Raw genomic sequence first — 56,194 nt, 5'->3', positions numbered from 1 at the left:
CTCGACAGCCTTTTGTTTCAAAAAGCAGGCGGACCGGATGAAGCGGAGCAGCTTCCGAAAGGGCTGAATGCTGTTACATTGCAAAAAATTGTTTCACACCTGCAGAAAACGGACCAGCCTTTGTCAGCGGAAGAAGTCGCGGAGGGAGTCGGCGCTGCCCGGGTTACCGTGCGCCGCTACTTAGATTATTTAGAGAAAAGCGGAAAGGTAAAAATTAATATTCAATACGGCGTGATTGGCCGGCCTATCAACCGTTATAAGCTGGCATAACCTAATGCGCCGAATTCTTTTCATAATGATACAATAGAAGCAAACAAAAAGAATGGAGTTCCTTTGTATGCTTCGAGTAATGAACATGTTTTTAACGCGGTGGATGCCGCTTTTAACACCCGTGAGTGTTCTTGCCGGCGTTTTATTAGCGGAATGGATTCACTCATGGGTTTTTATTGTGCCATGGGTCTTTGCTTTTATGACGTTTACTGGCAGTTTAAATTCAAATTTCCGGATGCTGCATCATACAATGACTCATCCGTTTCCTGTTTTTCTGGCGCTTGTGATTCTTCATATGATTACGCCGCTGTTTGCCTGGACAGCCGGACATCTATTATTTCCTGATGATCCGCTGATTGTTACAGGCTTTACACTGGCGCTTGTGATTCCGACTGGGATTACAAGTGTGATCTGGGTAACGATGTACCGGGGCAGTGTACCGCTTGCACTTGTAATTATTTTACTTGATACGATTCTGTCACCCATTGTTGTGCCGTTCAGCATGTCTGTGCTGGCCGGAAGTAAAGTGGAAATGGATGTTTTCGAGATGATGAGCGGGCTGTTTTGGATGATTGTGCTGCCGTCTTTGCTTGGCATGCTCGTGAACGAGTGGGTAAAATCAGAAAAAGCAAGCCAGATCAGCCAGACGCTGTCGCCTTTTTCAAAGTTGTCGCTTCCACTGGTTATTGCGATTAACAGTGCTGTGGTCGCCCCTTATTTACGTGATATTGATTTGAAATTTGTTCAGATTCTCACGACTATTTTATTTGTCGTGTTGTGCGGCTATCTGCTTTCCTGGGCCCTTGCCGTGGCGTGCAGACAGCCGCATGAAACCATTGTGACGCTTATTTACACAGGCGGTATGCGCAACATCAGCGCAGGCGCTGTCATCGCCGTTAACTTTTTTCCGCCGCAGGCAGCAGTGCCGGTTGTGGTATGCATGCTCTTTCAGCAAATGCTGGCGGCATTTCATGGGTTTCTGCTTAAAAGAGTGTACCCTAGGGAGGTCAGGGCGTGAGAAAAGGAAGATGGAAGCTGCAGACCGTTATTATTGCTTTTGTTTGTGCAGTCGTTGCTTTTTCTCTGCTTGTCACAGATATTTTAGTTACAAAAACCGTTACCGATTCCGTTGAAGCAGGACAAGCAGAAAAAGCGCAAAATGCATCGCGCATGGTGGCGCATACGCCGCTTGTCACTCAGGCGCTTACGGGAGCACGAAGCGAAGAGGACATTCAGGCCTTTGCTAGCGATATCCGCAGGGAAACCGGTGTTCAGTTTGTTGTTGTCATGGATATGAATGGGATACGCAAGTCACATCCAGACCCTGACAAAATCGGCCAGCCCTTTACTGGCGGCGATGAGGAACACGTACTCGCTGGTGAGGAATATGTGTCTACAGCTGAAGGGACACTGGGACCCTCTGTCCGCTCGTTTACCCCTGTCTTCGATCCAGGTGGAAAACAAGTTGGAGCAGTGGCCGTCGGCATTTCATTAGAAAGTGTTCAAAATGCGGTTGCCAGCAGCCGAAATAATATTTTGGCAGGAACAGCTGCTGGTATTTTGGCTGGTATTCTCGGCGCTGTACTGCTGGCTCGTTACATCAAAAAAGTGCTGCTTGGCCTAGAGCCTTTTGCGATTGCCCGGCTCGTTGAAGAACGTGATGCCATCCTTCAATCCGTGCATGAAGGCATTATTGCAGTAGACCGCGATTCGGCGATTACGCTCATGAACAGGGCAGCCATGTCCCTTTTTAAAGAGGGGAAAACAGAATCGATTCCTCTTCATTCTCTGCAGCGCGTAATGGAAACAGAGCAGCAGGAAATTGACAAGGAGCAGCGGATCAATGGGGTTGAGCTTCTCGTAAACAGCGTACCGATTCACGTGGATGGAATGCTTGCCGGAGCAGTTGCTACATACCGTGATAAAACAGAAGTGAAACTGCTCGCTGAGCAGCTGACAGGAGTTCGTTTATACGCAGACGCCCTTCGGGCACAGACACATGAATTCATGAACAAGCTTCATGTAATCCTGGGAATGGTTCAAATGAAGTCGTATGAGGAGCTTGCCTTGTTTATTCAAGAGACGGTTGATTTTAAAAGCAATGAGATTCAAATGATGACAGAAAAAATAAAAGATCCGGTACTTGCCGGCTTTCTCGTCGGCAAGCTAAGCTATGCGCGTGAAGCAGGTGCTTCTTTACACCTGAAAAGCGATTTTCCTATTCCGCAGCCGGAAGATCCAGCGCTTACACATGATTTGATTACGGTCGTTGGCAATTTAATTGATAATGCGATCGACGCGGTACAAAAAAGCCAGAAAAAAATCATTCATGTTGCGTTCAGCTATGGAGATGATATTCTAACAGTCGAAGTCGCCGACTCCGGTACCGGCATTGAAGAAGAAAAACAGCATCTCTTATTTGAAAAAGGGTTTTCGACGAAAGGAACCGGCCGCGGGATTGGACTGTCACTAGTGCAAGATATTCTTGCCCAGCGGGACGGTGAGTTTGATTTGTTATCAGAACCAGGAAAAGGAACAAAATTAACCGTTTATATACCATTCCAGGAGAAAGGAGAGGAAAGGAAAGCATGATACGCGTTTTATTAGTAGAAGACGAACAGCGGGTGGCTGCTCTGCACGCAAAGTATGTAGAAAGCATCAGCGGTTTTTCACTGGCCGCATCGGCTGGAACCGTGGAAGAAGCTATTTCGGTTATAGAAAACCAGGAAATTGACCTTATTCTGCTCGATATTTTCATGCCGGGTCCACACGGATTATCATTGCTTACGTATATAAGAGAAAAGGAAAAAGAAATAGATGTAATCGTCATATCTGCTGCTTCCGATATGGAACGGGTACAAAAAGCGATTCGCTATGGCGCAGTTGATTATTTAATTAAACCGTTTCAATTTGACCGGTTTGAAGAAGCATTAAAAGAATATCGTGATAAACGAGCATTTATGACACAATCCCGCCAGGTCAGCCAGGAAGAATTGGACCGCCAGCTGCTTGGCAGGGGAGAACAGGATATGCCGAAGGATATTCCAAAAGGGCTGACAAAAGCTACACTCAATCAAGTGTGGGAAGAGATTCAAAAAATAGAGGATGCTTTTTCGACAGAAGATATGGTTAAAAGGGTTGGCATTTCCGGTGTGTCTGCACGCAAGTATTTAAAGTTTCTCGCAGATATCGAAGTGCTTGATGTAAGGGTGGTTTATGGCACGGTAGGACGCCCGGTTTATCAGCATACACGCAACCTTTCCAAGGAGTATATAATGAAAAACTTTCTGTAAGCAGTTTGAAACTGCTTACTTTTTTTAATTAAAAAACAATTTAAAAAAATAAATAATATATGATAACGCTTTAATTCCGGATAAGATGAAGCAAGAAATAAACAGGAGGTTATCACCATGGGAGCAGAACGAAAATTGGAAACGTTTCCTTCGAACGAGCAAAAGCCATCTTTTTTTCAAAAATTAAATAGTATTACTGTAGGACCAGTTCCACTGCCGCTTTATGTGGTGCTGGCTGCTGTGATTTATGCAGCGTCTGTATACAATCAGCTGCCGCCGGACATGATTGGCGGGTTTGCCGTTATTATGATTATGGGTATGCTGATGGGCGATCTTGGAATGAAAATTCCCATTTTAAAAGACATTGGCGGTCCAGCCATTTTAGCACTTCTTGTTCCATCTATTTTAGTTTTCTTTGATTTAATTAACCCTAGCGCCACAGAAGCTGTTACAACGCTTATGAAAACATCGAACTTTTTATATTTATATATTTCGGTGCTTGTTGCCGGAAGTATTCTTGGGATGAACCGCAAAGTATTGATCCAAGGGTTTACACGCATGTTTATCCCGCTTGTATTAGGGACGCTGGCATCGGTTGTGGCAGGCTGCCTTGTCGGCATGCTGTTTGGCTACAGCATTAAGCATACATTCTTTTATATTGTTGTGCCAATTATTGGCGGCGGTATTGGCGAAGGTATTCTGCCGTTGTCGCTCGCTTACGCGCAAATTTCTGGCGGTGCAGCTGAATCATTTGTTTCTCAAATGATCCCTGCAGCAGTAATCGGAAATATCGTCGCCGTTGTATGTGCCGGCCTTATGATGCGTCTTGGAGAGAAAAAACCCGAATTAACAGGAAACGGTGTCCTTGTTAAATCAAAAGAAGGGGACCAGATCTCCTCAGAAACAACGATTAACAAACCAGTTGATTTCTCGTTAATGGGTGCGGGACTGTTAATTGCGTGCAGTTTCTTTATCTTCGGAAGCTTTGCCCACTTGTTTCTTGGTATTCCGGGACCTGTATTGATGATTGTCGGGGCAACGTTAGTAAAAGTCTTTCAGGTTATGCCGGCACGAATGGAACAAGGCGCTTATCACTTGTACAAATTCGTTTCAACAAGCTTAACATGGCCTTTAATGGTCGGTCTTGGCATGCTGTACATTCCGCTTGAGGATGTAGTGAAAATTGTAACACCGGCTTACGTGATCGTATGTGCAGCCGTTGTTATTTCAATGGTTGCAACAGGCTACTTTGTCGGAAAGTTCATGAAAATGCATCCAATTGATGCAGCAATCGTAACAGGCTGCCACAGCGGTCTTGGCGGAACGGGTGACGTCGCGATTCTCTCAGCTTCAAATCGTATGTCACTGATGCCATTCGCGCAGGTAGCAACACGCTTAGGCGGCGCCTCTACGGTTATTTTAGCGACATTGCTAATGAAAATGTTTGGTTAAGAAAAGAAAAACGCTTGTCTCAATCGAGACAAGCGTTTTTTACTTTTTTCTTCTGTTTTGGCGATCCCGGTGGGCGGCAGCCAGCTCTTCTGCATCACCTTTCAGTAAGAAAAATGAAATTACACCGGAAAAAAGGGCCGCCCCCGCTGAAATAAGCAGGCGGGTATCACGTGCAATCATCGCATAATCCTTGTTTAACATCCAGGTGGCAATGGAAAAAACAATCACCATAACAGGAACGACGAAAATAAATCGCTTCAGCATTCTGGCCGCGTCCTTTCCGCTTTTTTCTTAGTGTAGCATATTCTTTTCCAAAAAAGCGGGCCGCACTGAGCTAAAGCAGAGGAGGAAAAGCCCGCCTAACATTTCGTGACACGAAGTTTTTTTGTTATAATAGTGGAGTAGAATAAATAGAAATCGGGTGTAAAAACGTGGAAGGAAAAAAGGAGACGGCCTTTTGGTCGATTATTTTTGCAGTTTTCTTCGGCAATTTTTTAGCTGTGATGAATACTTCTACCGTAAATGTAGCTGTCCCGGCGTTTATGAATCAATTTCATGCGGATCTGCCGGCAGCACAATGGACGGTAACAGGGTTTATGCTGGCAGCCGGAGCAGTAGCGCCGGCGGCAGGCTGGTTCGGTGCGCGCTTTGGCTTTAAGCGTGTGTATTTGGCTGCACTTATTGGCTTTTTTGTCTGTTCGCTGATCAGTGTATTTGCCTGGAGTATTGAAAGCTTGATTGTGCTGCGTATTCTACAGGGGATATTCAGCGGAATGATTATGCCGTCAACGATGACACTTGTTTATAAAACGATTGAAAGAAAAAAACAGGCATACGGTATCAGCTTATGGAGTTTATCTGCCGTACTTGCTCCAGCTCTTGGCCCGGTACTGGCCGGCTTTTTTATCGATGCCGCGGGCTGGCCGGCGCTGTTTTATCTAAACCTTCCAATTGCAGCGGCAGCTATCTGGGCAGCTATGGTATTTATTCCCGGGACCGATGCAGGAGCGAAAATGCCGTTTGATCTGCCGGGGCTCCTTTTATCTTTTATCGGCAGTATTCTTCTTTTAACCGCTTTTGCTGAAGGGGAGTCATGGGGGTTTATGAGTGCAAAAACGCTCGGCGTTGCCGGAATCGCACTCCTTTTGCTGTTTTTATTTGTACGGCGTGAGCTCCGTGTCCAGTTTCCGCTGCTGAACTTTGAAGTGCTGAGGCACCGCCGTTATGCTTACAGTCTTTTGCTTAGTGCCGTCATGTCTGTTGGGCTCTACGCAGGGGCATTTCTCGTGCCGATTTTCCTGCAAAGCTCACTTGGATTTGGCGCCCTTGAAACAGGACTAATTATGATGCCCGGTGCGCTCGTGATGGCCCTGTTTACACCGGTAACCGGCAGGCTGTATGACAAAACAGGACCGGCGCCTCTTATATTATCAGGCCTTGTCATTATGATTATGGGCAGTTATATGATGGGGAATCTGGATATCGGGACAACGATCGCTTATGTCATCATCTGGACATCGGTGCGCTATCTTGGAATCGCTCTTTGTAATATGCCTATCACTAATGCAGGCATGTCCGCCATCCCAGTGGAGATTGCCGGGTATGCCTCTGCACTCAATAATTGGGCGCGCCAGTCGATTGCTTCTTTGTCTATCGCTTTGTTCTCAGCTCTGCTTGCTTTTCGTTCTTCGATTTATGCAGGAGAAGGAACCGAGGCTCACGCTTCTTCTGCTATGGCAGCAGGGGATGTGTTTGTATACTCGCTCGTTCCGCTTGTAGTAGCATTGCCGCTGTCATTTTTATTAAAAGAAAAACGCGCTTTGGCTGAGAAAAGAGGCTAGTTATTGGAACAGCTGAAAAACGAGAGAGCAGACTTTTCATCCTTGGCGGGTTGAGATTGTTTATTAAAGATAAAAAAACGATCCGGGGCTTCCGGATCGTTTTTTTATTGGAAATATTGATAATAAACCCGCTTGCTTTCTTCGACAGAAGATACCCCTTGAATCAAAACGCGGCCATCGCGGAAAGCCGTAACCGTATAAGGTGTTTGCTGAAAAGAAAGCAAAAAGCCGTTTTGGTGCGTAATCGTGGTTGTTTGTTTAATATGATCTGCCAGCTTGGCCAGGTTTCGCTTCGTTACATCAGCCGGCCGGATTTGTACCGTGTCGCGTCCGCACAAAACCGCAAACTTGGTTGTCCGCTCGTACGATAAAAACGGATAAACAGGTTCTGTGCCGCAGGAAGGGCAGTCTTGTTTTTTCATACGCTGCACATCAACCGATGAAAATTGGTTTTTCCATAAATCAAAAGAAAAAATGGTTCCACGCAGTGCCTCCGTGTTTCCTGAAAGCCATTTAAGCGCTTCCGCCGTTTGAACAGACGCAGTCATTTGCACAGCGGGTGAAATAATGCCAGCAGTGTCGCAGGTGGCGCCTGTTCCCGGCATCGTATCCATCAAGCAGTGGAGGCAGGGTGTTTCGCCCGGCACGATGAGCATGGATAAGCCGCCTGATGCTACACAAGCTCCATACACCCAGGAAATGCGCTTTTTTTGGGCGACATCGTTTAAGATAAAACGTACATCAAAATTATCAGTGCCATCCACAATCAAATCGATATGGTTCCGGGTCGTGACCTGCTCCAAAAAAGCCGCGTCGACGTCCTGGGTAAGGGCGGTGATGTGAACGTCAGAATTAACTTCAGCCAATCTTTTTCGTGCTGCTTCTGCTTTAGGCATCCGGTCTACAGCATCTTGCTCGGTGTACAAATTCTGCCGCTGCAAGTTAGAAAAATCTACGTAATCCCGGTCTACAATCGTTACCTGCCCGACACCAGCGCGGACAATCATTTCTGCATTAGCCGCACCAAGAGCCCCAGCGCCAATGATCAGCACATGTTTTGTCCGCAGAGAATCCTGTCCGCTTCGTCCAATGCCTGGAAACAGCACCTGTCTTGAGTACCGGTCCGTCAAAGCACGCTCATTCCTTCAAGCGGGCTTGAAGCATTCGCATGAAGTTTTTTCGGAATCCGTCCCGCCTGGAATCCGCCCCGTCCGGCAAGCACCGCGTATTTCATTGCTTCGGCCATTTGAACCGGGTCCGCTGCGCCGGAAACCGCTGTGTTAAGCAGTACACCATCCGCCCCAAGCTCCATCGCTTTGGCTGCGTCAGATGGTGTGCCGATGCCAGCATCCACAATAACGGGTACATTCGCCTGCTCGATAATGTAATGAATATTGAGCGGATTGACAATTCCAAGGCCGGTGCCAATGGGGGATGCGCCCGGCATAATCGCATGGCATCCAAGGTCTTCGAGCCGCTTGGCCAAAAGTACGTCATCTGATGTATACGGAAGAACAATAAATCCTTCTTCTAAAAGCATTTCAGATGCACGCAGGGTTTCAACGGGGTCAGGCAGCAACGTTTTGTCGCAGCCAATGACTTCCACTTTGATCATATCACATAAACCGGATGCTTTCGCGAGCTTGGCGATCCGTACTGCTTCTTCCGCCGTTTTGGCGCCCGCTGTATTTGGCAGAAGGGTATATTTTTTAACGTCAATTTTTTCTAAAAAGTTCGGCTGGTTCGGCTCGAAAATATTCATTCGCCGTACCGCAAACGTTAAAATTTCCGTTTCAGACGCTTCAACCGCCGCTTTTTGTATATCAAAATCAGGGAATTTGCCCGTGCCGAGCAGCAGCCGGGATTCAAATGAGTAAGGTCCAATCTTTAACATGTTTATCCGCCTCCTACAAATTGTACAATTTCTACACGGTCGCCATTTGCCAGCTTTTGATCGTCCCGCGTTGTTTTATCTAAAATAGACTGATTCAATTCCACAATGGCCAGATCTTTATTTAAATCAAAGTGATCCAGCAGGTCACGTACCGTTCTTACATTTTCCGGTACCTCTACTTCGCGTCCGTTTACAGTCATTTTCATACAGGTGCTGCCTCCTTTTGGGGTAAAAAGCGCGCCGGAGAAAACGGCGCAAGACGCGCCGCCGTTCTTGAACAGCCGCTCAAATATTTTTCCATTAACAGCCCAGTGGCAGGGCTCAGCAGGATGCCGTTTCGGTAATGCCCGGTGCATATGTATAAGCCGTCAATAAAAGGGTGCGCACCGATAACAGGAAGATGGTCTGCCGCCTGGGGGCGGACTCCGGACCAGGTGCGTTCGACCATGCCCGTATCTAAAACCGGGAGCAGGCGGGCTGCGCGGTTTAACAGCGAGCGAATGCCGCCGGCTGTAACAGACGGATCAAATGTATTTGGCGTGGAGGTCGCACCGATCAGCATTTCATTATTTCTTTTTGGCACGATGTAGCAGCCATCAACTGCAAATACCGTTTTAACAGGCGCTTTTTCTGTCAGCTTCACAGATACACATTCGCCTTTTACAGGAATAACGGGCAGAGAGAAGCCGGTGTCCGGAAGAAGAGAAGAACTCCACGCACCCGCTGCGTTAATGACACGATTCGCATAGACATCACGTGATTTTGTTTGGACGCCAAGAACTTGTTCATTTTTGATAAGCAGCTTTTGAACGGCGGTGTGCTCATAAACGTGAACGCCTGCATTGGCTGCTGAACGAAGCAGTGCGAACGCAAGCAGCGGCGCTTTTACTTGATTGTCTTTTTCTAAATAAATCGCACCGGCTGTACCGCCCGTTAACTGAGGTTCTATTTTGGGAATCTCTTCAGGCTCAAGCCAGGAAACAGTCGGATCTTTTTCTGATAGAAAATGGTATTGATGGGCTAAAGCATCCCGATCTTCTTCGGATGCGGCTACTTTCAGCAGGCCGGCTTTTCTGAGCTCGATGTCAACGCCGGACTCTTCAAAAAGCTCATCACGCAGGTCGGGGAACAAATCCCTGCTCTCAAGAGCGATTTCCATAAGCGGGTTTTCACACTCAAATTCATTTTGCGCTCCAAGCATACCGCCTGCAGCCATCGACGCTTTCCCGGCAGCACTGGAATCAAACAGTGCAACTGAATAACCTGCTTTGGCAAGACGGTAGGCAATGGAACAGCCAATGACACCGCCGCCAATTAAAATATACTCATACTTGTTCATATACAGTTTCACACCTTTCTGTTGAAAAAAGCAGAAATCATTGCAACACCGGAAGCCCCTGCCTGCCGGACTGCTGGAATATTGCTTTGATCAATTCCGCCAATAGCGATGACCGGAATGGCAACAGACTCGGTTACTTTGCGAAGAGCGTCGAGTCCTCGTCCAGGCAGGTTTTTTTTGGAGTTTGTGGCAAACACATGTCCAAAGTAAAGGTAATCAGCTCCGTCGGCTGCCGCTTTTTGGGCAGAAGAAACAGAATGAACGGACCGGCCGGCAAGCTTGTCAGGATGCTTCTGTTTAAAATGTGTCAGCCGTTCATCATATTCAGAAAAGTGAACGCCTAATACCGGCAGAAAGGGCACCAGATCGGGTGATGAGTGAAGAATCAGTTTTTCGGGCGGCATTCCCCGCTCAATCAAGCCGGTCAGGTGAGTGAAAAGCTGTTGTACAGACAATCCTTTTTCCCGGATACAAACAGCATCGATTTCTGGAAAAAGAGAAAGCAGCTTTGTTTGTACATGATCCGGCAGGCCGGCTCCATCAGTTACAGCATGAATCAGCTGCCTCACCTCCTAAAACAAAATAAAAAGCGCTGCTTTCTATAAAAGAAAGCAGCGCTGAATGCACAAAGATAAACCGTTAAAAAGGTTTTCGCCACTTTCCTACGCCAGTATGAACTGGATCAGGTTCCAGGAATCCCAAAGTCACTCACTTTGATCTCAGCCTTTTTAAAAGGCACCTCCAGTGGAAGAATATTCAGTTTTTTTTAGGATAGCACAAATGAAAACAGGTGTCACGATAAATTCGCAAACTAAAAAAGCGCTCTCTTTTTCTTGTCCTTATTTGTCGCAAGGTATGTTTCATAAAGTTTATTACGGGGGAATAAAATAAAAGCAACAAGAAAAAAGGGGAAGAACACCATGCATACGACAGAAAATGAACAGATGATCTGGATCGAAAAGCTGATGGCTCAAGGGATTTTCAAGCATGGCGACCGCCAGCTTTATGAATTATCAATGGAAGAATTAATGTATTTAAGTGACCAAAGTGAATCATAGATAATTAAAAACCGCTCAAGCGTTTCCATGCGCTTGAGCGGTTTTGTTTTTCCGGATGCAATAAACACCGGGCTGTTTGTGTTCAGCATAGAAAATAAGAGGGATCGACCCGGCCAGAAGGGAAAGAATAAAGCCGATGACACCAATCCAATTGAAATGCGCCCAAAACCAGCCGCCGAATGATCCAACAACACTGGAGCCAAGATAATAAAGAAGCAAGTACATAGAAGACGCCTGTGTTTTGTTAAATCCTGCATATTCTCCTACCCATGTGCTGGCGATCGAATGAGCGGCAAAAAAACCGAACGTAAAAACAGCAATGCCGATAATTTTCATGAAAAGAGAAGGGAAAAGCGTCAATACGGCACCGGATGCCATGATGCCAATCGACCATTTCAGCAAAAGGGGAATTCCATATTTGTCTGCTTTTTTGCCCATGTAAACTGCACTGAACGTTCCCATTAAAAAAACAACAAAAATAAATCCAATCAGCGTCTGGCTAAGCGAATAGGGAGGAGTAATCAGCAAAAAACCAATATAGTTATACAGCGTAACGAAGCTGCCCATTAACAAGAAACCAAGCGAGACAACAGCCAATAAGGGGCGGTTATACAAATGAATTCGGTATGTGAATGCCATTTCTTTGAAAGAAGGCTGCTTCTTCACGGAATGGCGCGGGTTTGGCAGTGAAGTTAAAAAGAGAACACTGGCTGACAGCGCCGTCAGGCCAATCAACAGCAAAGCGATTCGCCAGCTGAAGAAATCGGTTAAAAGCCCCGTTAAGATACGTCCCGACATTCCGCCAATGGTTGTGCCGCTAATATAAAGCCCCATAGCCGATCCGATGGCTTTCGGGTTGAATTCTTCCGCTACATATGCCATTGCAATAGCCGGTACACCCGCTAAAAAAAGACCGAGCAGTGCCCGGAAAGCCAGCAGCGTCCAAAAGTTTGGGCTCAAAGCTGTCAAGATCCCGATGATAGAGGCTGCAAACATCGAAACAGCCATCAGCTTTTTTTTTCCGTAGGCATCAGAAAGGGCGCCTGCTCCGATCATGGAAAGTGCCAAAACACCGGTAGACAGGGACAGGGCGAGACTTGCAATTGAAGCAGAAACACCAAATTGCTCCGAAAACAGCGGCATGAGCGGCTGTGTGGTATACAGCGTGGCAAAGGTAACGAAGCCTCCTAAAAACAAAGCAAAGCTCGCTTTTTTTTGTTCCACGGTTCCTTTTTCAATAAATGACATGTGCATCCTTCTTTCCTCATCATCCTATGTTTTACTATACGCTTCTGAAAATGATAGTTCCAATTTATAATTAACATAGGAACAATGCGTTTTAGTTATGGAGGGATTCGATGGAATGGCATCAAATTGAAAATGCCGCAGCCGTGGCGCAGACACGCAACTTTACAAGAGCAGCGAAAAAGCAGGCAATTTCCCAGCCCGCCCTCAGCCGGTCGATCATGAAATTAGAAGAAGAGCTTGGTACACCTCTTTTTTTGCGCGGAAAAAAAGAGGTGCAGCTGACGCAGGCAGGTGTCATTTTTGTTCAGAAAGCGCAGCAGGCACTTCAACTTATGAAAGAAGCAAAGGAAGATATTCAGGAAATTGTATCTCCCGACAAAGGCAATGTATCAATTGCTTTTTTGCCGACGTTTGGGCCGCATGTGCTGCCAAATTTAATTGCAGAGTACAAGCAGCTCTACCCAAATGTAACTTTTCAGCTTTCTCAGGGAGCAGGAGAAGCCAATATGAAAAAAGTACAGGAAGAAGAAGTAGATTTATGCATTACCGCACCGCCTTATAAATGCCGTGATATCGAGTGGACGGTTGTTCGGGAAGAGCAGTTGTATATAACCGTTCCCGCGAGTCATCCATTTGCATCACGGCCGTATCTTTCATTTCGTGAAGCAGCGGCTGAACCTTTCGTGACCTTTAAAAAGGGGTTTGGCCTCCGATTTATGTTTGATGAGATGTGTGAAGAGCTGGGAATCGAGCCGCAGATCACATTTGAAGGAGAGGAGGTCCCGACCATTGCCGGCTTTGTCGCGGCAGGGCTGGGCCTTTGTGTGCTTCCAAAAAAACCGGAAATTGCTCATGAGCCGCTTGTTTTTATCGAGATCAGCGATTATTCTCTTGTTCGAAAAATCGCGATCGGTGTAAAAAAGCGTGGAGCCTTATCACCAGCTGCCCGCCAGTTTAAAACATTTGCAGAAAAATATCTGCAATAAAATCATGGCGGCCAGGTATGAAAAAGAAAAAGACGGGGTAATAAGAAGAAATAGAATGAAATCGTAAATGTAAATGGAGGGATTAGCTGGTGAACCACACACTCTGGGCAGGCAGTTATGCCAAAAAAGAAGAGCCGGGTATTTACAAAGTAATCGTAGACACGGAGTCGGAAACGCTGACGATCACAAATCGTTTCAGCGGGGTAGAAAATCCGTCTTTCCTGGCAGAAGCAGATGGTTTTTTATATGCAGCGTCTGAATCAATGGACGGAAAAGCGGTTCTTTTTAGTATTGAGCCTGATGATCTCATTTTGAAAGCAGAAGCTGACGCAGGAGAAATGGCTCCCTGCCATATTTATGCAGAGGATACATATGCATGGACAGCGAATTACGGGGGATCGATAACGAAATACGAACGCAGCGGTGATACCCTTCAAAAAACCGCTTTTTCAAAACATGAAGGAAGCGGTCCAAACGAAGAAAGACAGGATGCGCCGCACGTTCATTCGGTTACGCCTTTCCCGGATGGGCGTCACTTGCTTGTCTGCGATCTTGGAACAGATACGCTTGTGGTTTACGACAAACATAAACTGGAGATTATAAAAGAAGTCAAAGCGGCACCCGGAGCAGGGCCGCGTATGGCTCTTTTTCATCCAGAGCAGCCCGTTGTTTATGTGATGAATGAGCTGGATTCTACGGTTTCCGTTTATAAAGTCGGAGATGGGGGCGCCATTACGCATCTCGATACACTTGCCGGGCTGCCGGCCGGTTACAGCGGCGAACATACAGGAGCGGATGTGCAAATAAGTTCCGACCGCCGATTTTTATATGGGGCCATACGGGGCTGGGATGGGCTGGCGGTTTTTGATATCGGCCCGGACGGTAGCTTATCTGAACCGCGTCATGTAAAAGTGGATGGGAAAACGCCGCGCAGTTTTTATGCATTGCCGGATGAGCCTTTTTTAGTAGTGGCTTTCCAAGAATCAGATGAAATCTGCTTGTTTAAAATTCAGCCAAATGGCCTGCCTGTGTTTACAGGGGGAAGAGCCGCTGTCACAAAGCCAGTTTGTGTTATTAAGAGAGGAGAGAGGTAAGATGAATACGTCCTTATCAGGTAAAACAGCACTTATCACAGGAGCGGGATCAGGAATTGGCAGGGCCACCGTGATCAAAATGGCGGAAGCTGGCGCGAACGTTATCCTGCTCGACCGCAGCCGGGAAGATTCAGACGAGCTTGTGAGTGAAATTGGCGAAGATCGCGCTTTTCACGTAACGGCTGATGTATCAAAAGCGGATCAGATGGAAAAAGCCATTCGAGAAGGTGCAGAAAGATTTGGCGGAATCGATATTGTTTTTGCCAATGCAGGGCAAAATGGAACTTTTACGCCGCTCGAGCATTTAGAGCCGGACGATTGGAATTCGGTGATGATGACCAATTTAACCGGCACCTTTTTAACATTAAAATACACCATTCCTTACTTGAAAAAGCAGGGCGGCAGCATTATTATCACATCGTCCATCAACGGGACGCGCACGTTTAAAAACTTTGGATTTTCAGCTTACGCGACTACGAAAGCAGGACAGGTGGGCCTTGGTAAAATGGCTGCGGTCGAGCTTGCGCAGTTTAAAATCCGTGTTAATATCGTCTGCCCGGGAGCCATTGATACGAACATTGACGACAGCACAAACAAAGAAGAAGAAAAGCTGAAAGAAATTACAATTCCGATTGAATACCCAGAAGGCAATCAGCCGCTTGCCGGAGGGTCCGGACAGCCGGAGCAGGTAGCAGACCTTGTTCATTATCTGGCTAGTGACGCGGCCAGTCACGTAACAGGATCTGTTGTGTACGTTGATGGGGTTGAATCGCTTCTGTAAAGGACTTCAGTCATATTTTCATAAAAAAAGAAAAACCGGTACAAGCTGGTTTTTCTTTTTTTTATGGCCCTTCTTACTTATTAGGTATTTTTCTAAAACTTTTTCTTCTTTCTCCGTATGTAGGTTGAGAACCGATAAAAAGGAGAGAAAAAAATGAAAAAGTGGGCTCAGCTGACTTCAGCGTGTTTTCTGACAATGGGTCTTGCATGTAGACAAAGAAACCTTTCAGACTACAGCGGTTGATATGACCATGGATATGACGATGGAAATGGAAGGAGAGTCCATGAAAGTTAATCAAGTAGTGAACGCGGACTACAGCAGCTACAACAAAGTGAAAGGGATCACTGTTCCCGAAGATATTGTGAAAAACGCACAGGAAATACAGATGTAAAAGAAACCTGCCCTTAAAGGCGGGTTTTTCTTTTGGGGAAAAGGGAAAAATGAGTAAAAAAAGAAAGAAGCGATCGTATGAGAATTCCCGAAGAGCTTGCTGAGCTCGGCAAAAAAAGAATCGAGCCGTATCCGGTTGAAGGATTTGTCTACGGAAGCGGGCCGGAGCACCCAAAGCTTATGCTTGTTGGAGAAGCACCCGGTGAAACCGAAATTGGAAACGGCATTCCGTTCAGCGGCCGGGCAGGAAAAGAGTTAATGAAATTTTTAGCGATGGCAGGGGTTGGCCGGGAAGAGGTGTATATTACAAGTGCTGTACGAAGCCGCCCGTACAAATGGGGTGAAAAAAGGGAGCCGGACGGTACGGCCGTGAAAAGAAAATACAACCGCGCCCCGACCAGCCGTGAAATTCTTGCGCACGCGCCGCTGCTTGATTATGAGATTGAGCATGTAAAGGCGCCGATTATTGTCACACTGGGCAATATCGGCTTAAAACGGCTGGTCGGAAATGACAAAAAAGTATCTGATCTTCATGGTAGACTGCTCGTACAGCCGGTACTGCAGTTAAAGGAAGAACAGTTTGAATGGACTAAAAAGAACTATCGGATTTTCCCCACTTTTCATCCAGCGTCCATCTTTTATAATCGCCGCCTGCTTGAGCTTATTCATGAAGACATGGAAAAGCTTCGCCTGCTACGCCGGGATTTTCCGATGTACGATTAAGCCAATCAACACAAACAGCATCAATGATGAAAGAGCTGCCCGGCTGGCAATGTCACCATGGTCAGCGAGCAAGAGCGTGATTGTGCCATACATAAGCGGGCCGACAATAGCGGACAGCTTGCCGGAAAAAGCAAACAGCCCAAAAAACTGGCCTCGCTTGTTTTCAGGGGAAAGCTCGATAATCAGCACGCGGGATGTGACCCAAACTGCGCCGAGTGCCAAGCCGAATAAGCTGCCTGTTATCCAAAACATCGGCTGATTGATGGCAAAGGTCCCGAGCAAAAGAGCGGCGAACAAAATGATCCCGACGTAAAAAACAGCTCGTCTTGCACCGGCGGAACGCGTAACATAGCCGAAAATAAGTGAACCGATGATGCTCGAAATGGTTGAAACAAGGTAAAGCAAAATAAATTCGCCCGATGAAAAACCGACAATGGCTTTTGCATACACGGCCATCATGGCGATGGCCGTGGCAATAGCGTCATTGAGGAAGAAGTAAACGATCATAAACAAAAAGATTGGGCGGTATCTTTTCATATCTTTAAATGTTTCCCACACATCCCGGTAACCGGCGAAAAAAGACCGTTTTGCCTGCGCAGGACGCGGCGTTTCTTTGTAAAACAGAACAAGCGGCAGCGTGAAAAGTAAAAACAAGCCGGCAGTCGGTAAAAAAGCATCCGCATACGTACCGCCGCTGGCGAGCGGATAAACAGCCAGGCCGGCAAGTGTACCCATATAACCGATGGCTACTCCGAACCCTGACAGAAGCGGCATCGTTTCTTTTGAACTGATGTCAGGCAGCATCGCATCATAAAAAATTAAGCTGGACTGGTAGAAAAACTTGGCCGCCACAAACAGTACAACAACCACTATGAAAGCTGCCGGCAGCCCGTGCCAGTTTCCAAAGTTCTGCGGGGCGGCCAGCCCCATAAGAGCAGTGGACAAAATGGCAGCAAAAGCAAAAAACATGACGCAGCGCTTTTTATGTCCGCTTTGATCAATCCATACACCGAATAAAGGAGAGAAAATAACGAGGAAAAAACTTGAAACAGCATTGGCATAAGACAAGAAGGTACTGGCAATTTGATCAAGCCTTTCGCTTCCACCCGCGATTTCCTGTACATAAAAAGGGAAGAAAATCGTTGTAATATTCGATGAAAAAATCGTATTAGCGAAATCATATAAAGCCCAGGAAAGAATGGGCATGGTAAAATACCATTTCCAGCCCCCTTTGTTTCGCATAGAAACACCTCCATAGTAATATAATTCCAATCCGCATTCTTTCATTCCTGCTCTTTACAATAATTTAACGTTTAAACCAATTAATCTTATAGGTTTTTAAAATCATTTCCGCTATACTGTAATTAAAGCAGGACACTTTTTTCGTTTTACGTTAAAATGAAACGGAATACTCTACATAAAGCGAGGGAAAACAATTGGGAAAAACATTTATTTTTGGCCACAAAAACCCGGATACGGATTCGATCTGCTCAGCAATCGTTTATGCTGACTTGAAAACGAAGCTTGGCTTTGACGTGGAAGCGGTTCGCCTTGGTGATATCAACGATGAAACGGCTTTTGCGTTAAAAACATTTAATGCGGAAGCGCCGCGTTTAATTGAAAAGGCGTCACCAGAAGTAGACTCTGTTATTTTAGTGGACCACAATGAGCGTCAGCAAAGTGTAGATGACATTGATGACGTACATGTTCTTGAAGTTATCGACCACCACCGGATTGCTAACTTTGAAACAGCGGATCCGCTTTACTACCGTGCAGAGCCAGTTGGCTGCACAACGACTATCCTAAACAAGCTTTACAAAGAGCATGGTGTGGAAATCGAAAAAGAGATTGCCGGCTTGATGCTGTCAGCGATCATTTCTGATTCTCTTTTGTTTAAATCACCAACATGCACAGAGCAGGACGTAAAAGCTGCACAGGAACTGGCCCAAATCGCTGGGGTAGATGCGAGTGAATACGGCCTTAATATGCTGAAAGCGGGCGCAGATTTAAGCGGCAAAACAGCAGAAGAGCTTATCGGTATCGATGCAAAAGTATTCCCGATGGGCAGCAAAAAAGTAGAAATCGCACAAATTAACGCTATTGATCCGGCTGATGTGTTAGCGCTGAAAGCGGAGCTTGAGCAAGCGGTAACAGATGCGATCGTAGAAAAAACACTTGATCTATTCCTTGTAGTCATTACGGATATCTTAAACAGCGACTCTGTAGCTATCGCGATTGGTGCAGAAACTTCAGCTGTGGAAGAGGCGTTCAATGTAAAACTTGACGACAACCAGGCGCTTTTAAAAGGCGTCGTATCCCGTAAAAAACAAATCGTTCCTGTGTTAACGGAAATTCTTCAGAACCGTTAAGTTCAAATGCCCTTGTTATGCAGGGCGTCAATGAACAGAAAAGCGTCTCTTTTCAAGAGACGCTTTTTTTGCTTTTGGGAACTTGCTATAATAGAAAGAATAAATATAGGAATAAAGGGGTGAGCGGATGGAACAGCTGCAAGCAGCACCACAAGAACCGAATCGTCAAAGGCAGCATCAAAAAGCAGGGCCGAGGCGCTTGTTAAAACGAACATTATTTATTTTTATCGGCGCTGTATTAATGGCTATCGGCATTGAAATTTTCCTGGTGCCCAACTCGATTATGGACGGTGGCCTTGTAGGGATTTCGATTATTTTATCTAGTATAACTGGTATCAAGATAGGTCTTTTTTTATTTTTACTGAATATTCCGTTCTTTTTCCTCGGCTATAAACAAATCGGCAAAACCTTTGCGCTTTCAACGATTTTTGGGATTGCTGTATTAGCGATTTTTTCCACGTTTCTGCATCCGGTAGCAGCTTTTACAAGCGATATTCTGCTGGCTTCTGTGTTTGGCGGCATTGCGCTTGGGGCAGGAGTAGGAACAGTTATCCGGTATGGGGGCTCTCTCGACGGCACGGAAATTTTAGCAATTTTGATCAATAAGAGGCTGCCATTTTCAGTTGGTGAAATTGTCATGTTTTTTAACGTATTTATTTTTTTATGGGGCGGCTTCGTATTCGGCTGGGACCGGGCTATGTATTCTGTGCTCGCGTACTTTGTAGCTTTTAAAACAATTGACGTAGTAATTCAAGGGCTGGATGAGTCGAAATCAGCCTGGATTATCTCTGATCAGTACAAAGAAATCGGTGAAGCGATTATTGCCCGCCTTGGACGCGGCGTTACGTATTTAGATGGGGAAGGTGCTTATACAGGCGAAGATAAAAAAGTCATTTTCTGTGTCATTACCAGGCTTGAAGAAGCGAAATTAAAATCTATTGTAGAAGATTTGGATGAAGGAGCATTTCTTGCAGTGGCAGATATTGCGGAAGTCCGGGGCGGACGCTTTAAGAAAAAAGATATTCATTAAGCCAAAAGCTCGGCTAATGCCGAGACTTTTTTATTGAAAAAAATTGTGCTATTATCTTGAATTCGAAATATATATAATGTATATTAAAGTTATAAAGTTACTTTTATAAATTAATGGGGGGGTATGCAAAATGGCAGTATTAACATTTGACCAGGTACACAGCGGGATTGCGTTTCAAGTAAAACATATGATGGTATCGAAAACAAAAGGTGAATTTACAAGCTTTGATGTGGAAATTGATGGTGATGTCAATCAATTAGAAGCTGCAAAATGGACGGTATCGATTGATACGGCATCGATTGATACAAATAACGAAGATCGGGACAACCACCTTCGTTCAGGTGATTTCTTTAATGCAGAACAGCATCCGAAAATCACATTTATCAGTGATACGATCCAAAAGATATCTGAAAATGAATACGAGGTAACGGGTCAGCTTACATTAAAAGGTGTTACAAATACAGAAACATTTACCGTTGAATATAACGGAACATCAAAAAGCCCATTGGATGGCAGCACAATTGCCGGTTTTGATGCAGAAGGCAAAATAAACCGCGAGGCATATGGTTTAACATGGAATGCTCCGCTTGAAACAGGTGGCGTTCTTGTAGGAAAAGACGTGAAATTCAGCGCGAATTTTGAATTTGTCGTTGGTGAATAAAAAAGAAAAAGCATGCCCTTTAAGCAGGGGCATGCTTTTTCCTTAGCAGTCAGTACCGTTATTACGATTTAGGACTGTTTTCTGAATGTGAAAAAGTGTATCCATGCATAAGCAGGCCTGAACGAAATAGTTGCGGATAAATGATGTTAGACACCGGTTTAGAACACCAAACATATGGAAGACGGGAATAGATAATCCCAAATCGAAATGGCACGCTTATCGTCACGAATTATTTTTAGCCGTTAAAATGCCCTCCTGGTGAATAATTGAACTCTTTCTTGAGTAAAAATAGTTTGTCGTGAGAGGGGCCTTTAAAAAAGTGAAACCTTTAGCGAGAGAATAGCGTATGCATTCATATACTTCGTTATAAAAGGAGCTGGTATATCGTGTTTGGAAAAGTAGCAGCAGATGTATTAGGATTGAGCGATGTCGGAGCGGTTATTAAGCCTGCAGATTATGACAAGGTTGATGCAGACGATTATATTATGCATGAAGATGATGAAAAAATTTATTTTCTAATCAAATCAAGAGCAGATGAATATTGCTTTACCAATCTCGGGCTTGTGCACGTAGATGGCGCGAATGCTGTCAGCAAAAAGCGTCTGCTTCGCCGGTATAACTATGTGGCAAACCGTATTTCAAATGTGTACCTTGAAACAGCAGGTACTGTTGATCTGGATGTGGAAATCAAGTTTACGCTTGGAACCCAGACGTATTCGATTGATGTGCATAAAAAGCACCTGGAAGAGCTAAAGGATTTATACAAAGCGCTATTGAAAATTGCTGAAATGCAGCAGGAAAACGAAATGAATTTTGGCTATGCGCAGCAAAGCTTAGAAATGTCCGCCAATTCTATTAAAAACATTACAAAAACACAAATTGATTTGGCTGCCGAGTTTGAAAAGGTGAATGTATATGCTTTTGACTGGCTGAAAAAATCGAGTGATACGTACCGGGTAAAAGACTTCGGTGCCGTATTTGAAAAATATATCAACAATTAAAAAATATCCCGCCGGTAACCGGCGGGATATTTTTTAATATTCTACAGTCACGTTTTGCAGGTCAGCTTCTTCACACGGAAGAATGGTATAGCCAAGCTCTTTAACTTTCTCTTTCATGCTGGCGGAGCAATCCGGCCCGAGCACAAGAAACGTTCGGTCGCGCTGTACGTTTTTGCGAAAAGACGACAGCATGCCAAACAGGGCAGATGCTTTTTCTTCCGACAGGGACTGAGTAAAAGAGGAAGTGGACTCTATTACCGGAACAATCCATAATTCACATGCGTTTTCCGTTTGAAGAAGCTGTTCGAATACATCAGCTTTTTCAAGCGGTGTGCGCATCGTATCGTCCCGAAGCTCATACACTTCTTTATTGTCTAATGAAGCCTCCGCGAACGGGCGGCTGTTTTTTTTATCAAAAATTTTAATATCCAGCTTGGATGGTTCAAGATGCTTTTCCATTTAAGTCTCTCCTCTTAACAGGTAACTGTTTCTTTTCAACATTATTTACCCGTTTTTCGTCAGGATAAACCTATTCGATCAGTGAAAGAATATCTTTTAACCGGCTGAGTGTGTGTACAGGATTTGCTCCTTCAACGATTTTTCCTTCTCCGCCATGATTAATCCAGGCTGATTCGATGCCGGCGCGGGTTGCACCTAAAATGTCCGTGCCTTGATTATCGCCTACCATCAACACATCACCCGGCTCCAGGTCCATTAAGCGGAGGGCGTGGTCAAAAATTGCTTTTTCCGGTTTTCCAAAACCAAAATGTCCGGAGATAAGCACGTGCTCAAAATACGGGACAAGTTCCGGCGTCATCGTCAGTTTTTCCAATTGAAGCGAAGGAGCTCCATTGGTTAAAAGCAGGAGGCGGATGCCTTTATCGCGCAACGTGTTTAAAACATCAAAGGTTTCTTCGTACACAAAAGCAGATTTGCGGCGGACATTACGGAAACGATCGCGTGCCCATTCTGCTTCGGACGCAGGGATCCCGGCTTGCTTCAAGCCATTTTCCCAGGCTTTTAATTGATAATCGGCAATTTGATCTCCCATAGACCGGAAGCCGTTATGGTGCACGTCGCCGAAATTACCCCAAAGACCTTCGAACGGATTAATTCCGATGGAAAGAGTGACTGGGTAAAAGTCATATGTTTGATATTGCGCATGAGCAGCGGTGCGGACGTGTTTTTCTATCTCGCCTGCATCTTTTTCATATTTTTCCGCCAGCTCGCCGCAAGTCGCATCAAATGCGGTTTGGATGCTTTTTCTGTCATCCAGCAGTGTATCATCAAGATCAAAAAAAACAGCTTTTTTCAACGTAATGTTCTCCTTCTTTTTAGCATAGTTCTGTACCTATTTCGACAAAAAATTCAAAAATCCTGCTTTTCGGCGCGGCAAAAGAAAAAAAGAAGGCGGTGAATAATCAGGAATATGGTGGGCAGGCAGGCGTGCAAGCTGGGAAGAAAGATTATCGTATAAATGAATTAAATGCTCCTGACGCTGTTCGATGGCAGACAAGCGGTCTTCAATCAAAGACAGATAGGCGGTTTGTCCAATCATATTGGCTGCCTGGCCGGGAGGAAGGTCTTCGGAGGCGGCGGTTTCGATCATCTGGCGCAGCGTGGCCATTTCCTTTTCATCAAACATCCGGACATTCCGTTTTCCAGACTCGAACCGGAAGCCAGCTCCCTCAAGAGCAATTACATATTTGCCTAAGGTTGTTGGACTGATGTTTAAAGCAGCGGCCGCTTCTTTTGTAGTATGCACAGAAAATCCCTCCTTTGTTCTTTTTAAACTCATTCTTCACCGGACGCTGATTTCCTTTCACTAGTTTTGGCGAAAAAGGGCAGCCGGCTATGTTCTTTTCGTCAAAATCCGGGTATACAAGCGGTAGGTGACTTATTATGAAATTAATCAGCTGGACGTATACAAAGCGGTATAACGTTAAAGCCGTATTTAATCGGTTTCCGCAATCGAATGTGATTTTCCGGCTTATAAACAAATATTATTTTATTTATATTGTGAACTGGTCGGAGCAGGATCCGCCGGTTTGTAAGCAGGATTTGGAGAGGATGGAACTGCTGCTGAACGATGAACTTGGAACCGGACAGTTTTACCGGAATCGCCGATCGAGTAAACAAGGAGGCAAAGGAAGCATGAAAAGAGCCATGATAATCGCGAATCCTTCTTCTGGAAAAGAACAGGCGGAGGAATATATTGACTCTATTTATAAACAGCTCCAGGTGTCAGGATATGAGGTAGAAACCCGTTTAACCAGAGGTGAAGGAGACGCCATGAGTTTTGCAAAAGAAGCCTGCGAACGGCATTTGGATGCAGTGATTGCAATGGGCGGAGATGGAACGATGAATGAAACTGTAAACGGCCTGGCTGAACAGCCGCACCGCCCTGTTATGGGGGTAGTTCCGCTCGGTACCGTCAATGATTTTGCGCGTGCGCTGCATATTCCGCTTGAGCCGGAGGAGGCTATTCGGGTATTAGGAGGCAGAACAAAGCCTGCTGATATTGGCAAAGTAAATGGCCGTTATTTTTTAAATATTTTAGCTATTGGCGGGATTGCAGAAGCAACCGGTGAAGTAACGTCGGCTCAAAAAACAACGCTGGGCGCGCTCGCTTATTTCGTAGAAGGCTTTAAAACCCTGCGGGATAAAACACCGTTTCCTCTGACAATTGAAACGAAGGACCGGACATTTGAAGAAGACGCTCTTATTTTTCTGGCTGCTCTTACAAATTCAGTGGGCGGATTTGAAAAGCTTGCGCCTGAGGCAAAATCGGCAGATGGCTTTTTTCATTGCTTTATCGTTAAAGATGTGGCACTGCCAAAATTGATACGTATCGGTGCGAATTTATTAAAAGGAGATCTGGGAGAAGACCCGGATGTTCTATATTTCCGGTCCGAAAAACTGAATGTCCGCTCTACAACGGAATTAAAAGCAAATGTAGACGGCGATATGGGGGATGCTGTTCCGCTGAGCCTCGAAGTACTGCAGGGCCATATTAAGGTGTTTATTCCATAAGCGATGGCTTTTAACAAAAAACGCCTGCTTCCGTTTGTGGATAAAAATGACTTTTTCTTCATTATAGTTAAAAAAGTGAAACGATTCTGCCATCAGTCCGTACATAAATAGAGAGGTGAGCAAAGATGGGGTTTTGGAAGAAGCTTTTTGGAAGCACCGCAGAAACCGTACCGGAAACAAAAGAGCGGACTCTGTTGAATTTACGGGTTGGCGATTTTGTCACGTATAACTTAGCCGATTATGAAGTAACGGGAAAAATCCATTACAATGACAGCGGTTATACGTGGGATGCTTATCAGCTTGCTGCGTCCGGCAAAACCCTTTGGCTGAGCGTAGAGCTCGATGATGAGCTGGAAGTTGGCATGTATGAAAAGGTCCGGATTTCCGGTTTGGAGCCGGGAGCGAAAAAAGTAACGCATGATGGGCGCACATACTACCTTGAAGAAAGTGGACGTGCTTATGTCAAAGCAGAAGGCCGAAGTGAAAACGTCCACGGCCGAAACGTTGATTACTATGATTATGCAGATGATTCGGAAGAACACTTTTTATCTGTGGAAGTATGGGGCGGCGATGTTGAAGTCAGCTATGGATACGAAATCGAAGAATATGAAATCACTATTTTAGCGGGAAGCTAACCAACATTGGAGGAGAGAATATGTTTCAATTTTTTAAACGTGTACAAACATACGTAGGCTCCGAGCTGAATGCGGCACTTGATAAAGCGGAAGACCCGGTGAAAATGCTCGATCAGTTTATGCGGGAAATGTCAGCAGATATTCGTGATGCAGAAACAGCTGTTGCCAAGCAGCTTGCCAACGAAAAAATGCTGAAAAAGAAATATGATGACGCAAACAGCATGGTGGAAAAGCGCCAGCAGCAGGCTGTTGACGCCCTTGAAGCAGGAAATGAGGATCTGGCACGCCGTGCGCTTGAGGATAAAAACAATCATGCAAAGCAAGCAGAGTCCATGAAAGAAGCACATAAGCAGGCGGCAGAGGATGTGGCTGTTCTTCGTGAGAAGCTGGCAGAAATGAAGCGTGAATATGAAGACATGCAGCTGCGAAAAGATTCATTAAAAGCGCGCGCTGAATCGGCCAAAACGCGTACAAAGATGAACCGCGCCATGTCTTCTATCGGCGGGGATGAATCAAGACGCGGCTTTGAGCGGATGGAAGAAAAAGTGATGCAGTATGAAGCGGAAGCTGAAACGTCGGAGGATTTACGTGCAGGTTCGCGAAGTCTTGATGACGAACTTGCTGCTTTAAAGAAAAACAGCGCAGTAGATGACGAACTCGCCGCCCTTAAGCAAAAACTCGGAAAAGAATAAGGAACCGCGGTCCGTCTGTTGCGGCGGGCCGTTTCTGTTCATTTGGAGTGTTTTCATATGAAAATAAAAAAATGGATGATTGTCACCACTGCATCGGTTTTTCTTTTTGCTGCCTGCGGCCTGCAGGAAGCAGATGACTATGTTGATGAAAATTATACATTTATTGATGCTGTACAAAACAATACAAACACAAACGACCAGGCGATGCTTTACCGCACGAATCAAAGCTTGCAGGAAACGGCCGCTGAGCTGATTGATGTAGAGCAGCCAGAAAAAATCGGCCAGAAAGTGGACGGCCGCCAGGTGCTTGTCTACGACAACGAATTTATTATTTTAACGGAAGATCCGGAAAATCCAGGCTCCACGCTTGTAGAAGTAGCAGAAGATGAATTTGTCCGTACACATTACAATCCCGGCTTTTTTTCAGGTATGCTGCTCGGTTCATTGCTGAATGGGCGTTTTGGTTCAAACTGGGAGCGGACACAAACGAACCGGTGCCGGTATAACAATGACGGCTGCTATTCAGGCGGTGGCTATTATGGGGGCGGTGCATTTTCTAACGGCTCTTATGGCCGTGGCTCGACATTCCGCGGCGGTGGACCGGGAGAAGGAAAATAATAAAGCGAAATGAGGGAATGAAGCTGTGAATCCATTTTTACTGACATTTTTATATTTTATCGTAGCCATTGCAGTGGTTGTAGTCGGATTGATTGTTTTTGAACAAATTACAAGAAAGTATAAAGACTGGGATGAAATAAGAGGAAACAATACAGCTGTTGCCCTGTCAATCGGCGGGAAAATTATCGGCATCTGTATTATTATTACTTTTTCTATTTTTCACAACGATACAATTACAGAAACGATTATATGGGGTTTATTCGGTATGGTACTGCAGCTTGCAGCGTATATCTTGTTTGAGCTGATGACAAGAAGTTTTTCTGTAGAAGAACAGCTGAAATCAGGCAATCTTGCGGTAGGAATTGTTTCCTTTTCTGTTTCAGTCGGGCTGGCGTTTGTTATTGGCGCTTCGATTTCATAAGGCGGTGTTTTGATGACTGAACAGCATTCCATCCGGCAAAGCCGGTCGATTTATTATGCATCGGGCATTGTCTCGATATGCGGAATTATCTTTGAAGTACTGTTCGGCGCACTCGGTTCGTACATTTTAGGAGATGGAGTGAAGCAGTATACACTCACCATCTCCCTTTTTTTAACCGGAATGGGCATCGGCGCATACATAAGCGAGAAAGTAACCCGCCGCTTAATTGCTTCGTTTATTTGGATTGAATATGGCATTGGTATCGTTGGCGGATTTTCAGCTCTTCTTCTATTTGGCGTAACGGCTTATTTGCCGGAGGGAACAGACGCTTTATTTTTATACAGTGTAACGCTCCTTGTTGGAACGTTAACGGGCGTGGAGCTGCCCATTTTAATCCGGAAAGCAAATGAAATCGGTGTGTCGCTTCAAAAAAGTGCAGCTAAAGTGCTGTTTTCCGATTATGCCGGCGGTTTAATTGGCGGTCTGTTGTTTTTATTTCTGCTTCGGCCATACTTTGGGCTTGTGAAAACGTCTTTTCTTATCGCTTTAATCAACATCGCTGTCGCACTGTGGATTGTTTTTCAATTTCGTTCTGAATTAAAGCGATTTAAGCTTCATGCGGCGTGCGGCATTGCGTTTTTAGGGATTTTAACAGCCGGGGCTCTTTTTGGTGAGGAAGCGGCATTTCATTTCGAGCAGAAATTATACAAAGACCCAGTTATGTTTTCGGAACAAACGGCTTACCAAAAAATTGTTTTAACGAGGGAACAGGGAGATACCCGTTTATACTTGGATGGGCAGCTTCAATTCAGTTCGTCTGATGAACACCGGTATCATGAAATTCTCGTCCATCCAACAATGGCGGCAGCTGCCCGCCACGAGCGTGTTTTAGTGCTTGGCGGAGGTGATGGACTGGCAGTAAGGGAGCTGCTGAAATATCAGGATCTTGGCCGTGTTACACTTGTGGACCTTGATCCTGCCATGACAGAAACCGCACGTACGAATCACTTGTTAACCGATTTAAATAAGAAATCACTTGATGATCCGCGTGTAGATATTGTCAATCAGGATGCTTTTCAGTTTTTAGAAAAAGCAGACGGGTTTTATGATGTTATCATTATCGATTTGCCGGACCCAAACAACGAATCACTGAACAAATTATATACCCAGGAGTTTTACTCTCTCGCCCGAAATCACTTGCAGACAGACGGTGCAATGATTGTCCAGGCAACAAGTCCCGTGTTTGCACCACAAGTTTATTGGACCATTGACCGGACCATCCAGGCAGCCGGATTGAAAACGGAAAACCTGCACGCGGACATTCCAAGCTTTGGCGGGTGGGGATATGTGCTGGCATCAAGAGAGGGCATAGATGTAGAAGGGCTTTCCTTAATAAAAGATACGCGCTATTTAACAGCTGACCTGCTGCCGGCTTTAACGAAATTCGGGAAGGATGAAGATGCAGAAATGGAAGACGGGGGCCAAATTGAGCCGAACACCCTTATTCGTCCAAATTTAATTGAAGTTTATGAAAAATCATGGCGCTACTATTAATAAAGAAAAAGCCGGTTCCTATTTAGGAGCCGGTTTTTGTTATGTTGTGATCCACCCCTTAACTGTATACAAAGGGAAGAGCGTTTTACTTTTCCACTTTTAAAAGCAGTTCGTTTAATTCTTTTAACTCTTTTTCCATTTCGACGAGTCTTTCTTCTGCTTTTGATACGCCGTGTCCGGTAGATTCTAATTTTTCAATGTCGCCTTGTACACGCATATAGTCCATTTTTAATTCCTGAATCTTGTATTCAATTTGTGACTTGTTCATGAATAAACCGCCTTTTTTCTTTTAGTTTACCAAATGAAAAAGCTGCCTGCATAGAGCAGGCAGCTTTTAATATTTAGCGGGAAACCATGAATTCAACAGCGAGGTTTAAGAAAAAAGCCGTATGGACCACCGCAAAAACGAGCCCGTGTTTATTTAACTGCCGCATAAGTACTTGATCCATATCAATCACCTCGTAATTAGTTTGTAAATATAATATATCATATGTTCACAAAATGTTCAAAACTTATTTACAAAATTTCAACAAAAAGAAAAAGAAGCGAGTTTCGCTTCTTTAAAGGATCGGCGATAGGAGCCGAGAAATAGATTCCTTGAATTTAATAACAGGAGAGCGCTGATAATACAGCTGAGGTGTTAATTCAAAACAGACCGTCATGTCATGACGGAAAATTTTTGCCAGCTGGCGGCCAGTTTCATAATCATACATAAAGGCGTTCACTTCAAAATTTAAACGGAAGCTGCGGACGTCAATATTTGCTGTACCGACCGAGCTCAGCTTTTCGTCTACGACAATGGTTTTAGCATGAATAAAGCCGTCGTCGTAAATATAAATTTTTGCTCCTGCTTTTAACAGTTCTCCGGCGTAGGAGTAGGTAGCCCAGTAGACAAAAGGGTGGTCCGGTTTATTGGGCACCATAATTTTTACATCGATTCCAGACAAAGCGGCGATACGAAGGGCGTCTAAAATGCTGGCATCTGGAATAAAATAAGGAGTCTGGATATAAATAGACTTTTTTGCTGTTGAAATAAGCTGAAGGTAGCCGCTTTTAATTTGATCCCATTCTGAATCCGGCCCGCTGGTCACAATTTGCATGGCGGTATCACCGGTTGTAGCCGGCACGGGGAACAGTCGTTCATCGTACATAAAATCATGCCGTTTAGATGCTTGGTTCCAATCTAGGATAAACCGAGTCTGCAGTGCATGAACGGCGCTGCCTGCGACACGCAGGTGAGTATCTCTCCAATAGCCGAAGGCCGGGTCCTTTCCTAGGTATTCATCACCAACATTAAAGCCGCCTACATAGCCGATCTGTCCATCAATGACAACAATTTTTCTATGATTTCGGTAATTCAGCCGTAAGTTAATTAAGGGAATGCGGGAAGGAAAAAAGGTCTCTACCACGCCGCCGGCTTCAATAAGCTTCCGAAAATGTTTACGCCGAAGCGTTCTTGAACCCATATCATCGTACAACACGCGTACCTCCACACCTGCCAGTGCTTTTTCCGTTAAAAGAGTAATAATCTCTTTGCCAAGCCGGTCATTTCGGAAAATATAGTACTGAACATGAATATGGTTTTTGGCTCTGCGCATATCGTTCATCAGAGAATCAAATTTTTCAGCGCCATCTGTATAGATATAAACTTGATTATCTTCCGATAAAACCGCGTCATTATAGCTTAGCAGCATAGAAATAAGTTTCGTATTTTCTTTTGTATGAGGGTTGGCAAACGGATAGATACCGCGTTTTATAGCTCTTTTTTGATGGCTGATTTGTTCTTCAAGTCCTATTTTTTTCTTGTCTTCCCAATCAAATAACCGCTTTCTGCTTAAATTCTGTCCGAATATAAGATAAAGAACAAAACCAAGAAGCGGAAGGAAAAACAAGACCATCAGCCACGCCCATGTTGCGCCTGCATCGCGCCGCTCCATAAAAATAATGGCTGAAGCGAGCACTATGTTCAATGTGAAAAGCACGTAAGCAGCCCACGGGAAAAAATACAATTCAATGATCACGTTCATCACCATTCCGTTCAATTTAAATAGTCACTTTCACTATACACGAAAAAGTCATAAATATCCGGATTGAAAAAGGAAAAAAGGGGAACATAAAGAAGGATTATAAAAAAATGAAACGCTTTTGTATAAAGAACGTATAAACCATTAAACGTGAAAAGGATGGATGACCATGAAGAGTGCGGATCGGACGAGAAAAATTGTCGATAATCTTACCAGGCTGGGTGTAAAAGCAACCGTAACCAAATCAAGAACAGCGCTATGGAATGCTTTGCAATGCAGGGAAGCACAGAGCCAGTTGAAGGCGGTTACCTCCTGCCACTCTGGATAAGAAGGGAGCGTGGCAACGGTGCGTTTTAAAAAAGGGCTTTTTATACACAACGAGCATGCCGGAAGTCAAAGAGAACCGGTTATTGAACAAGTAATATCGGTTTTGAAGGAAGCGGTCGGGCACGTTGAGCGGAAAGTGATTACTGAACCCGGAGAAGGAGAAAAACTGTGCTATGAGAACGTTCAGGATTATGATATTGTCATCATTTATGGTGGTGACGGAACGGTTCATGAATGTATCAATGGAATCGCCAGATTGGAAAAAAGGCCTGTTGTCGCCGTACTGCCAGGTGGAACCTGCAATGATTTCAGCCGGGCAATTGGAGTTCCGGAAGATTTGGACGCGGCCTGTCGCCTCTTAAGAACAGGTGTTGTCCGTAAAGTAGATGTCGGTGCCATGAACGATCGTTTTTTTGCAAACTTTTGGGGGATCGGCATGATTACCGATACTTCCAACAATATAGACGAAAACAAAAAGTCCATGATCGGCAAAATGAGCTACTATTTAAGTGCCCTTGGAACGGTCCGTCATCCATCCTTTTTTCATTATATGATCGAAGCGGACGGAAGGAAACTTGAAGGGGAAGCGGCAATGGTTGTGGCGTTGAATGGAAATTATATCGGGACAGTTGACCTTCCTTTTCAAGCGAATCATGAAGACGGTTACTTAGAGCTTATCATCGTAAAAGATTCGGGCTTTCCGCTTATAAAAGAAGTGATTCAAACAAAGAAAATTAAAGCAACAGGAGAACATGCCGCGAATCTTGAACACTACCATGTTCAATCATTCACAATTCAAACCGATCACCCAATGCTTATCGACATGGACGGAGAAGTGTATGCTGTGACGCCGGCTGTCTGCAACGTTAAAAAAGGGCATATTGACTGTCTTTGTTCCGCATAAAAGCGCCCCGCCGAAGAAAGGCAGGACGCTTATTGAAAAAGAGCCGGAATTTTGTTTTAAGCAGAGCGGCTGCGGAATTTGCGTATAAACCAAGTAACTGCTGCGATAAAAATAATAGCTAAAATCGCATAAACGATATTTGAGTACACATCCATATAGTCAACGATCGTATGCCATGAATCGGAGAAAGCGGCACCTAAGTTTACAAGAACCGTATTCCATATTAACGTTCCGGCAGTCGTAAACAAAACAAATAAAAGAAAATTCATATTAGACATGCCGGCAGGGATGGAAATTAAGCTTCGGATAAGAGGAACCATGCGGCAGAGAAAAACCGTCCAAACTCCATATTTATCAAACCAGGCATCCGCCCGGTGAATATCCTCGTTTTTTACACGAAGAAATTTGCCGTAACGAGCCACGATTTTCTCCATTGTTTGTACATCTAATATCAACCCGACACCGTATAGAATAATAGCCCCTACAACCGATCCGGCTGTTGAAACGAGTATAACTCCCGTAACAGTCAAATCTGTCTGGCCGGTCATTACACCGCCAAAGGTAAGAATAACTTCAGATGGAATCGGAGGGAATATATTTTCAAGTGCAATCAAGAAAAAAATGCCCCAGAGTCCATACTGCTCCATCATTGAAATAATCCAGTTTTCCATAATAACCCTTTCCGTGAAGAAATTTTTTCGTCTCGGTTGACATTATAGCATGCATCTTTATGCATTCACCAATAAAAACAGGACGCTTGCTTTTACAGCGGGACAGAAGAAGAATTTTTCCCGAAAATAGACAGCAGTGTTGTCGTTAAATTCTGCTCTTTCTCAAGACTGTATTGATGAAGCCTTTTTTTCCATTTGCCTCGTTCAATATCGCTGTCGATAATGGCAGTAATCTGCTGTTCAATGGGAAGATCATCCGTCAGTTCATAAATAAGTTCGCGCTTTTTTAAGTAGTCGGCATTAAACTCTTCCTGGCCGGGCAAGGCGCCTGAAATAAAAACAGGCAGCTCTTTTTCAAGCACTTCACTGACAGTAATGCCACCCGGTTTTGTAATAATGGCAGATGCTTCTTCATAAAACCGATTCATTTCTTCACGGCTGCTCATATAAGGCAGAGCTTTAATGCGCGGATTTTTCAGCAGCTCAATTTGTGTGCGCAGCTTTTCGTTATGACCGCACAGCACTTTATACGTGTAAGAAAGCGTTCTTTCGTTTAAATGCTGCAGCAATTTTTCAAGCTGTCCTAACCCGCTGTTACCGCCTGCAACAAGGATAGACTGGTGTTTAGTCCGGGCGTGTCCCGTTGCAAAAGAAGGATGAATCGGAATACCCGTTACGTAAATGCGGCTTGCAGAAACGCCGAGCCGGATAAGCCATTTTTTTGCTTCAAGATGAGGCACAAAATGGTAATCAATGCCGCGTTTTCCCCATACATCGCTGACAAAGAAGTCTGTATATACGTTGATCACCGGAACCGTAATTTTCTGTTGGCGTTTCAAGTGGTTAAGCAGCTTTGATGGGTAGCTGTGTGTACAGATAATATAGTCGGGACGCTCTTTTTCTATGAGCCGGGCAAGACGGAACTCGAAATATTTATCCCACACATGGAGGGGCATTTGATTACTTCTTCTGCCATCAGGTGTGTAAATAAAAGATCTGTAAAACTTGCTGTAGGATTCGGGTTTTTTGCTGATCCACTGCATGTACATTTTAGAGACAACAGATTCCAGTGATTCGTGGCAATAACTGAGAATATCTACAGTTTGAATGTTCGCATCCGGACAAACCATACTAATATGTTCAATAACCGCTTCCGCTGCTTTATGATGGCCCGATGACAGACGAAATAAAGGAAGCACAATAATTTTCATCTTAACTTGACTCCTTTAACCGCGGGAATGTGACGATTTTTTCCATTTTATAATAAAGTGAATAACAAACAAAACAAAAAAGACAGCACCGGCAATGGCTAGATATTCTGGTTTAATTTGAATATAAGAGCTGATTAAGAAACCAGCTGACATATACATAAGTACCCATACAGAACCGCCTAAAACAGAGAGCGCAAGAAAACCAGAAATGGAAAACTTAGCGATTCCGGCGAAATACGGATTAAACTGCCGAACACCCGGGATGAAAAAGCCAGCTAAAAGCGAGCGTGATAAATCCCAATGCATAATGGTTTTTCCAAGCCTTTTTTTCGTAACACCCAGGTATTTCCCGTAACGGTCCAAAAGCGGCTGGCCGACAATCCGACCCAGCGAATAGCTGACGGCCATTCCGACCAATGTGCCCGCAAGAAGGGACGCAAAAGCTTTAGAAAAAGAAAGCGAGCCGTTCTTAGCAAGCATTCCCACGTATACGTATAAACTTTCTTCCGGCACCGGAATGCCGACAATGCCAAAAATACCAGCTAAAAATAAAATGGCGTATCCATATTTCGCTAAATAGGCAATGACTAATGATTCCATTTAATCCCTCACTTTAACACGAAGCAGCTTACTTTACGACTTAGAGCGGTACAAAGTGCTAACTGTTACAAATGAAAAAGCAGCCGATTCTTGATCCGTTAAAAAAAGGCGCAGGGCTTCCAGCATAACTGCAGGAGCTTTTTCATAGGCACCAAAGGTATGTCCACTGTCATGCAGGGTAATAACGGCACCATTGGAACGGGCAAGGCGCAATTTTTGGACCAGCTTCTCGGGAGTCATTTTTTTCTTCCAGTCTCCCGGAATAGCTGTCCACATAACCGTCTGAAAAGGCTGTGCTTTTTGCAGCGTGAACGGGTTAAAATGCCCCCAGGGCGGGCGATACAGCTCAGCGCGATTCCCTGTAATCGCTGTAATATGGCTGGCGGCTTGTACAAGTTCCCGTTCCAGCGCGGCTGGTGAAAGCAGCCAGCTGGATATATGGCGGTTATTATGGATCCCAACCTCGTGGCCTTCTTTTTCCATTCTACGAATCAAATCGGGATAAAGTTTCGCTTTTTCCCCGATAACAAAAAATGTAGCTTTTACATTATATTGTTTGAGCAGGTCTAATAGAAGAGGTGTATAAACAGGGTTTGGACCGTCATCAAAAGTCAGGGCGATTTCTCGACGGTCAGGCCCTTGTTTCTTCACCCTTTTGGCATATGACCGACCGTATAGCGTCGGGAGCACTGTCCACGAAGCGGCAAGCAGAAGACCTGCAGCTAAAAGCTTTTTCATGCGAAAACTCCATTTCCGAATATCATTTCTTTCTCATTATAATAGCCCTTTTAGGAAAACACAAAAACCCGCCGGGAGGGCGGGTTTTTGCATTAGGCGTTATATGGTTCTATAACCGCAATGGATGAAGGCTCATCCCCGGTTTGTGCGGCTTCCCGGTCCGGTACACGCTGAATTTCAACGTGACGGATCTGCTGATCTTCCATTTGTAAAACAGTAAATAAAAATCCACTGTGCTCGATTGATTCACCGGGCTGAATATCATACTTCTCTGTTAACATCCAGCCGCCAAGCGTGTCAACATCCTCATCATTCATATAAATGCCGAGCAATTGAGCCGTTTCAGAAACGTGCATTTTGCTGCTCGCGATAAAGTGTAAGTCTCCAATTTGCTGAATAACGGGTGGTTCAGCCACATCAAATTCGTCATAGAGTTCGCCGACAATAACCTCAACGATATCTTCCGCTGTTACAATACCTGATGTGCCGCCGTATTCGTTCAACAGTATGACCATTTGTGTCCGCTCTGCCTGCATTTTCGTAAGCAGTTCATGAACGGGAGTGGAGTCAATCACCCGTGTAATGGGACGGACAAAATGTTTAATGCTTTTTGAACCGACAACCGGGTCTGACACATACTCAGCAATGACTTCTTTAAAGTTGACAAAGCCAATAATACGGTCCTTATCACCGTCCGCTACCGGATAGCGGGTATGCTTTGTTTCACGGAAAACCTTTACACAATCCCGAACTGCATCTTCCATATCAAAATACACCATCTCTGTTCGAGGCACCATCACTTCTGTTGCTGCCCGGTCATTCAACTGTGACAGGTGATTTTCAGGATCGGTCCCCGTTAATTCAGCGAGAAGAGCGGAAGAATGCTTTCTCGAGGGGGGTTCTCCTGTTTCGTTTGTTTCTTTCCGTTTTACGTAACGAATGGCTGTAAATGACAACGCCAAAAGGATAACAGCAATCAGCCCAATCCATATGTCCAATCAGATTTCTTCTCCCGCAAGCGGCGAAAGAAGAAGTCACCTCCTATTTAATATGATGATCAAATTCGAAAAACCGGCAGTGTAGAAAAAGCGAGCTGCTGTTAATGTCCCATTTGATCACCCTCTTCCTATCAGCCTTTTTATTAATATTATTATAATAAGAACAGATAATTCGGTCAAACAGCGGCATTTTTATAAAAGATGTGTTAAAAACCAGGATGCAATCGTAAAATACGTAATAAGTGAAAAAATATCATTAATGGTTGTAATAAGCGGACCGGATGCAACAGCCGGATCAATGTTTAATTTATACAGTATGAGCGGAATAACCGTGCCTGACAGGGTTCCGATGATCAATGTCAGCAAAAGAGACGATGCTACCACAAATCCAAGAACGGCGCTGCCCTGCCAGAAAAACGCAATAAAAAAAATCAAAATACTGCACACCGCGCCGATAATCAAGCCAACACCAAATTCGCGGCCGACCAAGGCAAGAACAGTCCGCATATCGACGTCTCGTGAAGCAAGTCCGCGCACGACAACAGCCAACGACTGCGTGCCAGTATTTCCGGTCATGCCTGAGATCATAGGCATAAAATAGGTGAGTGCTACTACTTGATTGATTGTATTTTCAAAGCCGGAAATAATGCTGCCGGACACAAGTCCGATAAACAGGAGCAGTACAAGCCACGGCAGACGCCTGAAAGCCGCGATGCCTGCTTTTGTATCAAAATCAATCGACTTCCCGGAAGCAGAAAGCTTTTCGATGTCTTCATTTGCTTCTTGAATGACGACATCAATAATATCATCAAATGTAACAATTCCAATTAAAATGCCGGCTTCGTTCACAACCGGGATTGCGAGAAAGTCATACCGTTCAATCAAGCGGGCAATTTCCTCCTGGTCGGTATATACATCAACGGAAATCACCCGCCCATACATGATATCGGCAATTTTCTCATGTGTATCTGCAAGAAGCATGTCCCGGTAAGAAACAACACCAACGAGTTTTTTTTCGTCGTCAATCACATAGAGGTAATTGATCGTCTCAGCAAACTCAGCGAACGTTTTTAATTTTTCCACCGCTTCCCGTACGGTATAAGAATGTTTAATCCAGACAAATCGGTTTGTCATAATCCGTCCGGCTGTTTCCGGTGGATAGCTCATCATATTGTGAATGATGGTTGACTCTTCTTCTTTCATGCCAGATAAAAACTGCTCCATGCTTTCTGGAGACATATCGTCAAGGAGAGACGCCAAGTCATCATTGTCCATATCATCGAGTACTTTACGAGAGCGTTCTTTTCCGACTTTTTTCAGGACGGCCATCTGCTCATCGTGCTCAAGCTCCTGAATCATGTCGGTTAAGATTGGAATCGTTAAATGAAGCAAAAAACGTGTCTGGTGCTTGTTCGGAAGGTTCCGATAAATAGCCGCCATATCATAAGGGTGAAGTTCATCGATCAGCTGCTGCAAATCTGTTTTCTTACCTTCTTTTAAATGCTTGATAACAAGCAGGGTCAGCTGATCCTCGGTTAAGTTCGAAATCACAGGCATCCCCTCCTTTGACGTGAAATTTAAGCTGCTTCTTCAGTATAAAGTGAAACTATTTAAAAAGTAGTACTGTTTTGTAAAGTTCCTTAAAATTTACATACGCAGCGAGGCGAATTTTGATAAGATAACAGTATAGCAAAAAAAGCTGGTTTCAGCTATGCACTTTGTCATGATGTGGAGGTAAGGCGATTGAAAAATCCCGGAAACGTGAAAGAGCTCATTTATATACATTTACATCCTATTAATCAGTATGTGATTTCATATGGAATTGAATTCCAGGAATTTTTGAGGTCTCTTCCGGCAACGCCGCCTCATCTGCTTTTGTTAAAACATAAGTTTGAAGGCAGCGACTTTAATATGCATACCCGTTTTGATTATATCGAAGCAGAAGAACTTCCGCGGCTGTTAAAAGAAGATGTCGGCGAGTACGGCGATTTCTGCTGGGTCGACTTTGAAGATTCGGATGGATTAAACGAAATGGAAGGGCCCGAAATTGCCGAACTTCTTTATTTGGCACACAGTAAAGAACATCTGCGCCGCCCCTTTTACAGCAAGCTGAATAATCGCTATGCATACTTATCGCACGATGATGAATGGTTTAATAAAACCTATTATCGAAATATGCAGGACTTTTACGGAATGCTCGGCAAGCTTATTGCCTTAAAGCTCGGACTTTTTCGAAGTGAGCGGTCATTTTTTGCATTAAAAAAGGGATCTGCTTTTCCGCCAATACCACCTGATATGATTGCGAGGCTCAGCAGCGGAATGAAGGAAGGGATTGTTATTTCTCTTTCTAAAGCGGAGCAAAGCCGTTTTAAAGTGGAGGTGCCGATGTGGATTGTTGGAGACCACACAAGCATGGACGATGTTTTTGATGATTACGTGACGAGCTTCCGAACACCACCGAATGCCCGGCTTATATTCGATAAGAAAACACACGAATGGAGTATTTTCTCTTGAAAAGCGGATTCTCTTTTTGAGAATCCGCTTCATTATTATGCAAAAGCTCGTTATAGATGCAAGTGACTAAAGCAACAGGCAAAAGAGGGTTATTTCTTTTAAACGTTATGCATATACATAAATTGAGTATGAAGTCGGATGGAAAGATTCTGCTTATTAAATGAAAGCATGGTAGAATAAGAGAGACCGACTTTTTTGGAGGATGACTATGAAAACAAAACTTGGATTGCTTTACGGGGGAAAATCAGCAGAACATAACGTGTCATTGCAAACAGCAAAAGCTGTTACAGCAGCGATCAATTTAAATAAATTCGATGTATATCCAATTTACATTTCAATAGATGGTACCTGGACAGAAGGAGAGAAGCTTCAGGGGCCGGCTGAAACAGTAGAAGAACTGAAACTGGCTGGTAACGGCGGAACGGAGCATGTTTTATCCATGCTTGCACAAAATAAATATGATGTTGTCTTCCCTCTTTTGCATGGGCCAAATGGGGAAGACGGAACGGTACAGGGCCTTCTGGAAGTATTAAATGTTCCCTATGTAGGAAACGGTGTGCTTGCTTCATCGGCGGGTATGGACAAAATTATGATGAAAAATGTATTTGCTCAAGCCGGCCTAAAGCAGGTAGATTATACACATATAACGAAAGTGAAATGGGAACAAAACAAGGAAGAGGCATGCCGCCGCATTGAAGAAAAGCTTGGCTGGCCGTGCTTCGTTAAGCCGGCTAACCTCGGTTCAAGCGTCGGGATCAGCAAATGTCAAAGCCGGGATGAGCTAATGACGGCGATGGAAGAAGCTTTTCAATTTGACCGGAAAGTGATCATTGAAGAAGGGGTAACGGCACGCGAAGTTGAAGTCGGCATCCTTGGCAATGACGAGCCGGAATGCTCGGTAATCGGAGAAATTGTACCGAAGAAGGATTTCTATGATTATAAAGCAAAGTATGAAGACGGTGATACCGGGTTGATTATTCCGGCGAACCTTACCGAGGCACAGCAAAAAGAAATGAAGGAACTGGCCATCCGGGCATACCAGTCACTTGACTGTTCAGGCCTTGTGCGGGCGGATTTCTTCTTAACCAAAACGGGTCATTTCCTTATTAATGAAGTGAATACAATGCCGGGCTTTACACCATTCAGCATGTTCCCGCTTCTTTGGAAAGAAGCAGGTGTAGACTATCCGCAGCTGATTGAGAAAATGATTGATCTTGGTATTGAAAGACATAAAGAAAAACAATTGATTAAATACACGGTTTAAAGGTGGGCGCTCATGATTGAAAAAACAGTCGAGCAAATAACAGACATGATCAATGTCGAAAATGATGTAACAAAATGGTACAACCAAAAAATTAAAGGTGTTTCGATTGACTCCCGCAAAGTGGACGGCGGCCGCCTGTTTATCCCGTTTGCCGGAGAGAATACAGACGGGCATCAGTACGTACGCCAGGCGATCGAAAGCGGGGCAGGTGCAGCTCTTTGGCAAAAAGACGTGCCTGGAATGCCGGAAGATTTGCCGGTATTAGTAGTAGAAGATACGCTGCTTGCTCTGCAGCAGCTGTCAAAATCTTATCGTGATTCTCTGGAAGTGAAAGTGATTGGAGTTACTGGAAGTAACGGTAAAACGACAGTCAAGGATATGACAGCTTCCGTTTTTGGAGAAAAGTACCGCGTGCAAAAAACAGAAGGTAACTACAATAATCATATCGGCCTGCCGCTTACGATGCTTTCTCTCCAAGAGAGCACTGAAGTTGCAATTTTAGAAATGGGGATGAGCGGCAGAGGAGAAATTGAACTTCTCTCCAAGCTCGCTTCCCCTGATGCTGCGATTATTACTAATATCGGTGAAGCACATTTGCAGGACCTGGGCTCTCGTGAAGCGATTGCAGATGCGAAGCTGGAAATAACGGCAGGGATGTCTGAAGACGGTACGCTTGTTTATTTAGGAGATGAGCCGCTCCTTTCAGAACGCGTAACAGAAGAAGCAGATTTCCAGACGAAAACATTTGGAATGGATAAAAGCAATGATATGCATCCGATTTCTATTGAGCAAACAGAAAGGGGCAGCCGCTTTACTATGAATCAAGCACCTGCTCTTTCGTTTGAGCTTCCTGTTCTTGGCCAGCACAACGTAACCAATGCGCTTGCGGCTGTTTCGGCAGCATCCTTGTTTGGTGTACCATTTGAAGCGGCTGCTGAAGGCTTGAAAAAAGTCGAGCTGACTAAAATGCGCATGGAGTGGGTAGAAGGCAAAAATGGCGTAAAAATCATTAATGATGCTTACAATGCGAGTCCTACATCTGTGAAAGCGGCCGTTTCTCTTGTGGCGGATTTACCGTCAACATCTAAAAAAATTGTGGTGCTTGGCGATATGCTGGAGCTCGGTTTGGATGAAGAGCTGTTTCACTATCAGACAGGGCAGGCAATCGATGCGGACAAAATTGATTACGTATTCACATACGGAACACTTGGGCAGTTTATTGCCTCAGGTGCAAAAGGTTCGTTTGGCTCTGAGCGTGTTTTTTCTTTCCAGGACAAAGATGAATTGGTGCAGTCCCTTCAAGGAATGCTCCAAGGCGGTGAGCTGATTCTTGTAAAAGCGTCAAGAGGCATGAAGCTTGAAGAGGTTGTGGAAAGTCTTTCACATTAAAAAAGGCGGTGGATCATCATGAACGGATGCTTATGCATTCATGGCTTCACTGGTTCCCCATATGAAGTACAGCCGCTTGCTGATTACTTGCGTGCCAATACGGATTGGAAAATTGCCGTGCCCGTTTTGCCGGGGCACGGCGAAACACTGTCTTTGAAAAAAATTTCCTGTAATGAGTGGCTTGACTGTGCAGAAGCAGCACTGCTTGAGCTTCTGGGGGAATGCGAGACGGTTTACCTAATTGGTTTTTCGATGGGAGGGCTGATCGCGGCTTACTTAGCGGCCCGTTATCCGGTGCGGAAGCTGGTGATGCTGAGTGCAGCGGCTAAATATTTGAACCCGTCCCAGGCTAAGCAGGATATCCGGGTGATGTTCCAGGATTTACGAGAGAAAAAACTCCATGAAAATGAATTGTTTTTAAGGTACCGGGAGAAGCTGTTAATGACTCCGCCAAGTGCAGCACGTCAGTTTCAAAAGGTAGTCGGGCTTGCGAGGCCGTCCTTAAGGAAAATTAATATTCCGGTATTTATCGCGCAGGGAACAGCAGATGGAATTGTGCCTGTTAAAAGTGCTGCGTATATTTACCGCCGCCTTTCCTCGGCTGAACGGCACTTGTACTACTCACCTGGCGCGAAGCATTTAATTTGCCATACAGGAAATACAGAAGAGCTTTTCAAGAAAGTCTTTACTTTTCTTTCCGGATAACGTAAAGTTATACAAATGCGCATTGAAAATTCGGACGTGAAATGATAAGATGGAAAAGACATGTTGCTCTTCGCATAAATGTAGAAGGGTATTTTTTTGTGCGGATGGCAGTTTAACATAGAAGGAGAAGAAACTATTGACAAAATTTAAAGATTTAAATTTAAGCGAAGCAACGCTGAAAGCAATTGACAAAATGGGCTTTGAAGAGGCGACGCCAATTCAGTCTGAAACGATTCCTTTAGGCTTAACTGGAAAAGACATCATCGGACAGGCACAAACAGGAACGGGTAAAACAACAGCGTTTGGTATCCCGATGGTGGAAAAAATTGATACGAAAAATGAAGCAATCCAAGGGTTGATTATTGCACCGACACGCGAGCTTGCGATTCAGGTTTCAGAAGAACTTTATCGAATCGGCAGCGGCAAACGTGTCCGCGTGCTGGCTGTTTATGGCGGACAGGACATTCAACGCCAAATTCGCGCGCTTAAACAACGCCCGCATATTATCGTTGGAACACCGGGACGTATTCTAGACCATATTAACCGCCGTACATTAAAACTTGAGAATCTTGAAACGCTTGTGCTTGACGAAGCAGATGAAATGTTGAACATGGGCTTTATTCAGGACATTGAATCGATTCTTTCAAATGTTCCTGCAGAGCGCCAGACACTCCTTTTCTCAGCAACAATGCCGGGACCAATCCGGGCGATCGCTGAGCGCTTTATGAAAGATCCGGAAATGATCAAAGTAAAAGCGAAGGAAATGACGGTTTCTAACATTGATCAGTATTACGTGAAAGTACCGCAGCGTGAAAAATTCGACGTTCTTGCCCGTTTGATGGATTCTCATTCACCTGAGCTTGCAATCATCTTTGGCCGTACAAAGCGCCGTGTTGATGAGTTGGCAAATGCACTTAGCCTGCGCGGTTACCAGGCGGAAGGTATTCATGGTGACTTGACACAAGCAAAGCGTTTAACGGTATTAAACCGTTTTAAAGCAGGAAAAATCGATGTGCTGGTAGCAACAGACGTTGCGGCGCGCGGTCTTGATATTTCTGGCGTTACACACGTTTATAACTATGATATTCCACAGGACCCTGAAAGCTATGTTCACCGTATCGGCCGTACAGGACGCGCTGGTAAAGAAGGTATGGCGATTACGCTGGTTGATCCACGTGAAATGAGCTATCTTCGTGAAGTGGAACGTACAACGAAAAAACGCATGAATCCAATGGAAGCTCCATCTTGGGATGATGCGCTTAGCGGTCTGCAGCAAGCGGCTGTTACAGAGCTTGAAGAAGCGATCGCTAAAAATGAATGGGCAGAATACCGCTCATTTGCAAAGGAAATGCTTGACCAGTACGGTGCAGAAGATGTTGTAGCGGCGGCATTAAAACTTATTACAAAAGAGCCGGACCGTACACCGGTTCATATTACAAATGAAGCGGCGCTTCCACAAAAACGTGATAAGTTCCGCAGCAAAAACTCAGGCGGATACCGCAAATCTGGCGGAGGTGGACGCCAGGGCGGCGGACGCTCTTACGGAAACCGTGACCGCAAAGGCGGATCAGGCAGCGGACGCCGTAAATATTCATCTAACTAATCAATGATCGACGAAAGCCGTTCCGGAAGCCCGGAACGGCTTTTTTTTTAAGAAAGGATGGCTATTATGATTAAGGGCATTGGGATGGATATTGTTGAAATTGACCGGATCAAGCGGCTGATTGATCGACAGCCGAAATTTTTAGAGAGGGTGCTGACACCGGCGGAGCTCGATTCTTATCTCCAAAAAAAAGGCACACGCCGCTTTGAATATGCCGCCGGGCGCTTTGCGGTTAAAGAAGCATTTTCAAAAGCGGCCGGGACAGGCATTGGCGGGGAGCTGTCGTTTCAGGATATTGAAATAGGTGCAGACGAGAGAGGCAAGCCGATTCTCATCCAGCCATACAGTGAAGGCGTTCATGTCACGATTACCCATAGCCAGCATTATGCCGCAGCGGTTGTAATCATTGAATCATAATTGTACAGGCCCCCTCATATAGTGCTAGTGAGGAAGGGGTGCGGGGATGAAAAAGTGGATCGGATTGCTGTTGATGGTGCTTCTTTTATCTGCGTGCGGAGGATCGCCGTCACAAGAAGACGTTGTAAAGGAAATTTCCGACAAAGCAAGAAATGCCGCCGGTTATAAAGCGAAAGCTATTTTAGAAGTGCAGGCAGGTGAAGAAAAGCAAACGTATAACGTAGACATTTGGAATCAGCGTCATACGAATTACCGTGTTCATCTTTCGTCGGTAACCAATAAGCACAGCCAGACGATTGTTAAAAACAAAACAGGGATTTATGTGATGACTCCATCACTTGGCAAAAGCTTCCGCTATGAAAATAATTGGCCGGAAAACAGCAGCCAGTCCTACCTGTTTGAATCGCTGGCTGCCGATATCCAAGCCGATGGAGAAGCTGTTTTTAAAGAAACAGAGGATTACTATGTGTTCCAAACAAAAACGCGCTATACAAACAGTCAAATGCTTCCAAAGCAAGAGATTTCATTTCACAAGAAAAATTTCACCCCAGCGCTTGTGAAAGTAATGGATACGAAGGGGAAGGTTGTTATTTCGGTTGTATTTAAAAAGATGGACTTAAAGCCGAAATTTGCAAAAGATGATTTTAGTGAAAAGAAAGCCGCCGCCAAAGAAACAGCTGGCGCATCGCCTTCGGAATTCATGATTCATTATCCAACAGAGACCGGAGGAGCAGAGCTGGCAGATGAAACCCGGATTGATAACCGTGTGATCTTAACTTATGAAGGCAGCAAGCCATTCACATTGATTGAGCAGCCTGCCGTTCCTAGTGAAGAAGGAATCGCCCGTGCGTCCGGTGACTTGTCCGATATGGGCTTTGCGGCCGGGGAGGCAGAAGACGGGTCACTTCATTGGGTATATAATGGTGTGGAATTTATGCTGGCGTCAGATGAACTGTCCCAGGGCGAGATGGCGCGCATTGCCGCTTCGATCTCACCGGAATCAGTTAAATAAGAGGCAGCGGTGCAGTTTACCGCCGCTTTTTTTTTGTTTAAAATAGGAAATGCGTAAGAATCCCGTTTAGCGCTGTATGGTCTGGAGCACTCTGACGAAGATAAAGAAAACACGAAGAGCGCCAACGATTCGATGTTGACTTATCGCTGGGAGGAGGGTGAAGAACAAAAAGCGGTGGGATACTGGAGCCGGACAATAGGAAATGCGTAAGAATCCCGTTTAGCGCTGTATGGTCTGGAGCACTCTGATGAAGATAAAGAAAACACGAAGAGCGCCAGCGATTCGATGTTGACTTATCGCTGGGAGGAGGGTGAAGAACAGAAAGCGGTGGGATACTGGAGCCGGACAATAGGAAATGTGCAAGAAACCCGATTAGCGCTATATGGTCTGGAGCGCTCCGGTTTGGATAAGAAGAACCACGGGCTGAGGACTAGGGAATAAAGAGCAAGACGATAAATGAACTGGGAAGTGACATCAATGGAATTCTACCGGGACACCTGGGCAGAAATTGATTTGGATGCAATAAAATGGAACGTGGAAAAAACATTAGAACAGCTTGATTCTTCCGTATTTTTATATGCAGTTGTAAAAGCAAACGCATACGGACATGGGGATGTGCAGGTCGCCCGGGCAGCTATTCAAGCTGGCGCAAAAGGGCTGGCGGTCGCTTTTTTAGATGAAGCGTTAAAGCTGAGAGCATCAGGGATTAAAGTGCCTATTCTAGTGTTAGGTGCAAGCCGGCCGGAGGATGCTCATTTAGCAGCAGCCCAAGGAATCTCACTTACGGTGCATAATGAAGAGTGGTTTGAAAAAGCTGCTGTACATAAAGGGCAGCAGTTGCATATACATTTAAAATGCGATAGTGGAATGGGCCGTATCGGTTTTAGAGATGAATCCGAGCTGCTTGGAGCGATCAGCCGGATTGAAGCGTCGGACCGGCTTGTTTTTGATGGGATCTTCACTCATTTCGCAACAGCGGACGAAGAAGAAACAAGCTACATGGAGGAACAGCTTATACGCTTTCAGGAGATGCTTGACGCATTAAAAGAAAAGCCCCGGTTTATTCATTGCTCAAATAGCGCAGCAACGCTTCGGTTTAAAGGAGCTGGCTTTAACGCGGTCCGGCTTGGTATTGCTATGTACGGGTTGACGCCTTCAACTGAAATATCCGCGCAGCTGCCTTTTCCGCTTAAGCCGGCTTTTTCGTTGAAGTCAAAGCTTGTTCATGTAAAAAAGCTTAAGCCTGGTGAAAAGGTAAGTTATGGAGCCACCTACGAAGCTGCTGGGCATGAATGGATTGGTACTCTTCCCATTGGTTACGCAGACGGCTGGATTCGCAAGTTAGGCGGGCAGGATGTGTTAATCGACGGCCGGAGGATGCCAATTATAGGCAGGATTTGCATGGATCAGTGCATGGTAAGGCTTCCAGAGGAATATAAAACCGGAACATTGGCAACACTCATTGGACAACAGCAAAATGAAGAAATTTCAATGGAAGAAATCGCCGAGAAAAGAGAAACCATTAATTACGAAATTCCATGTGTGATTACGTCACGTGTGCCAAGAGTGTATGTAGAGAACGGAAAAAAAGTATCTGTGACCAATCCCCTGTTGTAATAGATTTGACCGTCAAAGGTCCTGTTGTGTAACATTTTTTGAAAATGTCTTTCCAAACCCTTTCAGTGAATGGTATGATAAGTGGGACAGTAATAAGCAAAGAGATGTGTGCAGTGATTGGTGGAGGTGTAGTTCTTGTCTGAATCCGGTACGACGACAGATGTGTTAGTAAACTTGCCAAAGCAGTTTGTGAATGAACTTGACTGTTTTGCGGAACAGGAAGAAATTAGCCGCAGTGAATTCATTTACCGCGCAACAAAAATGTATTTACGCGAGCGAAAAAAACGTCATATTCAAGAATCGATGCGGCGTGGTTATATGGAAATGGCCAAGATCAACCTTGCTATTGCATCAGAAGCGATGCAAGCCGAATTTGAGGCAGGAAACACAGTCGAACGTTTAGTAAGTGGAGGATAAACCGTGTGATCGTAAAACGTGGTGACGTATATTTTGCAGACCTGTCCCCTGTTGTCGGCTCCGAACAAGGCGGCGTCCGGCCTGTTCTTGTCGTTCAAAACGACATCGGGAATCGGTTCAGTCCCACTATTATCGTCGCAGCCATTACAGCTCAGATCCAAAAAGCCAAACTGCCGACGCATGTGGAAATTAATGCGGAGCGGTATGGATTTGAAAGAGACTCCGTTATTTTACTCGAACAGATTCGAACGATCGACAAGCAGCGGCTTACAGATAAGATCACGCAGCTTGACGACGGAATGATGGAGAAAGTGGACGACGCTTTGCAAATCAGTTTAGGTCTTATACAATTTTAACAAAGCACCTCTCGTTTAAGCGGAGGTGCTTTTTTCTTTAAACCATAATTTTTCACGGCTGTCAGATGATACGGCTTTTTAATTATCCAAATAACCTTTATAATAAAAATAATGAACGTTTTTGACGAAAACCGCAGATTTGGAGCGGAACGACGATTGGAGAGAACCGAATGCGGAAAAAGATTTTTCAATATGTACAGTCTCATAACGATGACATATTAAACGAGTGGATTGAATTGATGCGTACAGAAGCTGATGAGCGCGCTGTTCAGGCTATGTCTGACCATATGTTTGTAAAAACAAGTTCAGAGTTTATCCAGCTCGTTATGTCGAACTTTTCAGATTCCGAGGAAAAATTCCAAGAGCGTGCTGTTGACTTCTCAGAAAAGATTGTCCGTCTTGGATGGCCGTTGACAATGATTACAGATGGTCTTCGTGTTTTCGGGAAGATTGTTGAAAACGGCATGCAGCGCTCAGGCGTAATTAACCAACAAACTTATATTGATTTTACAGCAGAAATCAATAACTGGATTTTTCCGATGTATAAAACTATCACAGAAGCGTACACCACATCTTGGGAACGGACGATTTCTCTTCAAAAAATTGCCCTTCAGGAACTATCTGCACCACTGATTCCGGTTTTTGACAAAATCTCTGTTATGCCGCTTGTCGGTACAATTGACACGGAGCGGGCAAAGCAGATTATGGAGAACTTGCTTGAAGGGGTCGTCAGCCATCGAGCTGAAGTGGTATTAATTGATATTACCGGTGTACCGGTTGTGGATACAATGGTTGCCCACCATATTATCCAAGCGGCCGAAGCGGTCCGTCTTGTTGGAGCGAAGTGCACCATTGTCGGTATTCGTCCAGAAATTGCTCAAACGATTGTGAATTTAGGTATTAATCTTGAAGATGTAACAACGACGAGCACAATGAAAAAAGGCGTAGAGCAGGCGCTTGCATCGACGTCAAAACAAATTGTGGAGGTAAAAGAATGAACATGAGAATTCCGATTTTAAAACTGCACGATTGTTTGCTCATTTCGATCCAATGGGAGCTTGATGATCAAACAGCTCTGCAATTTCAAGAAGATCTTCTTCATAAAATCCATGAAACAAGTGCAAGAGGAGTCGTCATTGATTTTACATCCATTGATTTCATCGATTCATTCATTGCAAAAGTACTGGGCGATGTCATCAGCATGTCTAAGCTAATGGGAGCTAAAGTGGTAATTACAGGTATTCAGCCTGCCGTTGCGATTACACTGATCGAGCTTGGTATTCGTCTGGAGGAAGTGATGACCGCACTGGATCTCGAAAAAGGTTTGGAGAAACTTCAACGGGAACTGGGGGACTGACACGATGGACTCTAGTGTGAAGATTATAAATGAATGGGATATCGTAGCGGCGAGACAACTTGGCCGGAACGTAGCGAAAGAGCTTGGTTTCGGTACGGTTGACCAGGCTCGTATTACGACTGCGATCAGTGAACTGGCTCGTAATATTTATTTGTACGCAGGCCAGGGAGAAATAACGATAGAGAAAGTAGAGAATGGAGCAAAAAAAGGAATGACCATTGTTTCCCGTGATGAGGGGCCGGGTATTCCGGATCTTCGAAAAGTCATGGAAGACGGTTTTTCAACTTCGGGTGGACTTGGAGCTGGACTTCCCGGTGTAAAAAGGCTGATGGATGAATTTTCTATTGAATCTACGCCGGGCGAAGGGACGCTTATTAAGTCGGTGAAGTGGCTCCGTTAGGAGGACAAGGATGAATTTCAGAGATACGATGCTCGATGAATACAGAGAAATATTAAAGACGTATATTAATGACCAAACTGAACAGGCTTTATACATGAGCCAAAAATTCAGCCGGAAGTCAATCGAGTATAAAATATCGCCGGAGGAAATGATCAGCCTTCATAAAACATCCATTATGGATCTTGAACCGGACCTTCCGGAATCGCTTCTTTTGTCGCTTGATATTCTGCTTGAGGTGATGATGAGTTATGGCCTGGCGTATCGTGAGCATCAAAGCTTGCGTACGATCCAGCGAGAACTGATCAATGAAATCGAAGTAGCTGCGAGCATGCAGCAGACACTTCTTGGCACACAGATTCCCTGCATTCCCTCTATGGACATCGGGGCAATCAGTGTGCCGGCCAAGCAAATGAGCGGAGACTATTACCATTTTGTATCACATGAAAATGGCGCGATTAGTGTAGCGATTGCTGATATTATTGGCAAAGGAATTCCTGCAGCCCTTTGTATGTCGATGATTAAGTATTCGATGGATAGTATGCCGGAGGATAGCCAGGCCCCGGGCGATGTACTTGAGCGCCTAAACCGTGTTGTAGAGCAGAATGTAGACCCGACAATGTTTATTACGATGTTCAGTGGTTTGTATAATCCGGAAACACATGTTTTTTCTTACTCATCTGCCGGCCATGAACCAGGCTTTTTTTATCATGCCGATACAGGAGAATTTGATGAGCTGCAGGCAAAAGGCCTGCTGCTGGGCGTAGACAAGAAAACAAAGTACAAAGAGTACGAACGGAAAGTAGAAGTTGGAGATATTATTCTGCTCATGTCAGATGGTGTAACAGAATGCCGAACAGAAGAAGGTTTTTTAGAGGTAGACACACTTATTGGGTATATTAAAAAATACATACATCTTGACGCGCAGGATATCGCCGACAAAGTGTACAAAGAGCTGGAGTATTTACAGGATTTTCAGCTTCGTGACGATTTTACGCTCATTATTTTAAAAAGAACTTCTTAATGGGTTTAATCCTTATGTGCCAAGGGTATAAAAGGGATATTGAGTAATGAAGCGATTAATATGTTAAAGGTGGTTTATCCTAAATGAATATTTCAATTGACGTACAAGAACAGGAACAACAGACAACGATCAAACTTGCAGGTGAAATTGATGCCTACACGGCACCAAAATTGCGTGAAACAGCGTTTCCTTATACAGAGAAAAAAGAAGCGGATCTTGTCGTTGACCTGTCTGGTGTTACATATATGGACAGTACAGGTCTTGGCGTTTTCGTCGGACTTTTTAAAAGCTTAAATGCGAATGATGGAACCATGAAGCTAGTTGGGTTATCTGATCGCTTAAAGCGTCTTTTCGATATTACAGGCCTTGCGGACATCATGAACATTAATTCTGGATCAGAAGGTGGCGTGTAAGAATGACGTATGCTGATTATGTAGAAATGAAAATCCCGGCCAAGCCAGAATTTGTCGGTATTACAAGATTGACGCTCTCCGGTATTGCCAGCCGGATGGGTTTTTCATATGACACGATTGAAGATTTGAAAATTGCAACAAGTGAAGCGATTACGAATGCTGTCCAGCACGCTTATAAAGGGGAAGAAGGAGAAGTGCTTATCGGCTTTCGCCTTTATGAGGATCACCTGGAAGTAATTGTATCGGATAACGGAAATAGTTTTGATTTTAAAGAAACAAAAGAGGCACTGGGGCCCTATACAGAAAAGTCAGTTGAATTCCTTCGTGAAGGAGGGCTGGGCCTTTATTTGATCGAAACACTGATGGATGAAGTGAAAGTACATCAAAATGAAGGGATTACTTTGTTTATGACAAAGTATCTCGAAGGAGAGCAGGTGGAGAGGGATGCAGAAACCATCTCGACCTAACCAAGCTGCAAAGCTTCAGGCAATCGAATGGATCAAGGCTTTTCAGGAAAACGGAGACCGGGACGCTCAAGATAAGCTTGTGAAACATTATCATGGATTGGTGGAGTCTATTGCCAGAAAATATTCAAAAGGGCGTTCCCACCATGAAGACATCGTGCAGGTAGGGATGATGGGACTGCTGGGAGCAATCCGCCGATACGACGATTCTTTTGGGAAAAGCTTTGAAGCATTCGCCATTCCGACTATTGTAGGTGAAATTAAGCGATTTTTGCGCGATAAAACATGGAGTGTACATGTACCGAGGCGTATAAAAGAACTAGGCCCAAAAATTAAATCAGCGAATGAAGAATTAACCACTTCTCTTCAACGGTCACCCCGCGTTGATGAGATCGCCCATTATCTTGATATTTCAGAGGAAGAAGTATTGGAAGCAATGGAGATGGGCAAAAGCTATCAGGCGTTATCAGTGGATCATTCCATTGAAGCCGATTCGGATGGAAGTACGGTAACGCTTCTTGATATTGTTGGAAACCGTGAAGAAGGATATGAGCGTGTCGACCAGCGTCTTGTTCTTGAAAAAGTCTTACATGTGCTATCCGACCGGGAAAAGCAGATTATACAATTTACCTATCTTGAAAACCTGAGTCAAAAAGACGCGGGGGACAAGCTTGGTATTTCCCAAATGCATGTTTCCCGGCTGCAAAGAAGGGCTATTAAAAAGTTGAAAGAAGCGATCCATGCTGAAGCCTATTCGACGGAGCACCTTTCTTAATGGAAAAAATACAAAATGAACAGCTGGAATTAATAGCAGGTACACATTCAAAAAACAGAAATTCTTTTTGCGGGGATACCTATTATTTCGCGCAGGAGGGAAACTCGTTTGTTTGTTTGCTTGCAGACGGCCTTGGAAGCGGACGCTACGCCTATGAGTCATCACAAGCAGCGGCGGAAATTGTGAAACGGGATTGGCAGGAAGAATCGGTCGAAGGAATGATGAATTTAATTAACACCGCCATGTTTCAAAAACGTGGAGCGGCGGTTGCACTGTTTAAAATTGATTTTAAAGCACGAAGTTTTGAATATACGTGCGTGGGCAATATTCGTTTCTACTTATATGCTAAAGATGGCAAACTTACGTACCCATTGCCTGTCACCGGTTATTTATCCGGCCGTCCGCAACGGTATAGAATGGAACGCTTTACATATGAGCCGGGCAGCAAATTTCTTGTTCATTCAGATGGCGTTAATTTGCTTAACACAAAAGAGCTGATGCGCTACCGGAGTGCAGAACAGATTGCGGCCGAACTGGACGCTGTCGCTTTAAAATCAAATGACGATGCAACCTTTTTAGTTGGCAACCTGCTGTGAATCAGCGGGTTTTTTCTTTTTTTGCTACAATATGAATATTCAAGGAAGAAGCGGAGGCACCTGTATGGAGGAACACTTAATTAAAGCAGCGGCAGCAGATACAAAAATCAGTGTGGAACAAGTAAAAGCTGTTATTCAGTTAACAGAAGAGGGGAATACAATTCCCTTTATCGCCCGGTATCGAAAAGAAATGACCGGATCACTGGATGAAGTAGAAATTCGAACAATCTTAGAGAAATATACATACCGCAAAAATCTTGAGCAGCGGAAGGAAGAGGTTGTCCGTTCGATTACCGAACAGCAAAAAATGACTCCTGAGATCGCAGCAGTTATTGAGGCGGCAGCAACATTGCGGGCTGTAGAGGATATCTATCGTCCGTTTAAGCAAAAAAAGCGTACAAAAGCGTCCGTTGCAAAAGAAAAAGGTTTAGAGCCTTTAGCCAAGTGGCTTCTATCCTGTCCTAAAGATGCGCAAATCGATCAAGAAGCTCAACAATATATAAATGAGCAAGTAGAAAACATAGAAGCCGCTCTTCAAGGCGCAGCGGATATCATTGCAGAGACTATTGCAGATGATGCAGCGGTTCGGGAGCGTATACGGCTTGACATGACGAAATACGGAAAAATAAAAACAGAGTTAAAAGGTGAGGATGAAAAAGAAGTCTTTAAAATGTATTACGAATATGAAGAGCCCATTAACAAAATTGCTCCTCACCGTACGCTTGCTGTGAACCGAGGCGAAAGTGAAGGGGTCCTAAAGGTTGCTGTCTCTTTTGATGAAGAGCGTGTGATCCGCTATTTAACAAAGAAATTCATTCAAAATGAACAAAGCCCTGCAGCCCCGATTCTATTGGATGCGGCCCGGGATGCATACAAGCGTCTTATTCGCCCCTCTGTAGAAAGAGAAGTGCGGAATGAACTGACAGAAGCGGCAGAAGAACGGGCTATCCACATTTTTTCGGAGAACTTGAAAAATCTTCTGCTCCAGCCGCCGTTAAAAGGAAAAGTGGTTCTTGCAGTCGATCCGGCATACCGAACAGGATGTAAAATGGCGGTTGTAGATGAAACAGGAAAAGTTCTAGCGATTAAAGTCATGTATCCGCACACAGGGGAAGGAAAAAGAAAAGAAGCGAGAGAGCTGTTTAAACAGCTTGCAGAGGAGTTTGAAGCAGATATTATTGCCATTGGAAACGGGACGGCTTCAAGGGAAACCGAACAGTTTGTAGTAGAAATGCTGCCGAGCCTCAAGAAAAAAGCCGCTTATATTATTGTAAATGAAGCAGGGGCCAGCGTGTATTCTGCGTCTGATATTGCACGCGAGGAGTTTCCTCACCTTCAAGTAGAGGAGAGAAGTGCTGTATCGATTGGGCGCCGCATTCAAGACCCGTTGGCGGAGCTGGTAAAAATCGATCCGCAATCGATTGGCGTAGGCCAGTACCAGCACGATGTATCCCAAAAGAAATTATCCAGCTCGCTTGCATTCGTGGTAGAAACAGCCGTAAACCGTGTGGGTGTAGATGTGAATACAGCTTCTCCTTCGCTGCTTGAACACGTAGCGGGGTTAAATAAAACAGTAGCCAAAAATATTGTTCAATATCGAGAAGAAAACGGAAAATTTACGAAGCGTTCTGTGATCAAAAAAGTGCCGCGTCTTGGCGGGAAAACCTTTGAACAGTGCATTGGCTTTCTGCGTATTACAGATGGAGAAGAACCGCTTGACCGGACACCTATTCATCCGGAAAGCTATAAAGAAACAACCGCTCTGTTGAAATCGCTTAGATTTAAAACGACGGATATTGGTTCAGAAGAGCTGGGAGCTGCTCTTCAGACGGTGAATACGGAGCAAATAGCAAAGGAGCTTGGCATTGGCGAGCTGACATTAAAAGATATTATTGACTCACTTCAAAAGCCGGGACGCGATCCGCGTGACGAAATGCCGGCGCCGCTTTTAAAAACAGATGTCCTGAAAATGGAGGATCTTCAAAAGGGAATGGAGCTGCAGGGAACCGTTCGGAATGTAACAGACTTCGGCGCTTTTGTAGATATCGGCGTAAAGCAGGACGGACTCGTTCATATTTCAAAATTGAAAAAAGGATTTGTGAAAAACCCTTTCGATGTTGTGTCGGTTGGGGATATCGTAACCGTCTGGGTAGATGCTGTAGAAGCTGGAAAAGGAAGAATTTCATTGACGATGGTTAAAGACGAATCCAAATGAAAACGAGCGATAAAATGATTCAAAAGCTGACAGAAGAGCTGTCAGAACGTTTTTTTAATCGGCCTTTTCTGCACCGGGCATATATTAACAAGCGGCTTCGGACAACCGGAGGCCGCTACCTGCTTGTATCTCACAATATTGAAGTGAATGAAAAATACATTGAAGCATTTGGAAAAGAAGAACTCATTGGTATTCTAAAGCACGAGCTGTGCCATTACCATCTTCATCTGCAAGGGAAAGGGTACAAGCATGGAGATGAGGACTTTAAAGAGCTGCTGAAACAAACCGGATCGCCGCGTCACTGCCGGACACTTCCAGAACAGGAAGGGAAGCAGAAACAAAGAAAGATTGTTTTTTATAAATGCTCAGGATGCGGAATAAAGTATAAAAGATACCGGCGTATTAACACATCAAGATATGTATGCGGGGCATGCCGGGGAGCTTTAAAAGAAATTATCGAATAATGGTGTTGACAATTGCTGCTTCAATTGATATTTTAATTGAGCAGCTTTTTTTATAAAGTTGTTCAAGTAATAAATATTGAAAAAAACTAAAAAAGTTGTTGACTATAAATGAGTAATTGGTTTATAATACTAAGTGTCGATAAGATAACATTCATTATTCCGCAGTAGCTCAGTGGTAGAGCAATCGGCTGTTAACCGATCGGTCGCAAGTTCGAGTCTTGCCTGCGGAGCCAATCTGGGGAAGTACTCAAGAGGCTGAAGAGGCGCCCCTGCTAAGGGTGTAGGTCGGGTAACCGGCGCGAGGGTTCAAATCCCTCCTTCTCCGCCAGATTTTACTTTTAAGGCCCCTTGGTCAAGCGGTTAAGACACCGCCCTTTCACGGCGGTAACACGGGTTCGAATCCCGTAGGGGTCATCGTCGGGAAGCCGGCTTCACCGGTTTCCCTTCTTTATGTTTAATATTCCATGGTCCGGTAGTTCAGTTGGTTAGAATGCCTGCCTGTCACGCAGGAGGTCGCGGGTTCGAGTCCCGTCCGGACCGCCATTTTTAAAAAAGTATTGGGCTATAGCCAAGCGGTAAGGCAACGGACTTTGACTCCGTCACGCGAAGGTTCGAATCCTTCTAGCCCAGCCATTTTTTTTGAGCCATTAGCTCAGTCGGTAGAGCATCTGACTTTTAATCAGAGGGTCGAAGGTTCGAGTCCTTCATGGCTCACCATTCCTTCGAAACCTTCTAAAAAAGTGTTGACAAGGCAATGAAGTTCGTGTAAAATACTAATTTGTTGGCAAGTGACAATTTGGTGCGCGGAACGCTTTTATGCGGTCGTGGCGGAATGGCAGACGCGCTAGGTTGAGGGCCTAGTGGGGGCAACCCCGTGGAGGTTCAAGTCCTCTCGGCCGCACCAAATAAATAAGCGCCCGTAGCTCAATTGGATAGAGTACTTGACTACGAATCAAGCGGTTAGAGGTTCGAGTCCTCTCGGGCGCGCCATTTTATTATCTTATTTAACGGGAAGTAGCTCAGCTTGGTAGAGCACTTGGTTTGGGACCAAGGGGTCGCAGGTTCGAATCCTGTCTTCCCGATCTCCATTTTTATGCGGGTGTAGTTTAATGGTAAAACCTCAGCCTTCCAAGCTGATGTCGTGGGTTCGATTCCCATCACCCGCTCCAGAAAATTGAACATTGAAAACTGAACAAAATCAATAAAAACGTCAACGTTTTAAATTTTTATCTTCCATTAAAAACACCCCGTGTTTTAATGGAAACAAATGAGCAAGTCAAACTTTTTTGGAGAGTTTGATCCTGGCTCAGGACGAACGCTGGCGGCGTGCCTAATACAT

64 protein-coding genes, 10 tRNA genes and 1 riboswitch (1 of these 75 cut by a window edge) are annotated in these 56,194 nt (G+C 44.7%); of the genes, 55 read left to right on the top strand and 19 right to left on the bottom strand.

The genetic code is table 11. The annotated features are described in order from the left end of the window. The 5 genes from L2D08_RS16595 to L2D08_RS16575 all read left to right on the top strand — a co-directional run. Nucleotides 1-270, top strand: partial view of a response regulator gene (locus L2D08_RS16595; protein WP_309241392.1) — the 3' portion only. It extends 405 nt beyond the left edge of the window; only the last 270 of its 675 coding nucleotides appear in the window; its start codon lies off the left edge, out of view; its stop codon occupies nt 268-270. 67 nt (nt 271-337) lie between these two features. Further along, a complete protein-coding gene (locus L2D08_RS16590; protein WP_242235347.1) occupies nt 338-1,288 on the top strand; it encodes a bile acid:sodium symporter family protein in 951 nt (316 codons plus the stop codon). After that, the gene (gene dcuS / locus L2D08_RS16585) at nt 1,285-2,862 is read left to right on the top strand and encodes a DcuS/MalK family sensor histidine kinase (protein WP_242235345.1); all 1,578 of its coding nucleotides are present in this window, start codon (nt 1,285-1,287) and stop codon (nt 2,860-2,862) included. Before L2D08_RS16590 ends, dcuS begins: the two co-directional genes overlap by 4 nt. Continuing rightward, the gene (locus tag L2D08_RS16580) at nt 2,859-3,563 is read left to right on the top strand and encodes a response regulator (protein WP_242235343.1); all 705 of its coding nucleotides are present in this window, start codon (nt 2,859-2,861) and stop codon (nt 3,561-3,563) included. The genes dcuS and L2D08_RS16580 overlap by 4 nt, the downstream gene beginning before the upstream one ends. Before the next feature lie 117 nt (nt 3,564-3,680). Next, nucleotides 3,681-5,015: a 2-hydroxycarboxylate transporter family protein gene (locus L2D08_RS16575; protein WP_242235342.1), complete on the top strand. Its 1,335-nt coding sequence runs from the start codon at nt 3,681-3,683 to the stop codon at nt 5,013-5,015. A gap of 39 nt (nt 5,016-5,054) precedes the next feature. Here L2D08_RS16575 and L2D08_RS16570 read toward each other — a convergent pair whose 3' ends face one another. Next, nucleotides 5,055-5,279, bottom strand: a complete 225-nt coding sequence (locus L2D08_RS16570; protein WP_242235341.1) for a histidine kinase — start codon at nt 5,277-5,279, stop codon at nt 5,055-5,057. 167 nt (nt 5,280-5,446) lie between these two features. Between L2D08_RS16570 and L2D08_RS16565 the strand changes: the two genes are divergently transcribed. Then, on the top strand, nt 5,447-6,856 hold the full coding sequence (locus L2D08_RS16565; RefSeq protein WP_242235340.1) for a DHA2 family efflux MFS transporter permease subunit: 1,410 nt from the start codon (nt 5,447-5,449) through the stop codon (nt 6,854-6,856). Nucleotides 6,857-6,960: 104 nt separating this feature from the next. Here the strand turns inward: L2D08_RS16565 and L2D08_RS16560 are convergent, their stop codons facing one another. Genes L2D08_RS16560 through L2D08_RS16540 form a run of 5 tightly spaced genes read right to left on the bottom strand, consistent with a single transcriptional unit; the run spans nt 6,961 to nt 10,658 of the window. After that, the gene (locus tag L2D08_RS16560; protein ID WP_242235338.1) at nt 6,961-7,986 is read right to left on the bottom strand and encodes a ThiF family adenylyltransferase; all 1,026 of its coding nucleotides are present in this window, start codon (nt 7,984-7,986) and stop codon (nt 6,961-6,963) included. After that, nucleotides 7,983-8,750, bottom strand: coding sequence for a thiazole synthase (locus L2D08_RS16555; RefSeq protein WP_242235336.1), 768 nt, complete (start codon nt 8,748-8,750; stop codon nt 7,983-7,985). Before L2D08_RS16555 ends, L2D08_RS16560 begins: the two co-directional genes overlap by 4 nt. A 2-nt stretch (nt 8,751-8,752) precedes the next feature. Then, complete coding sequence (gene thiS / locus L2D08_RS16550) at nt 8,753-8,956, bottom strand: sulfur carrier protein ThiS (protein WP_242235334.1); 204 nt, start codon at nt 8,954-8,956, stop codon at nt 8,753-8,755. Beyond that, nucleotides 8,953-10,089 (bottom strand): glycine oxidase ThiO, encoded by a 1,137-nt coding sequence (gene thiO / locus L2D08_RS16545; protein WP_242235332.1) that lies wholly within the window; start codon nt 10,087-10,089, stop codon nt 8,953-8,955. The genes thiS and thiO overlap by 4 nt, the downstream gene beginning before the upstream one ends. Nucleotides 10,090-10,097: 8 nt before the next feature. Beyond that, nucleotides 10,098-10,658, bottom strand: a complete 561-nt coding sequence (locus L2D08_RS16540; protein WP_242235330.1) for a thiamine phosphate synthase — start codon at nt 10,656-10,658, stop codon at nt 10,098-10,100. A gap of 73 nt (nt 10,659-10,731) precedes the next feature. Then, nucleotides 10,732-10,842, bottom strand: a riboswitch (TPP riboswitch). A gap of 167 nt (nt 10,843-11,009) precedes the next feature. Here L2D08_RS16540 and L2D08_RS16535 point away from each other — a divergent pair. Beyond that, on the top strand, nt 11,010-11,147 hold the full coding sequence (locus L2D08_RS16535; RefSeq protein WP_242235328.1) for a Fur-regulated basic protein FbpA: 138 nt from the start codon (nt 11,010-11,012) through the stop codon (nt 11,145-11,147). Nucleotides 11,148-11,162: 15 nt separating this feature from the next. Here L2D08_RS16535 and L2D08_RS16530 read toward each other — a convergent pair whose 3' ends face one another. Then, entirely contained in the window at nt 11,163-12,395 is a 1,233-nt protein-coding gene (locus L2D08_RS16530) for an MFS transporter (protein ID WP_242235326.1), read from the bottom strand. Between the two features lie 110 nt (nt 12,396-12,505). Between L2D08_RS16530 and L2D08_RS16525 the strand changes: the two genes are divergently transcribed. From L2D08_RS16525 to L2D08_RS16505, 5 genes are all read left to right on the top strand, one after another. Beyond that, complete coding sequence (locus L2D08_RS16525; protein ID WP_242235324.1) at nt 12,506-13,381, top strand: LysR family transcriptional regulator; 876 nt, start codon at nt 12,506-12,508, stop codon at nt 13,379-13,381. Nucleotides 13,382-13,470: 89 nt separating this feature from the next. Continuing rightward, a complete protein-coding gene (locus L2D08_RS16520; protein ID WP_242235323.1) occupies nt 13,471-14,475 on the top strand; it encodes a lactonase family protein in 1,005 nt (334 codons plus the stop codon). A gap of 1 nt (nt 14,476) precedes the next feature. Further along, complete coding sequence (locus tag L2D08_RS16515) at nt 14,477-15,256, top strand: SDR family oxidoreductase (protein WP_242235321.1); 780 nt, start codon at nt 14,477-14,479, stop codon at nt 15,254-15,256. A gap of 202 nt (nt 15,257-15,458) precedes the next feature. Next, nucleotides 15,459-15,647 carry a DUF6612 family protein gene (locus L2D08_RS16510; protein ID WP_309241390.1) on the top strand — a complete coding sequence of 63 codons (189 nt, stop codon included), beginning with the start codon at nt 15,459-15,461 and terminating at the stop codon, nt 15,645-15,647. Nucleotides 15,648-15,724: 77 nt separating this feature from the next. Continuing rightward, nucleotides 15,725-16,369 (top strand): uracil-DNA glycosylase, encoded by a 645-nt coding sequence (locus tag L2D08_RS16505; protein WP_242235317.1) that lies wholly within the window; start codon nt 15,725-15,727, stop codon nt 16,367-16,369. Here L2D08_RS16505 and L2D08_RS16500 read toward each other — a convergent pair. After that, entirely contained in the window at nt 16,340-17,611 is a 1,272-nt protein-coding gene (locus tag L2D08_RS16500) for an MFS transporter (protein WP_242235315.1), read from the bottom strand. The genes L2D08_RS16505 and L2D08_RS16500 overlap by 30 nt on opposite strands. 194 nt (nt 17,612-17,805) lie before the next feature. On the opposite strand from L2D08_RS16500, the gene L2D08_RS16495 reads away from it, so the two are divergent. From L2D08_RS16495 to L2D08_RS16480, 4 genes are all read left to right on the top strand, one after another. Then, on the top strand, nt 17,806-18,738 hold the full coding sequence (locus L2D08_RS16495; RefSeq protein WP_242235313.1) for a manganese-dependent inorganic pyrophosphatase: 933 nt from the start codon (nt 17,806-17,808) through the stop codon (nt 18,736-18,738). A 127-nt stretch (nt 18,739-18,865) separates the two neighbouring features. Next, the gene (locus tag L2D08_RS16490) at nt 18,866-19,768 is read left to right on the top strand and encodes a YitT family protein (protein ID WP_242235311.1); all 903 of its coding nucleotides are present in this window, start codon (nt 18,866-18,868) and stop codon (nt 19,766-19,768) included. 130 nt (nt 19,769-19,898) lie between these two features. After that, nucleotides 19,899-20,429, top strand: a complete 531-nt coding sequence (locus tag L2D08_RS16485; protein WP_242235309.1) for a YceI family protein — start codon at nt 19,899-19,901, stop codon at nt 20,427-20,429. Nucleotides 20,430-20,815: 386 nt separating this feature from the next. Continuing rightward, nucleotides 20,816-21,430: a PH domain-containing protein gene (locus L2D08_RS16480; protein WP_242235307.1), complete on the top strand. Its 615-nt coding sequence runs from the start codon at nt 20,816-20,818 to the stop codon at nt 21,428-21,430. Nucleotides 21,431-21,463: 33 nt separating this feature from the next. On the opposite strand, the gene L2D08_RS16475 is transcribed toward L2D08_RS16480, so the two are convergent. The 3 genes from L2D08_RS16475 to L2D08_RS16465 all read right to left on the bottom strand — a co-directional run bounded on the left by L2D08_RS16475 (nt 21,464) and on the right by L2D08_RS16465 (nt 23,195). Beyond that, entirely contained in the window at nt 21,464-21,889 is a 426-nt protein-coding gene (locus L2D08_RS16475) for a hypothetical protein (RefSeq protein WP_242235305.1), read from the bottom strand. A gap of 70 nt (nt 21,890-21,959) precedes the next feature. Beyond that, on the bottom strand, nt 21,960-22,745 hold the full coding sequence (locus L2D08_RS16470; protein ID WP_242235303.1) for an HAD family hydrolase: 786 nt from the start codon (nt 22,743-22,745) through the stop codon (nt 21,960-21,962). A gap of 36 nt (nt 22,746-22,781) precedes the next feature. Beyond that, a complete protein-coding gene (locus L2D08_RS16465; protein WP_242235301.1) occupies nt 22,782-23,195 on the bottom strand; it encodes a MerR family transcriptional regulator in 414 nt (137 codons plus the stop codon). A 137-nt stretch (nt 23,196-23,332) separates the two neighbouring features. On the opposite strand from L2D08_RS16465, the gene L2D08_RS16460 reads away from it, so the two are divergent. From L2D08_RS16460 to L2D08_RS16435, 6 genes are all read left to right on the top strand, one after another. Beyond that, nucleotides 23,333-24,463, top strand: a complete 1,131-nt coding sequence (locus tag L2D08_RS16460; RefSeq protein ID WP_242235299.1) for a diacylglycerol/lipid kinase family protein — start codon at nt 23,333-23,335, stop codon at nt 24,461-24,463. 125 nt (nt 24,464-24,588) lie between these two features. Then, a complete protein-coding gene (locus L2D08_RS16455; protein WP_242235297.1) occupies nt 24,589-25,098 on the top strand; it encodes a DUF4178 domain-containing protein in 510 nt (169 codons plus the stop codon). Nucleotides 25,099-25,118: 20 nt separating this feature from the next. Then, nucleotides 25,119-25,790, top strand: a complete 672-nt coding sequence (locus tag L2D08_RS16450) for a PspA/IM30 family protein (RefSeq protein WP_242235295.1) — start codon at nt 25,119-25,121, stop codon at nt 25,788-25,790. 57 nt (nt 25,791-25,847) lie between these two features. After that, nucleotides 25,848-26,408 (top strand): DUF4247 domain-containing protein, encoded by a 561-nt coding sequence (locus L2D08_RS16445; RefSeq protein WP_242235293.1) that lies wholly within the window; start codon nt 25,848-25,850, stop codon nt 26,406-26,408. A 25-nt stretch (nt 26,409-26,433) separates the two neighbouring features. Then, the gene (locus L2D08_RS16440) at nt 26,434-26,829 is read left to right on the top strand and encodes a DUF350 domain-containing protein (protein ID WP_242235291.1); all 396 of its coding nucleotides are present in this window, start codon (nt 26,434-26,436) and stop codon (nt 26,827-26,829) included. 12 nt (nt 26,830-26,841) lie between these two features. Further along, entirely contained in the window at nt 26,842-28,383 is a 1,542-nt protein-coding gene (locus L2D08_RS16435; RefSeq protein ID WP_242235289.1) for a polyamine aminopropyltransferase, read from the top strand. Nucleotides 28,384-28,468: 85 nt separating this feature from the next. On the opposite strand, the gene L2D08_RS16430 is transcribed toward L2D08_RS16435, so the two are convergent. Continuing rightward, on the bottom strand, nt 28,469-28,651 hold the full coding sequence (locus tag L2D08_RS16430) for an SE1832 family protein (protein WP_242235287.1): 183 nt from the start codon (nt 28,649-28,651) through the stop codon (nt 28,469-28,471). Between the two features lie 292 nt (nt 28,652-28,943). Beyond that, the gene (cls, locus tag L2D08_RS16425) at nt 28,944-30,416 is read right to left on the bottom strand and encodes a cardiolipin synthase (RefSeq protein ID WP_375337601.1); all 1,473 of its coding nucleotides are present in this window, start codon (nt 30,414-30,416) and stop codon (nt 28,944-28,946) included. Between the two features lie 160 nt (nt 30,417-30,576). Here cls and L2D08_RS16420 point away from each other — a divergent pair, with 160 nt between their 5' ends. Together L2D08_RS16420 and L2D08_RS16415 are read left to right on the top strand one after the other, a co-directional pair. Continuing rightward, nucleotides 30,577-30,735 (top strand): Lmo0850 family protein, encoded by a 159-nt coding sequence (locus L2D08_RS16420; RefSeq protein WP_242235285.1) that lies wholly within the window; start codon nt 30,577-30,579, stop codon nt 30,733-30,735. An 18-nt stretch (nt 30,736-30,753) separates the two neighbouring features. Next, nucleotides 30,754-31,638: a diacylglycerol/lipid kinase family protein gene (locus L2D08_RS16415; RefSeq protein ID WP_242235283.1), complete on the top strand. Its 885-nt coding sequence runs from the start codon at nt 30,754-30,756 to the stop codon at nt 31,636-31,638. A 56-nt stretch (nt 31,639-31,694) separates the two neighbouring features. Here L2D08_RS16415 and L2D08_RS16410 read toward each other — a convergent pair whose 3' ends face one another. The 6 genes from L2D08_RS16410 to mgtE all read right to left on the bottom strand — a co-directional run bounded on the left by L2D08_RS16410 (nt 31,695) and on the right by mgtE (nt 37,407). Next, nucleotides 31,695-32,309 (bottom strand): DedA family protein, encoded by a 615-nt coding sequence (locus tag L2D08_RS16410; protein WP_242235281.1) that lies wholly within the window; start codon nt 32,307-32,309, stop codon nt 31,695-31,697. A gap of 92 nt (nt 32,310-32,401) precedes the next feature. Beyond that, nucleotides 32,402-33,520, bottom strand: coding sequence for an MGDG synthase family glycosyltransferase (locus tag L2D08_RS16405; RefSeq protein ID WP_242235279.1), 1,119 nt, complete (start codon nt 33,518-33,520; stop codon nt 32,402-32,404). A 15-nt stretch (nt 33,521-33,535) separates the two neighbouring features. Further along, nucleotides 33,536-34,120: a DedA family protein gene (locus L2D08_RS16400; protein WP_242235277.1), complete on the bottom strand. Its 585-nt coding sequence runs from the start codon at nt 34,118-34,120 to the stop codon at nt 33,536-33,538. A 33-nt stretch (nt 34,121-34,153) separates the two neighbouring features. Further along, on the bottom strand, nt 34,154-34,858 hold the full coding sequence (locus tag L2D08_RS16395; protein WP_242235275.1) for a polysaccharide deacetylase family protein: 705 nt from the start codon (nt 34,856-34,858) through the stop codon (nt 34,154-34,156). Nucleotides 34,859-34,950: 92 nt separating this feature from the next. Next, complete coding sequence (locus L2D08_RS16390; protein WP_242235273.1) at nt 34,951-35,856, bottom strand: hemolysin family protein; 906 nt, start codon at nt 35,854-35,856, stop codon at nt 34,951-34,953. Nucleotides 35,857-36,048: 192 nt separating this feature from the next. Beyond that, the gene (gene mgtE / locus L2D08_RS16385; protein WP_242235271.1) at nt 36,049-37,407 is read right to left on the bottom strand and encodes a magnesium transporter; all 1,359 of its coding nucleotides are present in this window, start codon (nt 37,405-37,407) and stop codon (nt 36,049-36,051) included. A gap of 192 nt (nt 37,408-37,599) precedes the next feature. Between mgtE and L2D08_RS16380 the strand changes: the two genes are divergently transcribed. The 31 genes from L2D08_RS16380 (at nt 37,600) to L2D08_RS16235 (ending at nt 56,024) form a co-directional block, all read left to right on the top strand. Continuing rightward, nucleotides 37,600-38,370: a hypothetical protein gene (locus tag L2D08_RS16380; RefSeq protein WP_242235269.1), complete on the top strand. Its 771-nt coding sequence runs from the start codon at nt 37,600-37,602 to the stop codon at nt 38,368-38,370. Next, nucleotides 38,318-38,440, top strand: coding sequence for a YSIRK-type signal peptide-containing protein (locus L2D08_RS24505; protein ID WP_375337600.1), 123 nt, complete (start codon nt 38,318-38,320; stop codon nt 38,438-38,440). Before L2D08_RS16380 ends, L2D08_RS24505 begins: the two co-directional genes overlap by 53 nt. Before the next feature lie 138 nt (nt 38,441-38,578). Next, the gene (locus L2D08_RS16375) at nt 38,579-39,634 is read left to right on the top strand and encodes a D-alanine--D-alanine ligase (RefSeq protein WP_242235267.1); all 1,056 of its coding nucleotides are present in this window, start codon (nt 38,579-38,581) and stop codon (nt 39,632-39,634) included. Between the two features lie 12 nt (nt 39,635-39,646). Beyond that, nucleotides 39,647-41,023 (top strand): UDP-N-acetylmuramoyl-tripeptide--D-alanyl-D-alanine ligase, encoded by a 1,377-nt coding sequence (locus L2D08_RS16370; protein WP_242235265.1) that lies wholly within the window; start codon nt 39,647-39,649, stop codon nt 41,021-41,023. A gap of 18 nt (nt 41,024-41,041) precedes the next feature. Further along, complete coding sequence (locus L2D08_RS16365) at nt 41,042-41,728, top strand: alpha/beta hydrolase (protein ID WP_242235263.1); 687 nt, start codon at nt 41,042-41,044, stop codon at nt 41,726-41,728. Nucleotides 41,729-41,864: 136 nt separating this feature from the next. After that, the gene (gene cshA, locus L2D08_RS16360; protein WP_242235261.1) at nt 41,865-43,331 is read left to right on the top strand and encodes a degradosome RNA helicase CshA; all 1,467 of its coding nucleotides are present in this window, start codon (nt 41,865-41,867) and stop codon (nt 43,329-43,331) included. A 66-nt stretch (nt 43,332-43,397) separates the two neighbouring features. Further along, entirely contained in the window at nt 43,398-43,748 is a 351-nt protein-coding gene (gene acpS / locus L2D08_RS16355) for a holo-ACP synthase (RefSeq protein WP_242235259.1), read from the top strand. 46 nt (nt 43,749-43,794) lie between these two features. Next, nucleotides 43,795-44,760 carry a LolA family protein gene (locus tag L2D08_RS16350; protein WP_242235257.1) on the top strand — a complete coding sequence of 322 codons (966 nt, stop codon included), beginning with the start codon at nt 43,795-43,797 and terminating at the stop codon, nt 44,758-44,760. A 456-nt stretch (nt 44,761-45,216) separates the two neighbouring features. Beyond that, nucleotides 45,217-46,377, top strand: a complete 1,161-nt coding sequence (alr, locus tag L2D08_RS16345; RefSeq protein WP_242235254.1) for an alanine racemase — start codon at nt 45,217-45,219, stop codon at nt 46,375-46,377. A 135-nt stretch (nt 46,378-46,512) separates the two neighbouring features. Continuing rightward, nucleotides 46,513-46,794 (top strand): CopG family ribbon-helix-helix protein, encoded by a 282-nt coding sequence (locus L2D08_RS16340; protein ID WP_050182177.1) that lies wholly within the window; start codon nt 46,513-46,515, stop codon nt 46,792-46,794. Nucleotides 46,795-46,799: 5 nt separating this feature from the next. Next, entirely contained in the window at nt 46,800-47,150 is a 351-nt protein-coding gene (locus L2D08_RS16335) for a type II toxin-antitoxin system PemK/MazF family toxin (protein WP_018395451.1), read from the top strand. Nucleotides 47,151-47,320: 170 nt separating this feature from the next. Beyond that, nucleotides 47,321-48,148 (top strand): RsbT co-antagonist protein RsbRA, encoded by an 828-nt coding sequence (locus tag L2D08_RS16330; RefSeq protein WP_242235252.1) that lies wholly within the window; start codon nt 47,321-47,323, stop codon nt 48,146-48,148. Then, complete coding sequence (locus tag L2D08_RS16325) at nt 48,145-48,507, top strand: STAS domain-containing protein (protein WP_172645569.1); 363 nt, start codon at nt 48,145-48,147, stop codon at nt 48,505-48,507. The genes L2D08_RS16330 and L2D08_RS16325 overlap by 4 nt, the downstream gene beginning before the upstream one ends. Before the next feature lie 4 nt (nt 48,508-48,511). Then, entirely contained in the window at nt 48,512-48,907 is a 396-nt protein-coding gene (locus L2D08_RS16320) for an anti-sigma regulatory factor (RefSeq protein WP_242235251.1), read from the top strand. A gap of 10 nt (nt 48,908-48,917) precedes the next feature. Next, complete coding sequence (locus L2D08_RS16315; RefSeq protein WP_242235248.1) at nt 48,918-49,928, top strand: PP2C family protein-serine/threonine phosphatase; 1,011 nt, start codon at nt 48,918-48,920, stop codon at nt 49,926-49,928. An 83-nt stretch (nt 49,929-50,011) separates the two neighbouring features. Next, the gene (locus tag L2D08_RS16310) at nt 50,012-50,341 is read left to right on the top strand and encodes an anti-sigma factor antagonist (RefSeq protein ID WP_242235246.1); all 330 of its coding nucleotides are present in this window, start codon (nt 50,012-50,014) and stop codon (nt 50,339-50,341) included. Between the two features lie 2 nt (nt 50,342-50,343). Beyond that, entirely contained in the window at nt 50,344-50,808 is a 465-nt protein-coding gene (rsbW, locus tag L2D08_RS16305; RefSeq protein ID WP_242235244.1) for an anti-sigma B factor RsbW, read from the top strand. Further along, nucleotides 50,786-51,580, top strand: a complete 795-nt coding sequence (sigB, locus tag L2D08_RS16300; RefSeq protein ID WP_242235241.1) for an RNA polymerase sigma factor SigB — start codon at nt 50,786-50,788, stop codon at nt 51,578-51,580. Before rsbW ends, sigB begins: the two co-directional genes overlap by 23 nt. Further along, nucleotides 51,580-52,176 (top strand): PP2C family serine/threonine-protein phosphatase, encoded by a 597-nt coding sequence (locus L2D08_RS16295; RefSeq protein WP_242235239.1) that lies wholly within the window; start codon nt 51,580-51,582, stop codon nt 52,174-52,176. Before sigB ends, L2D08_RS16295 begins: the two co-directional genes overlap by 1 nt. 64 nt (nt 52,177-52,240) lie before the next feature. Next, the gene (locus tag L2D08_RS16290) at nt 52,241-54,391 is read left to right on the top strand and encodes a Tex family protein (protein WP_242235237.1); all 2,151 of its coding nucleotides are present in this window, start codon (nt 52,241-52,243) and stop codon (nt 54,389-54,391) included. Continuing rightward, a complete protein-coding gene (locus tag L2D08_RS16285) occupies nt 54,388-54,855 on the top strand; it encodes a SprT family protein (RefSeq protein WP_242235234.1) in 468 nt (155 codons plus the stop codon). The genes L2D08_RS16290 and L2D08_RS16285 overlap by 4 nt, the downstream gene beginning before the upstream one ends. 158 nt (nt 54,856-55,013) lie before the next feature. Beyond that, a tRNA-Asn gene (locus L2D08_RS16280) sits at nt 55,014-55,088 on the top strand. Between the two features lie 4 nt (nt 55,089-55,092). After that, nucleotides 55,093-55,183 (top strand) — tRNA-Ser (locus tag L2D08_RS16275). A 14-nt stretch (nt 55,184-55,197) separates the two neighbouring features. Next, nucleotides 55,198-55,269: transfer RNA gene (locus L2D08_RS16270), tRNA-Glu, on the top strand. Between the two features lie 52 nt (nt 55,270-55,321). After that, a tRNA-Asp gene (locus tag L2D08_RS16265) sits at nt 55,322-55,398 on the top strand. 15 nt (nt 55,399-55,413) lie between these two features. After that, a tRNA-Gln gene (locus L2D08_RS16260) sits at nt 55,414-55,488 on the top strand. Between the two features lie 8 nt (nt 55,489-55,496). Next, a tRNA-Lys gene (locus tag L2D08_RS16255) sits at nt 55,497-55,572 on the top strand. Nucleotides 55,573-55,673: 101 nt separating this feature from the next. Then, nucleotides 55,674-55,759 (top strand) — tRNA-Leu (locus tag L2D08_RS16250). Nucleotides 55,760-55,768: 9 nt separating this feature from the next. Next, nucleotides 55,769-55,845 (top strand) — tRNA-Arg (locus L2D08_RS16245). Between the two features lie 18 nt (nt 55,846-55,863). Next, nucleotides 55,864-55,937, top strand: a tRNA-Pro gene (locus L2D08_RS16240). A gap of 13 nt (nt 55,938-55,950) precedes the next feature. Then, nucleotides 55,951-56,024: transfer RNA gene (locus L2D08_RS16235), tRNA-Gly, on the top strand. Nucleotides 56,025-56,194 lie beyond the last annotated feature (170 nt).

Origin of the sequence: Domibacillus sp. PGB-M46, assembly GCF_022668875.1 — a bacterium.
Taxonomy (GTDB): Bacteria; Bacillota; Bacilli; order Bacillales; family Domibacillaceae; genus Domibacillus.
This window is presented reverse-complemented; position numbering and strand designations above follow the sequence as displayed.

Bases quoted from the DNA above. Each gene is read 5' to 3' on its own strand.
- L2D08_RS16590 (WP_242235347.1), top strand. From the start codon at position 338: ATGCTTCGAGTAATGAACATGTTTTTAACGCGGTGGATGCCGCTTTTA.
- L2D08_RS16580 (WP_242235343.1), top strand. From the start codon at position 2,859: ATGATACGCGTTTTATTAGTAGAAGACGAACAGCGGGTGGCTGCTCTG.
- L2D08_RS16575 (WP_242235342.1), top strand. From the start codon at position 3,681: ATGGGAGCAGAACGAAAATTGGAAACGTTTCCTTCGAACGAGCAAAAG.
- L2D08_RS16570 (WP_242235341.1), bottom strand. From the start codon at position 5,279: ATGCTGAAGCGATTTATTTTCGTCGTTCCTGTTATGGTGATTGTTTTT.
- L2D08_RS16555 (WP_242235336.1), bottom strand. From the start codon at position 8,750: ATGTTAAAGATTGGACCTTACTCATTTGAATCCCGGCTGCTGCTCGGC.
- thiS (WP_242235334.1), bottom strand. From the start codon at position 8,956: ATGAAAATGACTGTAAACGGACGCGAAGTAGAGGTACCGGAAAATGTA.
- thiO (WP_242235332.1), bottom strand. From the start codon at position 10,089: ATGAACAAGTATGAGTATATTTTAATTGGCGGCGGTGTCATTGGCTGT.
- L2D08_RS16535 (WP_242235328.1), top strand. From the start codon at position 11,010: ATGCATACGACAGAAAATGAACAGATGATCTGGATCGAAAAGCTGATG.
- L2D08_RS16530 (WP_242235326.1), bottom strand. From the start codon at position 12,395: ATGTCATTTATTGAAAAAGGAACCGTGGAACAAAAAAAAGCGAGCTTT.
- L2D08_RS16525 (WP_242235324.1), top strand. From the start codon at position 12,506: ATGGAATGGCATCAAATTGAAAATGCCGCAGCCGTGGCGCAGACACGC.
- L2D08_RS16515 (WP_242235321.1), top strand. From the start codon at position 14,477: ATGAATACGTCCTTATCAGGTAAAACAGCACTTATCACAGGAGCGGGA.
- L2D08_RS16505 (WP_242235317.1), top strand. From the start codon at position 15,725: ATGAGAATTCCCGAAGAGCTTGCTGAGCTCGGCAAAAAAAGAATCGAG.
- L2D08_RS16500 (WP_242235315.1), bottom strand. From the start codon at position 17,611: ATGCGAAACAAAGGGGGCTGGAAATGGTATTTTACCATGCCCATTCTT.
- L2D08_RS16490 (WP_242235311.1), top strand. From the start codon at position 18,866: ATGGAACAGCTGCAAGCAGCACCACAAGAACCGAATCGTCAAAGGCAG.
- L2D08_RS16485 (WP_242235309.1), top strand. From the start codon at position 19,899: ATGGCAGTATTAACATTTGACCAGGTACACAGCGGGATTGCGTTTCAA.
- L2D08_RS16475 (WP_242235305.1), bottom strand. From the start codon at position 21,889: ATGGAAAAGCATCTTGAACCATCCAAGCTGGATATTAAAATTTTTGAT.
- L2D08_RS16460 (WP_242235299.1), top strand. From the start codon at position 23,333: ATGAAATTAATCAGCTGGACGTATACAAAGCGGTATAACGTTAAAGCC.
- L2D08_RS16455 (WP_242235297.1), top strand. From the start codon at position 24,589: ATGGGGTTTTGGAAGAAGCTTTTTGGAAGCACCGCAGAAACCGTACCG.
- L2D08_RS16450 (WP_242235295.1), top strand. From the start codon at position 25,119: ATGTTTCAATTTTTTAAACGTGTACAAACATACGTAGGCTCCGAGCTG.
- L2D08_RS16445 (WP_242235293.1), top strand. From the start codon at position 25,848: ATGAAAATAAAAAAATGGATGATTGTCACCACTGCATCGGTTTTTCTT.
- L2D08_RS16435 (WP_242235289.1), top strand. From the start codon at position 26,842: ATGACTGAACAGCATTCCATCCGGCAAAGCCGGTCGATTTATTATGCA.
- L2D08_RS16430 (WP_242235287.1), bottom strand. From the start codon at position 28,651: ATGAACAAGTCACAAATTGAATACAAGATTCAGGAATTAAAAATGGAC.
- cls (WP_375337601.1), bottom strand. From the start codon at position 30,416: ATGGTGATGAACGTGATCATTGAATTGTATTTTTTCCCGTGGGCTGCT.
- L2D08_RS16420 (WP_242235285.1), top strand. From the start codon at position 30,577: ATGAAGAGTGCGGATCGGACGAGAAAAATTGTCGATAATCTTACCAGG.
- L2D08_RS16410 (WP_242235281.1), bottom strand. From the start codon at position 32,309: ATGGAAAACTGGATTATTTCAATGATGGAGCAGTATGGACTCTGGGGC.
- L2D08_RS16405 (WP_242235279.1), bottom strand. From the start codon at position 33,520: ATGAAAATTATTGTGCTTCCTTTATTTCGTCTGTCATCGGGCCATCAT.
- L2D08_RS16400 (WP_242235277.1), bottom strand. From the start codon at position 34,120: ATGGAATCATTAGTCATTGCCTATTTAGCGAAATATGGATACGCCATT.
- L2D08_RS16395 (WP_242235275.1), bottom strand. From the start codon at position 34,858: ATGAAAAAGCTTTTAGCTGCAGGTCTTCTGCTTGCCGCTTCGTGGACA.
- L2D08_RS24505 (WP_375337600.1), top strand. From the start codon at position 38,318: ATGCCCGGCTTATATTCGATAAGAAAACACACGAATGGAGTATTTTCT.
- L2D08_RS16375 (WP_242235267.1), top strand. From the start codon at position 38,579: ATGAAAACAAAACTTGGATTGCTTTACGGGGGAAAATCAGCAGAACAT.
- L2D08_RS16370 (WP_242235265.1), top strand. From the start codon at position 39,647: ATGATTGAAAAAACAGTCGAGCAAATAACAGACATGATCAATGTCGAA.
- L2D08_RS16365 (WP_242235263.1), top strand. From the start codon at position 41,042: ATGAACGGATGCTTATGCATTCATGGCTTCACTGGTTCCCCATATGAA.
- acpS (WP_242235259.1), top strand. From the start codon at position 43,398: ATGATTAAGGGCATTGGGATGGATATTGTTGAAATTGACCGGATCAAG.
- L2D08_RS16350 (WP_242235257.1), top strand. From the start codon at position 43,795: ATGAAAAAGTGGATCGGATTGCTGTTGATGGTGCTTCTTTTATCTGCG.
- alr (WP_242235254.1), top strand. From the start codon at position 45,217: ATGAACTGGGAAGTGACATCAATGGAATTCTACCGGGACACCTGGGCA.
- L2D08_RS16330 (WP_242235252.1), top strand. From the start codon at position 47,321: ATGCGGAAAAAGATTTTTCAATATGTACAGTCTCATAACGATGACATA.
- L2D08_RS16325 (WP_172645569.1), top strand. From the start codon at position 48,145: ATGAACATGAGAATTCCGATTTTAAAACTGCACGATTGTTTGCTCATT.
- L2D08_RS16320 (WP_242235251.1), top strand. From the start codon at position 48,512: ATGGACTCTAGTGTGAAGATTATAAATGAATGGGATATCGTAGCGGCG.
- L2D08_RS16315 (WP_242235248.1), top strand. From the start codon at position 48,918: ATGAATTTCAGAGATACGATGCTCGATGAATACAGAGAAATATTAAAG.
- L2D08_RS16310 (WP_242235246.1), top strand. From the start codon at position 50,012: ATGAATATTTCAATTGACGTACAAGAACAGGAACAACAGACAACGATC.
- rsbW (WP_242235244.1), top strand. From the start codon at position 50,344: ATGACGTATGCTGATTATGTAGAAATGAAAATCCCGGCCAAGCCAGAA.
- sigB (WP_242235241.1), top strand. From the start codon at position 50,786: ATGCAGAAACCATCTCGACCTAACCAAGCTGCAAAGCTTCAGGCAATC.
- L2D08_RS16295 (WP_242235239.1), top strand. From the start codon at position 51,580: ATGGAAAAAATACAAAATGAACAGCTGGAATTAATAGCAGGTACACAT.
- L2D08_RS16290 (WP_242235237.1), top strand. From the start codon at position 52,241: ATGGAGGAACACTTAATTAAAGCAGCGGCAGCAGATACAAAAATCAGT.
- L2D08_RS16285 (WP_242235234.1), top strand. From the start codon at position 54,388: ATGAAAACGAGCGATAAAATGATTCAAAAGCTGACAGAAGAGCTGTCA.